The 56,043-nt window shown below is 71.2% G+C and carries 55 protein-coding genes (1 of these 55 only partly in view); 37 read left to right on the plus strand and 18 right to left on the minus strand.

What is annotated here, in order from left to right; all coding sequences use genetic code 11:
* Positions 1–138: 138 nt before the first annotated feature.
* Positions 139–936 (minus strand): hypothetical protein, encoded by a 798-nt coding sequence (locus PUT80_RS36480; RefSeq protein WP_037806511.1) that lies wholly within the window; start codon positions 934–936, stop codon positions 139–141.
* A 100-nt stretch (positions 937–1,036) separates the two neighbouring features.
* Here PUT80_RS36480 and PUT80_RS36485 point away from each other — a divergent pair, with 100 nt between their 5' ends.
* Both PUT80_RS36485 and PUT80_RS36490 read left to right on the plus strand, forming a co-directional pair.
* Complete coding sequence (locus PUT80_RS36485; protein WP_134668444.1) at positions 1,037–2,434, plus strand: ATP-binding protein; 1,398 nt, start codon at positions 1,037–1,039, stop codon at positions 2,432–2,434.
* Positions 2,434–4,392 (plus strand): VWA domain-containing protein, encoded by a 1,959-nt coding sequence (locus PUT80_RS36490; protein ID WP_275294846.1) that lies wholly within the window; start codon positions 2,434–2,436, stop codon positions 4,390–4,392. Before PUT80_RS36485 ends, PUT80_RS36490 begins: the two co-directional genes overlap by 1 nt.
* A 60-nt stretch (positions 4,393–4,452) precedes the next feature.
* On the opposite strand, the gene PUT80_RS36495 is transcribed toward PUT80_RS36490, so the two are convergent.
* Positions 4,453–5,766 (minus strand): cytochrome P450, encoded by a 1,314-nt coding sequence (locus tag PUT80_RS36495; protein WP_134734508.1) that lies wholly within the window; start codon positions 5,764–5,766, stop codon positions 4,453–4,455.
* A gap of 118 nt (positions 5,767–5,884) precedes the next feature.
* Between PUT80_RS36495 and PUT80_RS36500 the strand changes: the two genes are divergently transcribed.
* Both PUT80_RS36500 and mshC read left to right on the plus strand, forming a co-directional pair.
* The gene (locus PUT80_RS36500; protein WP_037806508.1) at positions 5,885–6,649 is read left to right on the plus strand and encodes a MerR family transcriptional regulator; all 765 of its coding nucleotides are present in this window, start codon (positions 5,885–5,887) and stop codon (positions 6,647–6,649) included.
* An 80-nt stretch (positions 6,650–6,729) separates the two neighbouring features.
* On the plus strand, positions 6,730–7,968 hold the full coding sequence (gene mshC, locus PUT80_RS36505) for a cysteine--1-D-myo-inosityl 2-amino-2-deoxy-alpha-D-glucopyranoside ligase (protein WP_037806506.1): 1,239 nt from the start codon (positions 6,730–6,732) through the stop codon (positions 7,966–7,968).
* Between the two features lie 70 nt (positions 7,969–8,038).
* On the opposite strand, the gene PUT80_RS36510 is transcribed toward mshC, so the two are convergent.
* Both PUT80_RS36510 and PUT80_RS36515 read right to left on the minus strand, forming a co-directional pair.
* Positions 8,039–9,664 (minus strand): ABC-F family ATP-binding cassette domain-containing protein, encoded by a 1,626-nt coding sequence (locus tag PUT80_RS36510; protein ID WP_275294847.1) that lies wholly within the window; start codon positions 9,662–9,664, stop codon positions 8,039–8,041.
* 192 nt (positions 9,665–9,856) lie between these two features.
* Entirely contained in the window at positions 9,857–10,414 is a 558-nt protein-coding gene (locus tag PUT80_RS36515) for a winged helix-turn-helix domain-containing protein (protein ID WP_275294848.1), read from the minus strand.
* A 66-nt stretch (positions 10,415–10,480) separates the two neighbouring features.
* On the opposite strand from PUT80_RS36515, the gene PUT80_RS36520 reads away from it, so the two are divergent.
* The 4 genes from PUT80_RS36520 (at position 10,481) to PUT80_RS36535 (ending at position 13,764) form a co-directional block, all read left to right on the plus strand.
* Positions 10,481–11,050: a dienelactone hydrolase family protein gene (locus PUT80_RS36520; RefSeq protein ID WP_275294849.1), complete on the plus strand. Its 570-nt coding sequence runs from the start codon at positions 10,481–10,483 to the stop codon at positions 11,048–11,050.
* 82 nt (positions 11,051–11,132) lie between these two features.
* On the plus strand, positions 11,133–11,717 hold the full coding sequence (locus tag PUT80_RS36525; RefSeq protein WP_275294850.1) for a helix-turn-helix domain-containing protein: 585 nt from the start codon (positions 11,133–11,135) through the stop codon (positions 11,715–11,717).
* Complete coding sequence (locus tag PUT80_RS36530) at positions 11,714–12,970, plus strand: MFS transporter (RefSeq protein ID WP_037806500.1); 1,257 nt, start codon at positions 11,714–11,716, stop codon at positions 12,968–12,970. The genes PUT80_RS36525 and PUT80_RS36530 overlap by 4 nt, the downstream gene beginning before the upstream one ends.
* Positions 12,934–13,764 carry a metallophosphoesterase gene (locus PUT80_RS36535; protein WP_275294851.1) on the plus strand — a complete coding sequence of 277 codons (831 nt, stop codon included), beginning with the start codon at positions 12,934–12,936 and terminating at the stop codon, positions 13,762–13,764. The genes PUT80_RS36530 and PUT80_RS36535 overlap by 37 nt, the downstream gene beginning before the upstream one ends.
* Before the next feature lie 45 nt (positions 13,765–13,809).
* Here the strand turns inward: PUT80_RS36535 and PUT80_RS36540 are convergent, their stop codons facing one another.
* Together PUT80_RS36540 and PUT80_RS36545 are read right to left on the minus strand one after the other, a co-directional pair.
* On the minus strand, positions 13,810–14,079 hold the full coding sequence (locus PUT80_RS36540; protein ID WP_134734502.1) for a hypothetical protein: 270 nt from the start codon (positions 14,077–14,079) through the stop codon (positions 13,810–13,812).
* Positions 14,080–14,387: 308 nt separating this feature from the next.
* Positions 14,388–15,299: a PAC2 family protein gene (locus PUT80_RS36545; protein WP_037806497.1), complete on the minus strand. Its 912-nt coding sequence runs from the start codon at positions 15,297–15,299 to the stop codon at positions 14,388–14,390.
* 151 nt (positions 15,300–15,450) lie between these two features.
* On the opposite strand from PUT80_RS36545, the gene PUT80_RS36550 reads away from it, so the two are divergent.
* From PUT80_RS36550 to hisG, 3 genes are all read left to right on the plus strand, one after another.
* Positions 15,451–16,137 (plus strand): HAD family phosphatase, encoded by a 687-nt coding sequence (locus PUT80_RS36550; RefSeq protein ID WP_268744696.1) that lies wholly within the window; start codon positions 15,451–15,453, stop codon positions 16,135–16,137.
* Positions 16,138–16,201: 64 nt separating this feature from the next.
* The gene (locus tag PUT80_RS36555; protein ID WP_027927607.1) at positions 16,202–16,465 is read left to right on the plus strand and encodes a phosphoribosyl-ATP diphosphatase; all 264 of its coding nucleotides are present in this window, start codon (positions 16,202–16,204) and stop codon (positions 16,463–16,465) included.
* 35 nt (positions 16,466–16,500) lie between these two features.
* Positions 16,501–17,346, plus strand: coding sequence for an ATP phosphoribosyltransferase (gene hisG / locus PUT80_RS36560; protein WP_037806495.1), 846 nt, complete (start codon positions 16,501–16,503; stop codon positions 17,344–17,346).
* A 145-nt stretch (positions 17,347–17,491) separates the two neighbouring features.
* On the opposite strand, the gene PUT80_RS36565 is transcribed toward hisG, so the two are convergent.
* The 3 genes from PUT80_RS36565 to PUT80_RS36575 form a co-directional block, all read right to left on the minus strand.
* Positions 17,492–18,427 (minus strand): ParA family protein, encoded by a 936-nt coding sequence (locus PUT80_RS36565; RefSeq protein WP_037806492.1) that lies wholly within the window; start codon positions 18,425–18,427, stop codon positions 17,492–17,494.
* Positions 18,428–18,489: 62 nt separating this feature from the next.
* Positions 18,490–19,281: a thioesterase family protein gene (locus PUT80_RS36570; protein ID WP_275294852.1), complete on the minus strand. Its 792-nt coding sequence runs from the start codon at positions 19,279–19,281 to the stop codon at positions 18,490–18,492.
* Positions 19,281–20,171 carry a RecB family exonuclease gene (locus tag PUT80_RS36575; RefSeq protein WP_275294853.1) on the minus strand — a complete coding sequence of 297 codons (891 nt, stop codon included), beginning with the start codon at positions 20,169–20,171 and terminating at the stop codon, positions 19,281–19,283. The genes PUT80_RS36570 and PUT80_RS36575 overlap by 1 nt, the downstream gene beginning before the upstream one ends.
* Before the next feature lie 188 nt (positions 20,172–20,359).
* Between PUT80_RS36575 and PUT80_RS36580 the strand changes: the two genes are divergently transcribed.
* The 4 genes from PUT80_RS36580 to PUT80_RS36595 all read left to right on the plus strand — a co-directional run bounded on the left by PUT80_RS36580 (position 20,360) and on the right by PUT80_RS36595 (position 24,602).
* Positions 20,360–21,115, plus strand: coding sequence for a helix-turn-helix transcriptional regulator (locus PUT80_RS36580; protein ID WP_275294854.1), 756 nt, complete (start codon positions 20,360–20,362; stop codon positions 21,113–21,115).
* Between the two features lie 118 nt (positions 21,116–21,233).
* Positions 21,234–22,379 (plus strand): 4-hydroxybenzoate 3-monooxygenase, encoded by a 1,146-nt coding sequence (locus PUT80_RS36585; protein WP_037806488.1) that lies wholly within the window; start codon positions 21,234–21,236, stop codon positions 22,377–22,379.
* A 156-nt stretch (positions 22,380–22,535) separates the two neighbouring features.
* A complete protein-coding gene (locus PUT80_RS36590) occupies positions 22,536–23,690 on the plus strand; it encodes a M50 family metallopeptidase (RefSeq protein WP_051728555.1) in 1,155 nt (384 codons plus the stop codon).
* Between the two features lie 81 nt (positions 23,691–23,771).
* The gene (locus PUT80_RS36595; protein ID WP_037806487.1) at positions 23,772–24,602 is read left to right on the plus strand and encodes a tRNA (adenine-N1)-methyltransferase; all 831 of its coding nucleotides are present in this window, start codon (positions 23,772–23,774) and stop codon (positions 24,600–24,602) included.
* On the opposite strand, the gene PUT80_RS36600 is transcribed toward PUT80_RS36595, so the two are convergent.
* Together PUT80_RS36600 and PUT80_RS36605 are read right to left on the minus strand one after the other, a co-directional pair.
* Positions 24,599–25,057: a hypothetical protein gene (locus PUT80_RS36600; protein WP_275294855.1), complete on the minus strand. Its 459-nt coding sequence runs from the start codon at positions 25,055–25,057 to the stop codon at positions 24,599–24,601. The genes PUT80_RS36595 and PUT80_RS36600 overlap by 4 nt on opposite strands.
* A complete protein-coding gene (locus PUT80_RS36605) occupies positions 25,058–25,975 on the minus strand; it encodes a hypothetical protein (protein ID WP_238606603.1) in 918 nt (305 codons plus the stop codon). It lies immediately after the preceding gene.
* A gap of 341 nt (positions 25,976–26,316) precedes the next feature.
* Between PUT80_RS36605 and arc the strand changes: the two genes are divergently transcribed.
* Positions 26,317–28,119: a proteasome ATPase gene (gene arc / locus PUT80_RS36610; protein ID WP_037806484.1), complete on the plus strand. Its 1,803-nt coding sequence runs from the start codon at positions 26,317–26,319 to the stop codon at positions 28,117–28,119.
* 284 nt (positions 28,120–28,403) lie between these two features.
* Here arc and PUT80_RS36615 read toward each other — a convergent pair whose 3' ends face one another.
* Complete coding sequence (locus PUT80_RS36615; RefSeq protein WP_275294856.1) at positions 28,404–29,309, minus strand: DMT family transporter; 906 nt, start codon at positions 29,307–29,309, stop codon at positions 28,404–28,406.
* A gap of 120 nt (positions 29,310–29,429) precedes the next feature.
* On the opposite strand from PUT80_RS36615, the gene PUT80_RS36620 reads away from it, so the two are divergent.
* The 3 genes from PUT80_RS36620 (at position 29,430) to PUT80_RS36630 (ending at position 31,481) form a co-directional block, all read left to right on the plus strand.
* Positions 29,430–29,768 carry a hypothetical protein gene (locus tag PUT80_RS36620; RefSeq protein ID WP_134668472.1) on the plus strand — a complete coding sequence of 113 codons (339 nt, stop codon included), beginning with the start codon at positions 29,430–29,432 and terminating at the stop codon, positions 29,766–29,768.
* A 95-nt stretch (positions 29,769–29,863) separates the two neighbouring features.
* Positions 29,864–30,787 carry an aldo/keto reductase gene (locus tag PUT80_RS36625; RefSeq protein WP_275294857.1) on the plus strand — a complete coding sequence of 308 codons (924 nt, stop codon included), beginning with the start codon at positions 29,864–29,866 and terminating at the stop codon, positions 30,785–30,787.
* A gap of 70 nt (positions 30,788–30,857) precedes the next feature.
* Entirely contained in the window at positions 30,858–31,481 is a 624-nt protein-coding gene (locus PUT80_RS36630; RefSeq protein ID WP_275294858.1) for a hypothetical protein, read from the plus strand.
* Here the strand turns inward: PUT80_RS36630 and PUT80_RS36635 are convergent.
* A complete protein-coding gene (locus tag PUT80_RS36635; protein ID WP_037806479.1) occupies positions 31,472–31,990 on the minus strand; it encodes an NUDIX domain-containing protein in 519 nt (172 codons plus the stop codon). The two genes, PUT80_RS36630 and PUT80_RS36635, sit on opposite strands and share 10 nt — an antisense overlap.
* A gap of 40 nt (positions 31,991–32,030) precedes the next feature.
* On the opposite strand from PUT80_RS36635, the gene dop reads away from it, so the two are divergent.
* From dop to PUT80_RS36660, 5 genes are all read left to right on the plus strand, one after another.
* Positions 32,031–33,533: a depupylase/deamidase Dop gene (dop, locus tag PUT80_RS36640; protein ID WP_037806477.1), complete on the plus strand. Its 1,503-nt coding sequence runs from the start codon at positions 32,031–32,033 to the stop codon at positions 33,531–33,533.
* Between the two features lie 89 nt (positions 33,534–33,622).
* Positions 33,623–33,817: a ubiquitin-like protein Pup gene (locus tag PUT80_RS36645; RefSeq protein ID WP_037806475.1), complete on the plus strand. Its 195-nt coding sequence runs from the start codon at positions 33,623–33,625 to the stop codon at positions 33,815–33,817.
* 138 nt (positions 33,818–33,955) lie between these two features.
* The gene (gene prcB, locus PUT80_RS36650) at positions 33,956–34,813 is read left to right on the plus strand and encodes a proteasome subunit beta (protein ID WP_134734405.1); all 858 of its coding nucleotides are present in this window, start codon (positions 33,956–33,958) and stop codon (positions 34,811–34,813) included.
* 61 nt (positions 34,814–34,874) lie between these two features.
* Positions 34,875–35,672 (plus strand): proteasome subunit alpha, encoded by a 798-nt coding sequence (gene prcA, locus PUT80_RS36655; protein WP_037806473.1) that lies wholly within the window; start codon positions 34,875–34,877, stop codon positions 35,670–35,672.
* 66 nt (positions 35,673–35,738) lie between these two features.
* Complete coding sequence (locus PUT80_RS36660; protein WP_037806821.1) at positions 35,739–36,476, plus strand: transglutaminase domain-containing protein; 738 nt, start codon at positions 35,739–35,741, stop codon at positions 36,474–36,476.
* Here the strand turns inward: PUT80_RS36660 and PUT80_RS36665 are convergent.
* The 4 genes from PUT80_RS36665 to PUT80_RS36680 all read right to left on the minus strand — a co-directional run bounded on the left by PUT80_RS36665 (position 36,455) and on the right by PUT80_RS36680 (position 41,161).
* Positions 36,455–37,690, minus strand: coding sequence for a DUF6596 domain-containing protein (locus PUT80_RS36665; RefSeq protein WP_275294859.1), 1,236 nt, complete (start codon positions 37,688–37,690; stop codon positions 36,455–36,457). The two genes, PUT80_RS36660 and PUT80_RS36665, sit on opposite strands and share 22 nt — an antisense overlap.
* A complete protein-coding gene (locus PUT80_RS36670; protein ID WP_275294860.1) occupies positions 37,683–38,033 on the minus strand; it encodes a YciI family protein in 351 nt (116 codons plus the stop codon). Before PUT80_RS36670 ends, PUT80_RS36665 begins: the two co-directional genes overlap by 8 nt.
* A gap of 110 nt (positions 38,034–38,143) precedes the next feature.
* Positions 38,144–39,379, minus strand: a complete 1,236-nt coding sequence (locus PUT80_RS36675) for an alpha/beta hydrolase-fold protein (protein ID WP_238606601.1) — start codon at positions 39,377–39,379, stop codon at positions 38,144–38,146.
* A gap of 285 nt (positions 39,380–39,664) precedes the next feature.
* Entirely contained in the window at positions 39,665–41,161 is a 1,497-nt protein-coding gene (locus tag PUT80_RS36680; RefSeq protein ID WP_275294861.1) for a bifunctional phosphatase PAP2/diacylglycerol kinase family protein, read from the minus strand.
* Between the two features lie 148 nt (positions 41,162–41,309).
* Here PUT80_RS36680 and pafA point away from each other — a divergent pair, with 148 nt between their 5' ends.
* The 13 genes from pafA (at position 41,310) to PUT80_RS36745 (ending at position 55,162) form a co-directional block, all read left to right on the plus strand.
* Positions 41,310–42,668, plus strand: a complete 1,359-nt coding sequence (gene pafA, locus PUT80_RS36685; RefSeq protein WP_037806466.1) for a Pup--protein ligase — start codon at positions 41,310–41,312, stop codon at positions 42,666–42,668.
* Positions 42,669–42,860: 192 nt separating this feature from the next.
* Positions 42,861–43,898: an oxidoreductase gene (locus PUT80_RS36690; RefSeq protein WP_275294862.1), complete on the plus strand. Its 1,038-nt coding sequence runs from the start codon at positions 42,861–42,863 to the stop codon at positions 43,896–43,898.
* 156 nt (positions 43,899–44,054) lie between these two features.
* A complete protein-coding gene (locus PUT80_RS36695; protein WP_037806460.1) occupies positions 44,055–45,047 on the plus strand; it encodes a WYL domain-containing protein in 993 nt (330 codons plus the stop codon).
* A complete protein-coding gene (locus PUT80_RS36700) occupies positions 45,044–46,024 on the plus strand; it encodes a WYL domain-containing protein (protein WP_037806459.1) in 981 nt (326 codons plus the stop codon). Before PUT80_RS36695 ends, PUT80_RS36700 begins: the two co-directional genes overlap by 4 nt.
* A gap of 10 nt (positions 46,025–46,034) precedes the next feature.
* Positions 46,035–46,247 carry a bacteriophage holin gene (locus PUT80_RS36705; RefSeq protein ID WP_037806458.1) on the plus strand — a complete coding sequence of 71 codons (213 nt, stop codon included), beginning with the start codon at positions 46,035–46,037 and terminating at the stop codon, positions 46,245–46,247.
* A 37-nt stretch (positions 46,248–46,284) separates the two neighbouring features.
* Entirely contained in the window at positions 46,285–46,599 is a 315-nt protein-coding gene (gene tatA, locus PUT80_RS36710; RefSeq protein ID WP_037806457.1) for a Sec-independent protein translocase subunit TatA, read from the plus strand.
* Positions 46,600–46,687: 88 nt separating this feature from the next.
* Complete coding sequence (gene tatC, locus PUT80_RS36715; protein WP_275294863.1) at positions 46,688–47,662, plus strand: twin-arginine translocase subunit TatC; 975 nt, start codon at positions 46,688–46,690, stop codon at positions 47,660–47,662.
* Between the two features lie 2 nt (positions 47,663–47,664).
* On the plus strand, positions 47,665–48,555 hold the full coding sequence (locus tag PUT80_RS36720; protein WP_275294864.1) for a YegS/Rv2252/BmrU family lipid kinase: 891 nt from the start codon (positions 47,665–47,667) through the stop codon (positions 48,553–48,555).
* A gap of 33 nt (positions 48,556–48,588) precedes the next feature.
* Complete coding sequence (locus PUT80_RS36725) at positions 48,589–51,372, plus strand: DEAD/DEAH box helicase (RefSeq protein ID WP_199817167.1); 2,784 nt, start codon at positions 48,589–48,591, stop codon at positions 51,370–51,372.
* A 127-nt stretch (positions 51,373–51,499) separates the two neighbouring features.
* Positions 51,500–52,207, plus strand: a complete 708-nt coding sequence (locus tag PUT80_RS36730; RefSeq protein WP_275294865.1) for a DUF4333 domain-containing protein — start codon at positions 51,500–51,502, stop codon at positions 52,205–52,207.
* A gap of 51 nt (positions 52,208–52,258) precedes the next feature.
* Positions 52,259–53,458 (plus strand): GNAT family N-acetyltransferase, encoded by a 1,200-nt coding sequence (locus tag PUT80_RS36735; RefSeq protein WP_275294866.1) that lies wholly within the window; start codon positions 52,259–52,261, stop codon positions 53,456–53,458.
* 37 nt (positions 53,459–53,495) lie between these two features.
* On the plus strand, positions 53,496–53,888 hold the full coding sequence (locus PUT80_RS36740; protein ID WP_134731991.1) for a DUF4333 domain-containing protein: 393 nt from the start codon (positions 53,496–53,498) through the stop codon (positions 53,886–53,888).
* A 56-nt stretch (positions 53,889–53,944) separates the two neighbouring features.
* Positions 53,945–55,162 (plus strand): GNAT family N-acetyltransferase, encoded by a 1,218-nt coding sequence (locus PUT80_RS36745; protein ID WP_275294867.1) that lies wholly within the window; start codon positions 53,945–53,947, stop codon positions 55,160–55,162.
* A gap of 45 nt (positions 55,163–55,207) precedes the next feature.
* On the opposite strand, the gene PUT80_RS36750 is transcribed toward PUT80_RS36745, so the two are convergent.
* Positions 55,208–56,043, minus strand: partial view of a 5'-3' exonuclease gene (locus PUT80_RS36750; protein ID WP_275294868.1) — the 3' portion only. 109 nt of this gene lie beyond the right edge of the window; only the last 836 of its 945 coding nucleotides appear in the window; the start codon falls outside the window, past its right edge; its stop codon occupies positions 55,208–55,210.

Genomic DNA, 56,043 nt, shown 5'->3' on the forward strand with positions numbered 1-56,043 from the left:
CGAAGCTCTCCTGCGGTCTGAGGGTGCTTGTCAAGGCATCTTTCCCGCCTTGACAAGCACCCTCAGACCGTCAGCACAATCAAGCTTCGGGGTGCCCCATGCAACCACCAAGCAATGTCGCCGCCAGGCGACGAGCAGTCAAACCTGCCGATCCCCCTGCTCAGCAAACACCCGCACAGCCTCATTAACGGAAGCAGTCCGCGCCCCCCGAACAGCCTCAGCCAACGGCCGCAACGCCTCAGCCCGCCGATTCACCGCCGAAGCCGACAACGCCCCACCCGGATCATCCGCCTGCGCCACAGCCAAAATCGCCGAAATCTCCTCGGCCCGCTGCAACACCCGCAACGCCCGCCCGGGCGTCCCGGCAGGCCACTCGACCTGAGGCCGAGCCCGCAAATGCGCCGACAACTCCGCCCGAACCCCAGGCCGATCGCTCGCCACATCCAACGCCTGCAACGCCCCGGCACTGGCCCGGATAGCGTCCGTCAACCCATGCTCGGCATCCGGCAACGGCTGATACTCCAACGAGACCGGCGCGGGAAGCGAATACACCGTCCACCGCATCAGCCCCTCAGCGATGGGCTCCGGCACCAACCCGAACGCCAGCCCGCCGAGCACCACAGCCTCGCCGCACCGCAACGCCGCGTCAGCAAACGGCCCGCCGCCGCCAAGACCCCGCACATCCCCGGGCACCGGCAGCACCAGCTGCGCACTCACCGCCCCCTGCGCCCGCAGCGCTAGCAGCAGTTGCACGGGAGTAGCCGCCCGATGGAAAGCGAGCGGAAGATCGAACGCGTCGGCGGCAGCGGGATCGGCCGCGACCACGTCGTGGGCCTCGGCCCAGTCCTGCAAGGCGTCGAGGACGTCGTCGGACGCCGCGGCCCCGTTCAGCCACGCGGAGGACCAGACGGCGAGGGTCGCACTGGGTCGGCACACGACCGCTCATTTTACCGGTTCCTCCCGGCTCCGCCGATCCCCGCCCGGCTGGAGCCGCTCCACATCGACGGATGCCGGAACGGTCAGTAGCGTCGAAGGGGTGAACGCTGTTCCCGACGCTCTTCCCCGTACTGCCGGCGAGCTCCGCGCCGCCGGACACGCCCCGCGCCCCATCGCGCGCGAGATCCACGACAACCTGCTCGCCGCGCTGCGCGAGGGCCGCGACGCCTGGCCCGGCATCGTCGGCTTCTCCCGCACTGTGCTGCCCCAGCTCGAACGCGCCCTGCTCGCCGGCCACGACGTCGTCCTGCTCGGCGAGCGCGGCCAGGGCAAGACCCGCCTGCTGCGCACCCTGGCCGGCCTCCTCGACGAGTGGACCCCGGTCATCGAGGGCTCCGAACTGGGCGAGCACCCGCTCGACCCGATCACGCCCGCCTCGATCCGCCGCGCCGCCGAACTCGGCGACGACCTGCCGGTGGCCTGGCGGCACCGCAGCGAGCGCTACACCGAAAAGCTGGCCACGCCGGACACGAGCGTGGGCGACCTGATCGGCGACGTCGACCCCGTGAAGGTCGCCGAGGGCCGCAGCCTCGGCGACCCGGAGACCATCCACTTCGGACTCGTGCCGCGCGCGCACCGCGGCATCGTCGCGATCAACGAGCTGCCCGACCTCGCCGAGCGGATCCAGGTCGCGCTGCTGAACGTGATGGAGGAACGCGACATCCAGGTCCGCGGCTACACGCTGCGGCTGCCGCTGGACGTGCTCCTCGTCGCCACCGCCAACCCCGAGGACTACACCAACCGCGGCCGGATCATCACGCCGCTGAAGGACCGCTTCGGCGCGGAAATCCGCACGCACTACCCGCTGGACGTCGAGTCCGAGGTCGCCGTGGTGCGCCAGGAGGCGAACCTCGTCGCGGAGGTCGGCGAGCCGCTGCTGGAGGTGCTGGCCCGGTTCGTGCGCAACCTGCGCGAGTCGCCGGTGATCGACCAGCGTTCCGGCGTGTCCGCCCGGTTCGCGGTGGCGGCGGCCGAAACCGTCGCGGCGGCCGCGCTGCGCCGGGCCGCGGTGACCGGGGAGGACCCGGCGGTCGCGCGGCCGGTCGACCTCGAAGCCGTGCCCGCCGTGCTGCGCGGCAAGGTCGAGTTCGAGCCCGGCGAGGAGGGCCGCGAGGTCGAGCACCTCGTGCACCTGATGCGCCGCGCGATCGCGGAAACCGCCCGCGAACGGTTCGCCGGGCTGGACCTGCGCCCGCTGTCCGACGCGGTGGCGGACGGCCACCTGGTCGCCACCGGCGAGCGCGTCCCCGGCGCGGAAGTCCTTGCCGCGCTGCCGGAACTGCCGGTGCTGCACGAGGTCGCCCAGCGCGCCGGAGTGTCCGCGGACGAACCGGCCGGCCGGATCGCGGCGGCGGTCGAACTGGCCCTGGAGTCGCTGTTCCTCGCCCGCCGGCTGGCGAAGGACTCCGACGACGGCACGACGGTGTACGGCGAATAATGCCGCTCTTACCGGAGGGATACTCCTACGGCCCGTGGCACGACGGGCCGGATCCGCTGGCCCCGCCCGCGGACCTGCGGGACGCGCTGGACGAGATCGGCCGCGAGGTCATGGGCGGCTCGTCCCCGCGTTCTGCGCTGGAGGAATTGCTGCGCCGCGGCACCGAACGCACCGCGGGCCTCGACGAGCTGACCCGCCAGCTGTGGCAGCGCCGTTCGCAGATCCAGCGGCGGCACCGGCTGGACGGCACGCTCCAGGAAGTCCAGCAGTTGCTGCAGGACGCGCTCCAAGCCGAGCGCCGGGAACTGTTCCCGGATCCCGACGACGAGGCCCGCTTCCGCGAAGCCCAGCTGGACGCGCTGCCGCCCGGCACCGCCGCTGCCGTGCGCGAGCTGAACGAGTACGACTGGCGCTCCGGCGAAGCCCGGCAGAAGTACGAGCAGATCCGCGACCTCCTCGGCCGCGAGATGCTGGACGCGCGGTTCCAGGGCATGAAGCAGGCCATGCAGAACGCCGGCCCGCAGGACGTCGAGCGGATCAACCAGATGCTCGGCGACCTCAACGCGCTGCTGTCCGCGCACGCACAGGGCGCGAGCGACATCGGCGAACGCTTCGACGAGTTCATGCGGCGGCACGGCGAGTTCTTCCCGGAGAACCCGCAGAACGTCGACGAGCTGATCGACGTCCTGGCCGCCCGCTCCGCCGCCGCGCAACGCATGCTGAACTCGATGTCCGAGGAGCAGCGGGCGGAACTGGCCGAGCTGGCACAACAAGCCTTCGGCGATCCGCGGCTCGCGCAGCAACTGTCCGCTTTGGACTCCCAGCTGCGCGCGCTGCGGCCGGGGGAGGACTGGACGTCGTCCTCGCGCTTCCGCGGCCAGGACCCGCTGGGGCTCGGCGAAGGCGCGCAGGCCATGGCCGACCTGGCGGAGCTGGACGCTCTCGCCGAGCAACTGGGCCAGTCGTATCCCGGCGCGCGCCTGGAGGACATCGACCTGGAAGCGCTGGAGCGCCAACTCGGCCCGGACGCGGGCGTCGACGCGCGCCGACTGTCCGAATTGGAGCGAGAACTGCGTCAGCAGGGCCTGTTCGAGCGCGCCGCGGACGGCACCTTGCGATTGTCTCCCAAGGCACTGCGCCGATTGGGCGAGACCGCACTGTCCGATGTGGTCAATTCGCTGCGCGGCAAAACCGGGGAGCGCGAGACCGAATCCGCGGGCGCGGCAGGCGAACCGACCGGTTCGAGCCGTCCCTGGCGATTCGGTGACATGCAACCCTGGGATGTCCCGCGCACCGTGCGCAACGCGGTGCTGCGCTCCACCGCGGTCGGGGCGGGGAGTGTTCGCCTCGATGTCGAGGACGTCGAAGTGATCGAGACCGAACACCGCTCGCGAGCCGCGGTCGCGCTGCTGGTCGACACGTCGTGGTCGATGGTCCAGGAGGGCCGCTGGCTGCCGATGAAACGCACCGCGCTGGCGCTGCACCAGCTGATCAGCACCAGATTCCGCAACGACGCCCTGCAGCTGATCACCTTCGGCCGCTACGCGATGCCCGTGGAGCTGCCGGAACTGGTCGGGCTGGAAGGCACCTGGGAGCAAGGCACCAACGCCCACCACGCTCTTCTGCTGGCCGGACGGCACCTGCGTCGGCACCCGGATGCGCAGCCGGTGGTCCTCATGGTCACCGACGGAGAACCCACCGCGCACCTGGAACCCGATGGGGAGGCGGAATTCTCCTACCCGCCCGAACCGGCGACCATCTACAAGACACTGTCCGAAGTGGACCGGATCGCCAAACTGGGTGCGTCGGTCACCGTCTTCCGGCTGGGCGACGACCCGCGCCTGGAAGCGTTCGTGGACACGATCGCCCGCCGCTCCGGCGGCCGGGTCGTAGACCCCGACCTGGACGGCCTCGGCGCGGCGGTAGTGGGCGACTACCTCCGCACGCGTCGCCGCTGACCCGTTCCGTGAAGGGCTCATCGAGGGAATCAGATTCCCTGGAGGAGTCCTTCACGGGCTTCAGCGGCGGTGCACCATGATCCGCGCGCCGTCGCCGGGTACGAGGGTGATGTGCCGGGTTTTGACCCGCTCCGGCCGCGGGCTGGGCGCGCTGACCCGGTACCGCGCGAACAGCTCCCGCAGCACGATCGTCGCCTCCAGCAGCGAAAAACCCGCCCCGAGGCAGCGCCGCGCGCCGCCGCCGAAGGGGAACCAGCTGCCTGCGGGCGGGCCGCTGCCGAGGAAGCGCGTCGGGTCGAACACCTCGGGCGACGGATGGTGCGCCGCGTCCGCGTGGATCATCGAAATCGACGGCAGCACCATGTGCCCGGCCGGAACCGTGTAGGGCCCGACCTGGACGTCCTTCGTGAGCTTCCGCGAAACCTCGGAGATGATCGGCCGCAGCCGCATCGCCTCCTTCGCCACCGCTTCCAGGTACTTCTCGTCGCCCTCGCGCGCGGCGCGCGCGGTGGTCGCGGCGGTGACCGGATCCCGGGCCAGCTCGTGCAGCGCCCAGGCCAGCGCGGTCGCCGTGGTTTCGTGCCCGGCCAGCAGCAACGTGATCAGCTGGTCGCGCAGTTCGAGGTCGCTGAGCTGATCCTCCCCGGGCACGGTCAGCAGCCGGGACAGCACATCGGTCCGCTCCGCCAGATCCGGCGCGGCTCGCCGCTCGGCGATCTCCGCGTACAGCAGTTCGTCGACCCGTTCCTGCCGCTCCCGGTTCCGCCGCCACGGCCCGAACTTCTGCAACGCCGGGCTGTGCCACCCGAAGAGATCCAGCGCGCTGATGTCGATGACCTGCTCCAGCGCCACGCGCAACTCCGCCAGCCGCGGCCCGTCGGTCACGCCGAAAACGACCCGCAGGATCACTTCCAGCGTCAGCGCCCGCATCCGGTCGTGCACCCGGAACGCCCGGCCCTGCGGCCACCGTTCCAGCTCCGCGACCGTCAGCTCGGTGACCATGTCCCGGTACCCGCGCATCGCCGCGCCGTTGAACGCGGGCATCAGCAGCTTCCGCGCCCTGCGGTGCTCCTCCTCGTCGGTGAGCAGCACCGAATGCCCGCCCAGCATGGGTTTGAGCACCATGTTGCCCTCGCCGGCGTGGAACGTCTCGACCGGACCGGCGAAGATCTCGCGGACCAGGTCGAGGTCGCCGACCAGCACCACCGAACGCTCCGGATACAACTTCAGCCGCACGACGTCTCCGTAGCGCCGTCGCAGCAGCGGCAGCAGGGAGTTGCGGAAAGCGCCGAAAAGGAGGGTTTGCACCGCCATCGGCAGCCGGGGACCGGGCGGGAGGGCGGAACGGGCGCGGATCGGCGTGCGCAGAGCCATGCTTCGTTCGTACTCGCGCCGGAGCGCGGTGTCCACCAGACTTGACCCTCACGCGACGTGAGGCGTGATCGTGGTTCTCGCAAGGGCCATTCGGCCGAAGAAACGACAGGGGAGAGCGATGGGCTACCGGGTGGGCGAGGCGGCGGCGCTGGCCGGCGTCACCGTGCGCACGCTGCACCACTACGACGAGATCGGGCTGCTGTCGCCGAGCGGTCGGACGACGTCCGGCTACCGGCGCTACGACGAGGCCGATCTCGACCGGCTGCAGCGGATCCTGCTCTACCGGGAGCTCGGCCTTCCCCTGGAGACGATCGCGTCCGTGCTCGCGGATCCGGGAACCGACGCCGACGCCCACCTGAAACGGCAGCGGGAGCTGCTGGTGGCGCAGGCGGACCGGATCGAGCGCATGGTCGCGGCCGTCGATCGATTGCTGGAGGCGAGAGCCATGGGCAACGCGTTGACGCCCGAGGAGAAGTTCGAAGTGTTCGGCGGGTTCCAGGTGCCGGACGGCTACTCGGAGGAGGCCGTCCGGCGCTGGGGGAGCTGCCCCGAGTGGCAGCAGTCGCAGCTGCCGGAGACCAAGGAGCAGTGGACTGAGGCGGAGCGGCAGCGGAAGGACTGGGTGAGCCGCCTGGTCGCGCTGGTCGACAAGGGCGAGCCCGCGGACAGCCCGGCGGCCGGGCAGCTTGCCGAAGAGCACCGGGCGATGCTGTCCGCGGTGATGGGGGAGTGCGGGTACGAGATGCAGCAGAAGATCGCGGACCTGTACGCGGACGAGCCCGCGCAGCTGGCCTTCCTGGTCCGCGAGGACGAGCAGCGGCCCGGCATCGGGGCGTACGTGCGCGACGCCGTCCGGGCGAACGCCGTCCGGCAGCGAGCCTGACCGTACCGGTGGGAGGGACACGCGGCTGTCCCTCCCACCGGGTGGGAAAGCGGACGGACGTCACGCTTACAGTCGGAGGCATGCAGACTTGGTCATCCGTCGCCGTGCCCCGGCTGCCCGGCACGCCCCGTCCTCTCCGGCTTCACGACACCGCGACCGGGCAGGTCCGCCCGACGGCACCCGGAGCCGCCGCCCGGATGTACGTCTGCGGCATCACCCCCTACGACGCCACCCACCTCGGCCACGCCGCCACCTATCTCGCGTTCGACCTGGTCAACCGGGTGTGGCGGGACAACGGGCACGAGGTGCACTACGTCCAGAACGTCACCGACATCGACGAGCCGCTGCTCGAGCGCGCGGAACGCGATTCGGACGACTGGATCGTGCTCGGCATGCGCGAAACGGCGCTGTTCCGCGAGGACATGGAGGCCCTGCGGGTGCTGCCGCCGCGCCAGTTCGTCGGCGCGGTCGAGGCGATCCCGGAGATCGTCGAGGTCATCGCGAAGCTGCTCGCCGACGGCAGCGCCTACCGCGCGGACGACGCCGAGTTCCCGGACGTCTACTTCGACCACAACGCGACCGGCCGCTTCGGCTACGAGTCGAACTACGACGCCGAGACCATGGCGAAGTTCTTCGCCGAGCGCGGCGGCGACCCGGACCGTCCCGGCAAGCGGCACCCGCTGGACGCGCTGCTGTGGCGCGTCGCGCGCGAGGGCGAGCCGTCGTGGGAGTCGGAGCTGGGCGCCGGACGGCCGGGCTGGCACATCGAATGCAGCGCGATCGCGGTGAACCGCCTCGGGCTCGGTTTCGACGTGCAGGGCGGCGGGTCCGACCTGATCTTCCCGCACCACGAGTACAGCGCCGCGCACGCCGAGGCCGTCGCCGCCGACCACCCGTTCGCCCGGCACTACGTGCACGCCGGGATGATCGGGCTCGACGGCGAGAAGATGTCGAAGTCCCGCGGCAACCTGGTCTTCGTGTCGCGGCTGCGCGCCGACGGCGTCGACCCGGCGGCGATCCGGCTCGCGCTGTTCGCCGGGCACTACCGCGAGGACCGGGCGTGGACCGACCAGCTGCTGGTCGACGCGCAGGAACGGCTGGCCCGCTGGCGCGAAGCCGTCGCGCTGCCGGCCGGACCCGACGCGGAGGACACCGTGGCGCGGCTGCGCGACCACCTCTCCGACGACCTGAACACGCCGAAGGCCCTCACAGCGATCGACGCGTGGGTCACGTCGGCGCTGCGCCGCGACGGCACCGACCAGGCCGCCCCGGGCCTGATCAAGGAGGCCGTGGACGCGTTGCTGGGCATCGTGCTCTGAGCTTTTCGGGACCGGGCAGTGTCCGGAACACGCTTCCGGCCACTGCCCGCCGTTTTAACTGTATAACGACCTATACATCCTGGCGTTGGCCGTCCGCCAGCGCCAGGTGGTCGCCCGCCCAGCGGCGGCGCAACCACCGGTCATGCGAAGCCAGGACGACCGCGCCCGGCGCGCTGTCGAGCGCTTCGGACAGTTCCTCGGCCAGGCTGAGCGACAGGTGGTTGGTCGGCTCGTCCAGCAACAGCACGTCCGGCGGCTCCGCGAGCAGCACCGCCAATGCCAGCCGACGCCGCTGACCCACCGAAAGCTCGCCGACCGACCGGTCGTGTTCCCTCGGCGGCAGCAACCCGAGCGTGGACAGCGAGGGCGCCGCTTCGCCGGCCGCGGCGCGGTACACCTCCTGCGCAGTCCGCTTCGGCCGGGCGAACGTGACGTCCTGCTCCAGCAGCCCCACTCGCACGCCGGGTCCGAAGTGGACAGTCCCGGCCGACGGCGTGAGCTGGCCGGCCAGCACCGACAGCAGCGTGGATTTGCCCGCCCCGTTGCCGCCGGTCACGAGAAGCCGCGCGCTGCGGTCCACGTCCAGCTCGTCCAGCTGCACCCGGCCCGGAACCGCGATGCCGCGCACCGACACCGCCGGCCCTTCGCCGCCGGTGTCCGCGGTGAGCGTGGCCCGGAACCGCAGCGGCGCGGGCGGTTTGCGGACCTGCTCGCGCTCCAGGGTGTCGAGTTTCAGCTGGGCATTGCGGACCCGGCGGGAAATCTGCTTCTGCACGCGACCGGTCTTGAAGTCGTAGAGCATCTTCGCGTTGTCCCGCGGCGCCCGGTTGTGCGCGACGCGGCGCGCGGTGCCGTGCACGGATTCCCGCAGTTGCTTGAGTTCCTCCTGTTCTTCGGTGAACCGCTGTTCCCAGCGGGCCCGTTCGGCCTTTTTCTGGCCGAGGTAGTCGGTGTAGCTGCCGCCGTAGCGCGTCGCGCCGCCGACGCGGCGGTCCGCCGGAACCGGGTCCAGGTCCACGATGTCCGTGCAGACCGCGTCGAGGAACACGCGGTCGTGCGAGGACAGCACGACGACGCCGGTCAGCTCCGCGAGATGGCGCTCGAGGAATTCCATGGCGTTGTCGTCGAGGTGGTTGGTCGGTTCGTCGAGCAGCAGGATGCGCGGCCGCCGCACCAGCAGCGCGGCCAGCCCGAGCCGCGACCGCTGGCCGCCGGACAGCGTGTGCAGCCGCCGGTCGTGCCTGATGTCGCCGAGCCCGAGCCCGGCGAGGACGAGGTCCGCGCGCCGGTCCGCGTCCCACAGGTCGTGGGCCTGCGCCCATTCCAGGACGTGGCCGTACTCGCTGAGCACCTCCGGGTCGTCGGGGCGCTCGGCGAGGACGGCGGCGAGCTTGTCGAGCGTCGCCGCGGCGGTGCGGATCTCGGCGAGCGCCTCGTCGAGGACGTCGGAAACCCGTGCGGTGCCGTCGAACGGCAGCTCCTGGAAGAGGAAGCCGAGGTCGCCGTGCCGCACGACGTCGCCGCCGCGGGGGACTTCAAGCCCGGCCAGCAGCCGGAGCAAGGTTGATTTCCCGACGCCGTTTTCGCCGACGAGACCGATCCGCCTCCCGGGCGACGCGACGAGCGAAACGCCGTTGAGGACGGTGCGGGCGCCGTAGCCGAAAACGAGGTCGGAGGCGTGCAGGACAGTAGACATGAGCGATCACCGGGCCTTTGCGGTGGAAGCGAAATCCCCGACGGGCAACGCGCGGCTTCCCGGGAGCGGGGCTCGACCGGGAGCGGCCTCGATGCGGGGAGGGCTCGGCTCAGCTGTCCATGATGGGCGGGAGCTTAACGCGGGGACGGCGGGGGAGCGCAACCGGTTTTTCGGGCGATCGGTTCTCGCTGGTCAGGATTCTCGCGGCGGCAAGGCCGGATGGCCGGTGGGGTAGATGCCGACCGCGAAGCCGTAGGTGGTGTCCCCGGACCGGGGCAGCCGGTCGAACTCTTCGACGAGCTCGGCCATCCTGTCCCAGAACTGCGAGGCCTGGTCCGGGGAGATGCGTGCCTGCCGGATGAAGCCCCACAGCTTTCCCGCCTCGAACGCCTCGGCGGATTCGCGGGCCGCCACCTCGAAGTCGTTGAAATCCCTAGCTTTCCCCATGGCCGGTCCGGGTTCGACGAAGAACATGCGCGCGGTGCGGCCGTAGAACCGTTCCTCGACGGCGCGGACCCGGCGCGTCCGAACGACCTTGAGCAGGCCGTTGACCTCGAGCACGTGCACGTGGTGCGCGACCGTGCTCTTGGGGCGGCGCACCGCCGCCGCGAGCTCGCTCACGGTCGCGGCCCGCTCGTGCAGCAACTGCAGGATCGAGGTGCGCAACGGGTGTCCGAGCGCCTTGACCTGCGCGGGTTCGGTCAACGCCAGCCGATCGGCGAGTGCGTAGTCGGGCGGGTTGTTCGCCATGGCTGAACAGACTAGCGTTGCCGAACGTTCCACATAACTGGTTCGTTCACTGAGGGGATTTCCGGCATGGCCGAAATCGTGCTGTACCACCACATCCAGGGCTTGACCGACGGCGTGCGCGGTTTCGCCGACGAACTGCGCCGGGACGGGCACACCGTCCACACTCCCGATCTGTTCGGGGGCCGGACGTTCGCCAGCATCGAAGACGGCTTCGCCTTCGCCCGGGAGACCGGCTTCGAGCAGGTGCGGGAACGCGGGATCGCCGAGGCGGAGGCCCTCGGGCAGGACCTCGTGTACGCCGGGTTCTCCTTCGGCGTCACCGTCGCGCAGCGCCTCGCGCAGACCCGGCCGGGAGCGCGCGGCGCGCTGTTCTTCGACTCCTGCCTGCCGGTCAAGGAGTTCGGGACGGCGTGGCCGGAGGGGGTTCCGGTGCAGATCCACGGCAAGGAGAACGACGAGTTCTTCGAGGAGGACCTGCCGTCCGCCCGCGAGCTCGTCAGCTCCGCCGAGAACGCGGAGTTGTTCGTCTACCCCGGCGACCAGCACCTTTTCGCCGACTCCTCGCTGGCCGCCTACGACCCCGAGGCGGCCGGTCTGCTCCTGGAGCGCGTGCGCTCGTTCCTCGCCTTGCTCTAGCCGGGCGGCTTGACGCGGGGGCAGCCGCCTGCAACTCTGAAAGAATCGTTTCGAAAGAAACCCTTCAGAGTTAGGCGGGCCGATGACCGAACTGCCCCCGCGCAAGCGGATCGACGACGTCGAGCTGCTGCGGGCCCTCGCACACCCGCTGCGGTCCGCGCTCGTGCACCACCTGATGGCGGTCGGCCCGTCGACCGCCAGCGAGTGCGCGGACGCGGTCGGCTCGACGGCGTCGAACTGCAGCTGGCATCTGCGCAAACTGGCTGAACACGGCCTGGTCGAGCGGGCCGAGGGCGGCGACGGGCGGGAGCGGCCGTGGCGCGCCTGCCAGGTCGGGCTGGTGCTCGGCAGCCCGGGCAGCGATCCGGCACTGGAAGCGGCGCAGCTGGCGGTCGCGGGCACCGAGCTGGCCGAGGAACAGGAGCTGACCCAGCGGTACCTCGACACGGTCGAGCGGCTTGATGAGGACTGGCGCGAGGCGGGCGGCTTCTTCTCGTACGGCCTGAAAGCGACGCCCGAGGAAGTCAGCGCGCTGACGAAGGCGATCGACGACCTGGTCCGGCCGTACGTCAGCACGATCCGCGAGGACGCGCCCGCCGACGCCCGTGCGGTCTTCCTCGGGATGCGTGCCTTCCGCCGGATCGGGCACGACGGGAAACCGGCGTGAGACGGCTGCTGGCGGCACCGGGATTCGCCCGGCTCTGGGTCTCCGCGTTCTTCGGCGAGACCGCCGAGTGGATGCTGCAGGTCGCGCTGCCGGTGTACCTGTTCGTCCGCACCGGGTCCGCGGTGACGACGGCGTTGAGCATCGTGCTCGGCCTGCTGCCCGCGGTGCTGCTGAGCCCGGTCGCGGGGATCGTCGCCGACCGGTGGGACCGCCGGGTCGTGCTGGCGACGGTGTGCGTCGGGCAGGCCGTCGTGGTGCTGCCGCTGCTGGCGAGTTCCGAGCTGCCGGTCGCGGCGGTCTACGCGGTGATGGCGGCGCAGGCGGGGCTGGCGTCGGTGTTCGAACCGGCGCGCAGTGCGCTGGTGCCGGAGCTGGTCGGTGTCGAGGACGTCACCCCGGCGAACGGGCTGATGAGCGTGAACGGCAGCGTCGCGCGGCTCGCGGGCGGCTGGGCCGGGGGAGCGCTGCTGGGCTGGGGCGGGCTCGAGCGCGTGATCATCGGCTACCTCGTCGCGCTCGCGGCCGCGGGGATGCTGCTCGCGTTCCCCTTCCGCCGGGTGGCGGTGCGCAAGACCGCGCCCGAGCAGACGGATTGGCTCGCGGGCGTCCGCGATCTGGCGGGAAAGCGGCTTCGCGCGACGAGCGTGTCGGCGCTGCTGACGTCGCTCGCGCAGGGCATGTTCCTGGTGTTGTTCGTGGTGTTCGTGCTCGACATCCTGCGCGGCAGCGAGGCCGACGCCGGGCTGTTGCGCGGCGTGCAGGCGATCGGCGGACTGGCCGCCGGGTTCGCGGTGGCGACGCTCGCGCGCCGGGTCGCGCCGGTGCTGCTGCAGGGCTGGGGGCTGGTCGCCGCCGGGCTGATGTCGGCGGCGATCTGGAATCTGCCGGGCGCGACCACGGTCCTCGGGGTGTACGTCGGTCTGTTCATGGCGGTCGGCGCGCCCGCCGTGGTGGCCGGGGCCGGGCTGCTGTCGCACGTGCAGGCGGAGACCGGCCCGGATCGCGCGGGACGGGTGCTGAGCACGGTGTACGCGCTGATGGCGGCGGGCACGGCGGCCGGTTCTCTGCTGGCCGGCGCGCTCGTCGCGGTGACCGGGCCGACAGTGCTGCTGAACGTGCAGGCAGGCCTCCACGTGAGTGCCGGGCTGGTCGTTCTGGGGTGGGGGAATGGGCGGTTCCGGCGCTCCCGGGCGCGGAAAGTCGTTACGGTGGACGAGTGCCGTCTCTCTTCGCCACCAGCGACCTCCACGTGACCCACGAGGGCAACGGCCCGATCGTCGACGAGGTCGTGCCCGACGATCCCGGCGACTGGCTGCTCGTCGCAGGCGACGTCGCCGAGTCCGCCAAGGTCATCCGCGAGACGCTCGCCAGGCTGCGCGAGCGGTTCGCGAAGGTCGTGTGGGTCCCGGGCAACCACGAGCTGTGGACCACCCCGAACGACGCGTGCCAGCTGCGCGGCCAGGCTCGCTACGAATTCCTCGTGGAGCAGTGCCGCGAGATCGACGTCCACACGCCCGAGGACGAGTTCCCGGTGTGGGACTTCGGCCCGGAACCGCTGACCATCGCGCCGCTGTTCGTGTTCTACGACTACAGCTGGCGCACCCCGGCGACCGAGGGCAAGACCCGCGAAGAAGCGCTCGCGCACGCCCGCGAAATCGGCGTCGTGTGCACTGACGAGTACTACCTGCATCCGGACCCGTACGAGTCGCGCGCGGCCTGGTGCGAGCAGCGCCTGAAGGTGAGCCGCGACCGGCTGGACGCGATCCCAGCCGACCGCCGCACGATCCTCATGTCGCACTGGCCGCTGCACCGGCACCCGACGAATCCGTTGTACTACCCCGATTTCGCGCTCTGGTGCGGCACCACGCAGACCGAGGACTGGCACCTGCGCTACCGGGCCGAGCTGGCCGTCTACGGGCACTTGCACATCCCGCGCACGACGTCCGCGGACGGCGTGCGGTTCGAGGAAGTCTCGCTCGGCTATCCGCGCGAGTGGCGGAAACGGGAGCGCGGCGCGGTTCCGGTGCGGAAACTGCTGAGCGCCTGAGCGCGACCGGCCTGCCCGCGCAGCCCGGTCGCACCCTTCGGCGGATCAGTCGAACGAGAGCCGGCAGGCCGTCGCCGCGACCTGCGCCGGAACGTAGGCGCGGCGCAGGACCCAGTAGCAGTCCTCGAACGTGGCGGCGTCGCACGCGTCGTGCGCGAGCCAGGGCTCCACGTCGTATTCGCCCACCGCGTAGTCCATGCAGGCGCCGAAATCATCCGCCTTCACCGGCGAAACCGGTGCCGCCGACGCTGTCGCCGCCGACGCGGTGATCGCGCCCGCCGCGAGCACCGCCGCCGCTAGTGCCTTGCCGAACATTTCCCGTACCTCCTGGTCCGCGCGACGTCGCTCGCGCCAGGCCAGTCAACGAGACGGGCTCGCCGCGGCACCAGAGCAGCGCGGCGCGATCAGCCGGCGGCGCAGGCACCGTCAGTCGGGCGAGCGGCGCGGATGACTTTCCGTAGTTCGGCAATCACGGTGCGTTCCCTCGGCGGTGCGCGAAGGACACCCGGTCCCGAGACGGGGTCGTCTGGGCGGGGGCGGCTTTCGAGGTACGTGAGGGGAACCCTGAGGGAATCGGATTCCCTCAGGGTTCCCCTCACGTACTTAAGTCGCTGGCATGGGGGTCAGCGGAGGCCGAACCCGCCGTCCTGTCCGGGACGGCGCCGCCGCAGGTAGCGCTCGAACTCGGCGGCGATCTTGTCCCCCGAGACCTCCTCCATGGTGAAGTCGGTCTCGGCGTCGCCGCGTTCCTCGAGGCTGCGCACGTACTCGCTGATTTCCTCGTCCTCGTCGGCCATCTCGCTGACCGTCTGCTGCCATTCCTCGGCCTGCTCCGGCAGCGCGCCCAGCGGGATCTCGACGTCGAGGACGTCCTCCAGCTTGTGCAGCAGCGCCAGCGTGGCCTTCGGCGACGGCGGGTGCGAGACGTAGTGCGGGACCGCGGCCCAGATCGACACCGCCGGGATGCCCGCCTGCACGCAGTAGTCCTGGAGGATCCCGACGATCCCGGTCGGGCCCTGGTAGTTGTTCACCTCGAGCCGGTACTTGCTCGCGGTGTCCTTGTCGTAGGCCGACCCGGTGACCGGGACCGGGCGGGTGTGCGCCGTGTCGGCCAGCAGGGCGCCGAGCGCGACCACCATCGACACGTCCAGTTCCTGGACGTGCTCGACGATCTCCGCGCAGAACTTGCGCCAGCGCATGTTCGGCTCCGGGCCCTGCACCAGCACCAGGTCGCGGTCGAAGCCCTCGGGACGGCACACCGACAACCGGGTGGTCGGCCATTCGACCCGCCGGGTGATGCCGTCGACCATCTTCACCGTGGGGCGGCTGACCTGGAAATCGTAGTAGTCGTCTGGCTCGATCTCGGCCAGCGGCGTCGCGTCCCAGGAAAGCTGGAGGTGTTCGATCGCCTGGCTGGCCGCGTCGCCCGCGTCGTTCCAGCCCTCGAAGGCCAGGATCATGATCGGGCGCGGGGCATCGGCGCGGTCCTGCTCCGGGTCGCCGGGCCGCGGGGTGTCGTCGACAGGCTCACTCACCTGACCAGCCTACGGCCTCGGCCACCTACGCTGCGCAGTGTGTCCGGCCCCGCGTGTCACGGAACGGGTGTGGCCCCGCTCACGGCGGCCCGCGTGGGACGCTGGAGGGGAGCGCGCCCCGCCGGGGCGCCGCACCGGACAAGGAGAAACTGTGACTGCACCGTCCTCTTCGGACGGATTGGCGGCTGTCCTCTGGGACATGGACGGCACCCTCGTCGATTCCGAGAAACTGTGGGACGTCGCGCTGTACGAGGCCGCCGAGGCGCTCGGCGGCACGCTGTCGGAGGAAGTCCGGATGACGCTCGTGGGGTCCAACATGGACGCCACCGCCACCGTGCTGCTGGAGCAGACCGGCCGCCCGGTCACCCCGGAAGCGGTCGCGGAAACGGGGGAGTGGATCCGCCGCCGCACCGCCGGGCTGTTCGACGACGCGCTGCCCTGGCGTCCGGGCGCGCGCGAGGCGCTGGCCGCGGTCCGCGCGGCCGGGCTTAAGTCCGCGCTGGTCACCTCCACCGAACGGGCGCTGACCGAACTCGCGCTCGACACGATCGGGCGGGATTTCTTCGACGTCACAGTCTGCGGCGACGAGGTCGACGGCCAGAACAAACCCCTCCCGCGGCCGTACCTGAAGGCCGCCGAGCTGCTCGGCGTGGCGCCGGAGCGGTGCGTCGCGGTCGAGGACTCGCCGCCGGGCGCCGAATCGGCCGAAACCGCTGGCTGCACCGTGCTCGTCGTGCCCAACGACGTCGACGTCCCGGACGGTCCGCGCCGGGTGTTCCGCACGTCGCTGGCCGGCGTCGGCGTGCCCGAACTGGCCGCGCTGCTGCCCCAGCTGTGACCTCGGCGGCTTCCGGGTCACCCGGAGCGGCGCGGACGAGCGCGGGATGAAAGGATTCGGCCCCGTGAAGACCTTCGATGAGCTGTTCGCGGAGCTTGCCGAGCGCGCGCGTACCCGTCCCGACGGGTCCGGCACCGTCGCCGCACTGGACGCCGGGGTGCACGCACAGGGCAAGAAGGTGCTCGAAGAGGCGGGCGAGGTGTGGATCGCCGCCGAGCACGAGTCCGACGACCGGCTGTCGGAAGAGATCTCGCAGCTGCTGTACCGGGTGCAGGTGCTCATGCTCGGCCGGGGAATCTCGACCGAGGACGTGTACCGCTACCTGTGACGCGCTCGCGCACCGGATACCGAGGAGAGACCGAAATGCTGCGTGTTGCCGTGCCGAACAAGGGAGCCCTCGCCGCCGCTTCGGCGGAGATGCTTTCCGAGGCGGGCTACCGCAAGCGACATGACGGCAAGGACCTGACCGTCCTCGACCCGGTCAACGAGGTCGAGTTCTTCTTCCTCCGCCCGAAGGACATCGCCATCTACGTCGGTTCCGGCGAGCTCGACCTCGGCATCACCGGCCGCGACCTCGCGCTCGATTCGGGCGCGCCGGTCGAGGAGGTGCTCGCGCTCGGGTTCGGCGCCTCGACCTTCCGCTACGCCGCTCCCGCCGGACGGGACTGGAAACCGGCCGACCTGCACGGAAAGCGGCTCGCGACGTCGTACCCGCGGCTGGTCCGCGACGACCTCGCCCGCCACGGCGTCGAGGCCGAGGTCATCCGGCTCGACGGCGCCGTGGAGATCTCGATCCAGCTCGGGGTCGCGGACGCGATCGCGGACGTGGTCGAGTCCGGGCGGTCGCTGCGGCAGCACAATCTCGTGGCGTTCGGGGAGCCGATCTGCGCGTCCGAGGCGGTCTTGCTGCAGCGGGCCGGGAGCGAAGGATCCCGGGCGAAGTCGCAGCTCGCGGCCCGGCTGCAGGGCGTCGTTTTCGCGCAGCACTACATGATGCTCGACTACGACTGCCCGCGCGACATCCTCGACCAGGCCATTTCGATCACGCCGGGACTGGAGTCGCCGACGGTCGCGCCGCTGGCGGACGAGAAGTGGGTCGCGGTGCGGGCGATGGTGCCGCGCAAGGAAGTCAACCGGATCATGGACGAGCTCGCCGAAACCGGCGCGAAAGCCGTGCTGGCGTCCGACATCCGGTCCTGCAGACTCTGATTGCGTCGGCTCCGCCGCCGCGGCGGGATCGCCTTCAAGTCGGCGTTGGGGCGAAGCGGCATGAGGGGCCTGGCGGCCTGTCACGCCGCTCCACCCCAACGCCGACGCGATCCCGCGTTGTTGTTGAGTCCGAAGTGGACGATGTTTAACGAGGACGGTTCGGGCGCTTCGGCATCAGGTCGTAGAGCCTCTTGCGCGCGCCGTTGTCGTTGACGTTGCGGGCGACGGCGACCTCGGAGATGAAGTCCTCGAAGACGAACTCGTCGTCAGCGGGAACCTCGGTGGGGCCCGGGTTTTGCGCCAGGTAGCTGTCCAAGGTCTCGGCGATTTCCCGGAACGACACCGCTTGGATGGTTTCCGGGGCGAACGTCGTGACCGGGACGCCGTGCGCCGCGGCCTCGTTCATCACGACGCCCAGCGGGACGTGCGAGAGCATCGGGACGCCGAAGGAGTACATCTCCTGGAGCGCGGCCGCGGCGTAGTGCGAGATCGGGCGGCGGTACAGGCCCGGCACGATGCCGAACCACGAGATCGGGGCGCGGCCGGTGGTCTGCTCCACGTAGCGGACCTGTTCCGACAGCAGGCGCAGCGCCCGGATGCTCGTCTTGTCCGGCTGGACCGGCACCAGGATCCCGTGCGACGCCGCCAGCGCGTTGTTCGTCAGCACGTCCTGGGCCGGCGGGCAGTCGATGATCACGTGGTCGTAGTGCGCGAACTGGATCACCCGCGCCAGCTGCCAGCCGGGCACCCGGAACTGGTCCAGCCTGCGGATCAGGTCGAACATCCCCGGCGACGTCGGGATCACGTCGAACGCGCCGCCGCGGCCCAGGTTGCTGCGCGGATGCGGCACCGCCAGCTGCTCGATCGGGCCCTTCCACAGCTTGGTCAGCGCCTTCGCCAGGCTCGGCGCGTCCGCCGGGACCTCGTCCATGCCGAGCATCTCGGTCGTCGCGTGCCCCTGCGGGTCGAGGTCGACGAGCAGCACCCGCCTGCCGCGTTCGGCGAGGGCCGCCGCCGCGCCCACGCTCAGCGAGGTTTTGCCCACCCCGCCCTTCTGGTTGACCACCGAGGTGATCTGCATGCCGGAGCGCTCCCTTGTCGGTCGTTCCGCGAAGGCTATCGGACTTGCCCGCCGCGGCGCGCTCATCCGCCCCCGGCCTGTCGCGGACGCACCAGCAAAGCCTGCGCGCCGGTGCCGACCGGACCGGAACGATCGTGCAGCGTACTGCTCGCCGTGCCGATCCCGTGCGGCCCGACCAGCGTGACCGCGTCCAGCCCGATCCACTCGCCCTCGGGCATCCGGCGCAGGTGCACGGTGAGTTCCGAGTTGATGAACCACCACTTCGCGGCCGGCAGGAAATGCGACACCCCGTTGCCGGAGTCGGCGATGGCGAACAGCCGCTGCAGCCCCGTCGGTTCCTCACCGTCTACCAGCGGATACCGCTGCCGCGCCCACACCGCGGCCGGGCCGGGTGCGGAGATCGAGCCGCGCACTGCCCGCCATTCGATCGCGTGCAGGTAGCCGCCTTCCCAGTCGTCCGGGAAAGCCGCCTCGCTGCCCGCGTCGGCCGCGGGCAGCAGCGGACCGCCGTCGGTGGCGATCTCGGCGGTGTCGGACGTCGCGATCCGCCATCCCGACGCCCGCGCGACTGTCCGGCCGTTCGCGGACAGCTCGGACTGGACCAATTCGACCGTCCGGCCCGGCCGTTCGACCCACGACCGCTGCTCCAGTTCGCCCACCGGAGCCGGACCGAGGATTTCGACCGTGACCCGGGCCAGCTGCGCCGGACGCGGCGACTCCAGCCGCTCGAGCCCGCGCACCAGCAGCGCCGACGGCGGACCGAAATGCTGCGCGCCGGGACTCCACGGACCGGTGGTGTGCTCAGTCGCCTCGTACCGCTCGCCGCCGAGCGGGAGGAAGAACGCGTCGCCCATCAGTCGGCCCGGTCCAATACCGTCTCCTCGCCCGGATCCGGCTCCGGCCAGCCCGGGTACTCCGGCGGCGTCCCGCCGAACTCCGGGCAATGCGCCTGGTGGTCGCACCACGAGCACAGCCTGCCCTTGTTCGGCCGGAAATCGCCGGTCTTGCCCGCCTTGAGGATCGCCTGCCAGATCGCCTCCAGCGTGCGCTCGAACCGGACCAGCTCGGCCTCGTCCGGCGTGTAGGCCAGCGACTGGCCGTCGGTCAGGTACATCAGCTTCAGCTGCCGCGGGACGACCCCGCGCAACCGCCACAGCACCAGCGCGTAGAACTTCATCTGGAAGAGTGCTTTGGCCTCGCCGATTTCGCGAGGAGCGGCCCCGGTTTTGTAGTCCACGACCCGGATCTCGCCGGTCGGCGCGACGTCCACCCGGTCGATGTACCCGCGCAGCAGCACCCCCGAACCCAGCTCGATCTCCACGTGCAGCTCGCACGCCTCCGGCTCCAGCCTGCGCGGATCCTCCAGCTCGAAATACGAATCAAGCAGCTTTTCGGCCGAGGCCAGCCACTTGTCGGTCTCCCCGGGTTCGCCGTCCGCGAACAGCTCCGTCCACTCCGGACTGTCGCCGGACAGCTCCGTCCAAGTCGGCGCGAGCAGCTCCTTCGCCCGCGGCGCGACACGTTCGGCGGCGGGCAGCGCGAAAAGCCGCTCCAGGACCGCGTGGACGAGCGTGCCGCGCAGCTGCGCCCGGGTAGGCACCTCCGGCAGCCGATCGACCGCGCGGAACCGGTAGAGCAGCGGGCACTGCTTGAAGTCGCTCGCCCGGGACGGCGACAACGCGGGCCGCCTGCGGGCAGGCGCGTCGGAACCGGGAGGGGTGGTGACCGTAGCGGTGTCGGACATGGGGCAGAGCGTAACGCCGGGCACCGACAATTGTTCGGCGCAGTGTCTGATGGCGCCGACTCCGTCGTCGCGGGCGGGATCGCCTTCAAGTCGGCGATCCCGCGTGGGGGCCGGGTCGGGAGTGAGGGCTTGGGGGTGGCTGGGTTTTGGTGGCTGGGTTGGGGGGTGTTGTCGCTAGGGTCGGGGTGGTGGGGAAGGCAGGCGGGGTGACGCCGCAGGGGGCGGGGTGGTTGCCGGGCGGGTATCGGATGGGGAGGCATTCCCATGCGAGCGGGCAGCTGGTTTACGCGGCCAGCGGGGTGTTCGCCACCACCACCGAGTTCGGGACCTGGGTCGCGCCCGCGGATCGCGTTACGTGGACTCCGCCGGGGTTCGAGCATTCCCACCGGTTCTACGGGCGCACGGACGCGCGGATTCTCGCTGTTCCCGCTGAGGAGTGCGGGGCGTTGGCTCGGCAGCCTTGCGTGTTCGCGGTGTCGCCCTTGCTGCGGGCGGGCATTTTGGCGTTGACCGGCGAGAAGGAGCGGTCGGCCGAGGCGGTGCGGCGGGTTCGGGCGGTGGTGCTCGACGAGCTGGGGGAGGTTCCGGGGGAGTCGTTGCATCTCCCGGAACCGCGCGACGACCGGTTGCGGGCCGTCACCGAGATGCTGCACGAGGACCCGGGGCGGGGCGAGACGCTGGCTGAGCTGGGGCGCGTCGCGGGGGCCAGCGAACGCACGCTCAGCCGGTTGTTCCATGCCGATCTCGGCATGAGTTTTCAGCGGTGGCGCACGGTGTTGCGGATCCACCACGCGTTGTTCCAGCTCACCGGGGGCGCATCGGTGACCGACACGGCGATCGCCTGCGGATGGTCGAATCCGTCGGCGTTCATCGGGGCGTTCACGGCGCTGGTCGGGCAGACGCCGGGGCGGTACCAGGCCGGATTGCGCGACCGCGGCGAGTAGCGGGAGCAAGTTGGCGGGTTTTCGTTACCGGGCGCCCGATGCTCGGTGGCCGCCGGTCCGCGGCCGGGAAGAGAGTGGTGATCATCCAGTTCACCAGCACTCTTTCGGGGAATGAAACATGGCACAGGCAAACGGGAAAACCACCGTGGTCGTCGTGGGCGGCGGGGTGGCCGGGCTCGCGCTCGGCACGTTCCTCCTCCGCAGCGGGATCCCTTGCACGGTCTTGGAAAAGAACAGCCGCGAGCACGTCGAACAGCGGCAGAGAGCCGGTTCTCTCGACGGCCGCGGCGTGCGGATGCTGCACGAATGGGGAGTCGGCGAGGCCGTCGAGGGCCACGGCGACGAGCGGTCCGACGCCGTCCTGCCGCTGATCCTCCACGGCGACAAGCGCACCTGGCGGATGGACACCGGCGAGGACGGCGCGGGCGCGTTCATCCCGCAGCAAGTGCTCGTCCGGAACCTCATCCGGATCTTCCTCCGCGACGGCGGCGACCTCCGGTTCGAGGCGGAGGACATCGAACTGGACGGACTCGACACCGAGCAGCCCCGGGTGCGCTACCGGGACAGCGAGGGCACTCACACGATCGACTGTGCGTTCGTCGCCGGGGCCGACGGCTTCCACGGCGTCAGCCGGACGGCGATCCCGGACGGAGTTCTCGCCTGCCACAGCCACGAGTTCGGGTACGCCTGGCTGAGCGTCCTGGCGGAAGTGCCCGCCGATCCGTCGGCGGTGATGGCAGTGCACTCCCGGGGCTTCGCCGCGCAGATCACCCGCGGGCCGAACGCGAGCCGGATCTATCTGCAGTGTCCGCTCGACGACACTGTCGGCGACTGGCCGGACGAGCGGGTCTGGGACGAACTCGGCGCCAGGTTCGCCGCGCCGGTGCCGCGCGGGCCGATCGCGACGAAGCAGGTGGTGCCGCTGCGCGGGGTCGTGTTCAGCCCGATGCGCTACGGCAGGCTGTGCCTTCTCGGAGACGCGGCGCACCTGATTTCGCCGATGAGCGCCGAGGGGATGAGCCTCGCGCTGCACGACGCGGAGGTGCTCGCGCACGCGCTCGTCCATCAGGTGGAGAAGGACGATCCGAGTTTGCTGGAGAGCTACTCCGACACCTGTCTGGCGCACGTCTGGGAACGGCAGGCGTCGGCGGTCTGGATGACCGACGCGATGCACGACTCCGGCGACGCCTCCTACCGCGGAGAGTTCCGGAAGCAGGTCGCGCTCGCGAATCTGGAGAACCTCGTCCAGCCGCGCTCCGCCTGACCCGGGCTGGGTCCGTGAAGGGCTCCTTGCCGGAACCAGATTCCCGGAACGAGCCCTTCACGGAACTTCGCGGACCGGCCGGGGCGAGACCGACACCACCCGTCCGGGGAGACCGGGTCACCGGCTTCCCACACCCGGCCCCCTACTCTGTCCGGCATGGCCGCGACCAGTCAGCACGGCGCCGGGCCCGCCCGGCGCGCCGGCGGGGACGGCGGACTGCTGCTGTTCCGGGTCGGCGGGGTGCCCGTTTTGCTCGCCCCGTCGTGGTGGATCGGCTCGCTGATCATCGTGGTGCTCTACGCGCCGCTGGTCGGGCGGTTCCTGCCGGACGTTTCGACGCCGACCGCGTGGCTGCTCGCCGCCGCGTTCGCCGTGCTGCTGGGGCTTTCCGTGCTCGCGCACGAACTCGGGCACTGCCTCGTCGCGCTGCGGCTCGGGATCCCGGTACGGCGGCTGCGGCTTTTCCTTCTCGGCGGACTGTCCGAAGTGGCTCGTACGCCGCGACGGCCGGGCCAGGAAGGGCTCGTCGCCGCGGCGGGGCCCGCGGTTTCGCTGGTGCTGGGCGGGTTCTGTTCGCTGCTGCTGTTCGCGGTTCCGCCGGACGGCGCGGTGTGGCTGCTCGTGGCGGAGTGCGCGGTGGCCAACTTCGCGGTCGGCTTCTTCAACCTGCTGCCGGGATTGCCGCTGGACGGCGGACGGCTCGTGCGCGCCGGGGTCTGGGCGATGACCGGGTTGCGGGCCAAGGGGACAAGGGCCGCGGTCGCGGGCGGCGCGCTCGTCGCCACGGGGCTGATCGTCTGGGCGCTGCTCGGGCTGGCGATGCAGAGCCCGGACCGCTGGCTGCGGCTCGGCGTGTGCGTCGTGACGGCGTGGTTCGTGATCCTCGGCGCGCGCTCCGAACTGGCGGCGGAAGCCCGCCGCGGCTGGCCCGCCGGGCTGGAACTGTCCGATTTGGTGCGTCCGGTCTTGCAGCTGCCCGCGGAAAGCCCGGTGTCCGACGCTTTGGCGGCCTCGGCGGGACGCGGCGTCGTGCTGGTGCGCGCGGACGGCGTCGCGGCGGGACTGCTGGACGAGCAAGCCGCGCAGCAGCTGGCGAGCATCAGCCCGCACGCGCCGGCCGAGCAAGCGGCCGAGCCGATCCGGGCGGAGACGGTGCTGCTGGCGTCTGAGCCGGGGGAGGAGATCGCCGAGCGCGTGCGCGAGACGCCCGCCTGGCAGTTCCTCGTGGTCGACGACGAAGGCCGTCCCGCGGGCGTGTTGCGCCGCGAAGACCTGCGGACCGCGCTGCTGCAGGGCCGGCGCGCCCAGTGAGGGGCACCCGCGCACGACGGGCGCGGGACGACCTGCGAGGATTCGACGTCGGCGTTCCGGGTTTTGCAGTGGAGGAAGAAGTTGTCGGTCAGCGGACCGTTTCGTGCAGGTGACCGGGTTCAGCTGACGGACTCGAAGGGCAGGCACTACACCCTCACGCTCGCCGACGGCGGCGAGTACCACACGCATCGCGGCGCCCTCGCGCACGACGACCTCATCGGCCGTCCCGAGGGCAGCGTGGTCACTTCGGCGGGCGGCAGCACGTATCTCGCGCTGCGGCCGCTGCTGCCGGACTACGTGCTGTCGATGCCGCGCGGCGCGCAGGTGATCTATCCCAAGGACGCCGCGCAGATCGTGATGTGGGGCGACATCTTCCCGGGCGCCCGCGTCTTGGAAGCCGGCGCCGGTTCGGGCGCGCTCACCTGCTCGCTGCTGCGCGCGGTCGGTCCGGCGGGACAGGTGTTCTCCTACGAGATCCGTGACGACCACGCGGAGCACGCCGAGCGCAACGTCGTGAAGTTCTTCGGCGAGAAGCCGGACAACTGGACGCTCACCGTCGCGGATCTGGCCACGCACACCGGCGAGGTCGACCGGGTCGTGCTGGACATGCTCGCGCCGTGGGACCAATTGCCGAACGTCGCCGCGCACCTGGTGCCCGGCGGAGTGCTGACCGTCTACGTCGCGACTGTCACGCAGCTGTCGCGCGTCACGGAATCGCTGCGGGAACAGCAGTGCTGGACCGAGCCGGAGTCGTGGGAGACGCTGATGCGGCCGTGGCACGTCGTCGGTCTCGCGGTGCGGCCGGACCACCGGATGGTCGCGCACACCGCTTTCCTGCTCACTGCGCGTCGGCTGGCGGACGGCACAGTGTCGCCGCGTGTTTCACGACGGCCCAGCAAGGGCAAAGGCTAACCAGGGACGCACCATCGACCGTTCTCGCGGCGCAGCGGGAACGGGGTTTCCTTGTGCCCGCCGGTGCCTTCGACCCGGACGGTCACTGTCGCGTCGTCGCCCGCGATCGCCGGTTGTCCAACCAGTGAGACGCGAAGCGGGCCCGCCGCGTCCCATTTGGCTTGGAGTTCTTTCAGCGCCGCAGCAGTTTGCGGTTTGCAAGTGAGAGTGCCGAATTCGGCGGAGTCGGCGCGCGTGATGGCGTCGACGAGAGTGCGCGCGAGCGTCGCTATCGCGGCTTGATCCGCCGCGGGCGCGGGAGCCGAGGACGTGCTGCTTCGCGACGGAGGCGGGGGAGCGGGCGGTTCCGGGACGGTGCGGGCGGGCCCCGGCAGGCCGATCGAGACCAAGCCGAGGACGCCGCCCGCGACAACGACTGCGAGCAGGCCGAGTGCCGTGCCGAGCCGGCGTCTCACCTAGTGGTCCGTGCTGACCTTCCCGAGGCACCAGGCCCCGCCCTGACGCAGGGCGGTGAGGGTGCCGTCGGCGGTCTTGGTGGACGTGGTGACGTGGTACTTCACCGTCGCCTGGTCGCCGTTCTCCTGCGGGCTGCCGGTCAGTTCGAAGTGGATGCCCGAGGGCATCTTCTCGCTTCCCGGCTTCTGGCCCTTGGTGAGGCTGGTGCACAGCATCGAGAACAGCCCCTCGGTGTCGGAGCTGTTGTACGCCTCGGACGCGGCCTGGAACAGCTCGCCCGAGGTCGGCTTCGCACCGGCCGCCGCCGGGTAGTCGCCGCTGCCCGAACCCGACGACGAGGTCGACGGGGACGACGACGAACTCCCGCTCGGCCCGCTGGACTGCGGGCCCGCTGCCGGAGCGGAGGACGACGCGGGCGGGGCGGCCGTCTTGTCGTCCTTCTTGCTGTCCCCGGTCAGCCAGATGACCAGGCCGGTCGCGCCGCCGAGGACGACCACCGCGGCGACCGCGATGCCGACGATCAGGCCGGTCTTCTTCTTTTTCGGCGGCTCCTCGCCGTACCCGCCGAACTGCCCGCCCGGCTGCTGCCCGAACGGCCCGCCCGGCTGACCCGGCTGGCCCGGCTGCCCGAACTGGCCGGGCTGCTGTCCGAACTGCCCGAATTGGTCCGGCTGCTGCCCGTACTGCTGGGCGCCGCCCTGCTGCGGGTATCCGCCCTGGTAGGGGCCGCCCTGGCCGGGCGTGCCGGGGCCGGGCGCGGCCGGGAACCCGCCGGACTGCGGCGGCTGCCCGCCCTGGTTCCATCCGCCCTGCTGAGGCTGCCCGTACTGCGGCTGGCCGCCGGGCTGGCCCCCGTACGGGTTCGGCTGCTGTCCGCCCTGGTCCCAGCCGCCGGGCTGCTGCGGCGGATAAGTCATCTCGGTTCCCCCTGCCGTGCTCGCGAAAGTGCGGGCCGCGTGCGGAGCGCGGCCACCCGGGGATGCTAGCCAGCCGCGCGCCTTTCCGCGCAGCCAACCCGCAACTCGGGTTTGCCGCGGGTGCCCGGCGGGGCATCCGTAGCGTGTTCAGTTCCGCGTTGCGGAAACCCGCGCGGAGCGGATTCCCGTCCGCGGCACCGAATCGGCCGCTTGCGCTGCGCTCGCGGCCGTGCTTCGCCGGAAGAAAAAGCGCGACGCGCCGGTCTTGTGATGCGGAAAGGCCTTTTCTTGTCGGTGATCGCCGGTACCGTGGAATGAAAAGCACTCCGAGGAGGTGCCCGATGCATCATGACCTTCCCGGAGGTCGGCGCGAGGAGGCCGACCCTTCAGCAACCGGCGGAGCAGGGCAGACACCAGAGGAACAAGCCCGGCAGATCCGTTTTCTCGAGGAAGAAGTGGCGCTGCTGCGCCGCAGGCTCACCGATTCCCCGCGACAGAACCGCGTTCTCGAACAACGTCTCGCCGAGGCGTCAGAACGGGTGAGCCAGCTCACCGAGCGGAACACGAAACTCGTCGAAACCCTGCGCGAAGCGCGGGGTCAGCTGCTCGCCCTCCGCGAAGAGGTCGACCGGCTGGCCCAGCCGCCGAGCGGTTACGGGGTGTTCGTCGAGGCCTACGAGGACAACACGGTGGACGTCTACACCGCGGGGCGCAAGATGCGCGTCTCGGTGTCGCCCGCGGTGGAGGTCTCGTCGCTGCGGCGCGGGCAGGCGTTGCGGCTCAACGAGGCGCTCACCGTCGTCGAAGGCGGCGATTTCGAGCGCACCGGCGAGGTGTGCGCGCTGCGCGAAGTGCTCGCACCGGACGTCGAGGGCGGCGCCACGCGCGCTCTCGTGGTCGGCCACGCGGACGAGGAGCGGGTCGTCCTGCTGTCCGGTCCGCTCTCCGAGCAGCCGCTCAAACCGGGCGATTCGCTCCTGGTGGACTCCAAGGCCGGCTACGCCTACGAACGGGTGCCGAAGGCGGAGGTCGAGGACCTCGTGCTGGAGGAGGTGCCGGACGTCCGCTACGAGGACATCGGCGGCCTGACCCGGCAGATCGAGCAGATCCGCGACGCCGTGGAGCTGCCGTTCCTGCACGCGGACCTCTACGAGCAGTACCAGCTGCGCCCGCCGAAGGGCGTCCTGCTCTACGGCCCGCCGGGCTGCGGGAAGACGCTCATCGCGAAGGCGGTGGCGAACTCCCTGGCCAAGAAGGTGGCCGAGGCTCGCGGGGACAACGCGGACGGCAAGTCCTACTTCCTCAACATCAAGGGTCCCGAGCTGCTGAACAAGTTCGTCGGCGAGACCGAGCGGTCGATCCGGCTGATCTTCCAGCGGGCGCGGGAAAAGGCCTCCGAGGGCACCCCGGTCATCGTGTTCTTCGACGAGATGGACTCGATCTTCCGCACCCGCGGCTCGGGCGTGTCCTCCGACGTGGAGACCACGATCGTGCCGCAGCTGCTGTCGGAGATCGACGGCGTCGAGGGGCTGGAGAACGTCATCGTCATCGGCGCCTCCAACCGCGAGGACATGATCGACCCGGCGATCCTGCGGCCGGGCCGGCTCGACGTGAAGATCAAGATCGAGCGTCCGGACGCCGAGGGCGCGAAGGACATCTTCTCGAAGTACCTGGCCGAGGGCCTCCCGATCCACGCCGACGACCTGGCGGAGTTCGGCGGGGACCAGAAGGCGACGTTCGACGCGATGATCCAGCACACCGTCGAGCGGATGTACGAGGAGAGCGACGAGAACCGGTTCCTGGAGGTCACCTACGCCAACGGGGACAAGGAAGTCCTGTACTTCCGCGACTTCAACTCGGGCGCGATGATCCAGAACATCGTGGACCGGGCGAAGAAGTCGGCGATCAAGTCGGTGCTGGAGACGAAGCAGCCCGGCCTGCGCGTGCAGCACCTGCTGGACGCGATCGTCGACGAGTTCGCGGAGAACGAGGACCTGCCCAACACCACCAACCCGGACGACTGGGCCCGGATCTCCGGCAAGAAGGGCGAGCGGATCGTCTACATCCGCACGCTCGTCACCGGCAAGAACCAGGAATCGGGGCGGGCCATCGACACCGCCACGAACACCGGTCAGTACCTGTAGGACAGCGCGAACGCCGCGGGGCCGTCGGAACTCTTCCGGCGGCCCCGCGGTGCGTCTCAGACCCAATGGGGGGTGTGGTGCGCGCCTTATCGGCCAGGGGCGGCTTCACGCACCGCGCTCGCGGGGGCTGGCATGCGCTGGCGAGGTCTGTGAAGGGCTCCTTGAAGGAATCAGATTCCCTCAAGGAGCCCTTCACGGACTTGAAGTTACTTTGGCGTGGCCCTGGGCCAGCGCGGCCGACGTGGGCAAACTCGTCTCAATCGCGCCCACAGCTGGCATGCGTCTCAGCCCCGTTCCAGGACCGGTTGCCGCGCCCGGGAAAGCCGTCCGTGCGAGGCCAGGATGCCGAGCACCACGAGCAGCGCTCCGACGGGTTCGTTCCAGTGCACCGGTTCGTCGAGGACCAGCACGCCGAGCAGAACCCCGACCACCGGAGTGAGGTAGGTCACAGCGGACGCGTTGGCGGCGCCCCAGGCGGTGGCGATGGCGGTGTTCCAGGTGTAGGCGACACCGGTGCCCAGCACGCCGAGCGCCAGCATGGACAGCACCACGGCGAGGTTCAGGTGCACCGGCTGCGCGGCGATCGCCGGCGTCGCGGCCAGCAGGATCACCGTGGCGAAACCGGTTTGCCCGAACGCGACCACGACCGGGTCGGGGTTGCGGGGCGACACGAACTTCCGCAGGTACACGAAAGCCAGGCCGTAGCACGTGGTCGCGCCGAGACAGGCGAGCTGCGCGAGGACTTCGTGGCTCAGGTCGATGCCGCGCCAGACGCCGACCAGGGTGAGCACGCCGGCGAAGCCGATCAGCAATCCGGCGGTTTTCGGCCGGGTAAGCCGTTCCGCGGGCAGCGCGGCCGCAGCGAACAGCATGGTCAGCAGGGGAGTGGTGGCGTTGAAAATGCTGGCGAGCCCGGACGCCACGTACTGCTCGGCCCACGAGTACAGCAGGAACGGGCCCACGCAGAACAGCAGCGAAACCACCGCGAGATGCCCCCACAGCGCGGGATCGCGGGGGAGCGATCGCCTGCGCAGCACCAGGAACGCACCGAGCGTCAACGCTCCCAGCGCGACCCGCGCGAGCGCTACCTGAGCCGGCGAGAGCCCCTCCAGGCCCACTTTGATGAACAGGAAACTCGCGCCCCACACGACGGCGAGCGCGACGAACCGGGCGGCGATGCCGAACCTCACTGAACCTCCGAAACGACCAGCGGACTGCTCCGGCCAGTCAACGTGCGCGCCACGCCCGGAGTCCAGCAGGTTTCGGTCACTGCGCTCGCCCTCGGTGTATAACGCCCTATACTGCGGCGCGTGAGCACAGACAACGCCCGCCCGCGCCCGCCGATCACCGAAGCCGACGTCCTGGCCTGGCTCGAGACGACCGCCGCCGCCGTTCAGGCGGGGGAGCTCAACGCCAACGACCTCATCGACCTCCTGGGGGAGCTGCGCCGCGCCTCCGCGGCCTGCGCCGACGCCTCCGACTGGGCCCTCCTCGCCGCCCGCGAAGAAGGAGCCAGCCTCCGCCAAATCGCCCCGGTCTTCGGCAAAGGCTACGTCCGCGCACCCGCCGCCCGCCTCGAAAAACTCCACCGCCAAGCCCAAAACGCCAGCCAATGGCTCGCCATCCTCCGGCACAAACAAAGTGTATAACGACCTATACATCTGGCGATCGGAAAACGCTCCACATCGCCACGCCTAAGCTCACAGCGCGACTTCCAAAACACAGCAACGACAAGGGGATCCCGATGGACCGCATCGCGGTGGGGCTGGCCGCGCTCGGCCGTCCGGCATACATCAACCTGGGGCGGGACTTGCCCGAAGTGCGGGATGTGCCGTCGATGCGGGCCGCGACGCACGAGGTGCTCGACGCGGCGTACGCGGCGGGCGTCCGATGGGTCGACGTCGCGCGGTCTTACGGCCGTTCGGAGGAGTTCCTCGGCAGCTGGCTGGCCGAGCGCGAACACCAGGACGTCACGGTGTCCAGCAAGTGGGGCTACCGCTACGTCGGCGACTGGCGGCTCGACGCGGACGTCCACGAGGTCAAGGAACACACGCTGCCGCGGTTCCGCGAACAGTGGGCGCAGACGCGGGAACTCCTGGCCGGGCACGTGCACCTGTACCAGGTCCATTCGCTCACTGTGGACAGTCCACTTTTCACTGATCCGGCGCTGATCGACGCGCTGGCCGGGCTTTCCGGCGACGGCGTCGAGGTCGGTTTCTCAACATCCGGACCCGCGCAGGCGGACGTGGTGCGCCGGGCGTTCGAGCTGGAATCGGCCGGGCAGCCGGTGTTCGCGTCGGTCCAGTCCACTTGGAACGTTTTCGAGCCGTCGGTCGGCCCGGCGCTGGCGGAAGCGCACGCGGCCGGGAAACGGGTGCTGGTCAAGGAAACTCTCGCAAACGGACGGCTCGTCGCGGAAGCTCCCGAGGCGCTGCGGCGGATCGCCGGGGAGCACGGCGTCGGCCCGGACGCGATCGCGGTCGCCGCGGTGCTCGGACAGGAGTGGGCTCCGATGGCGGTGCTGGGTCCGTCGAGTCCGGCACAGCTAGCGGCGAACCTTGCCGCCACGCGAGTGCGCCTCGGCGACGAGGACCGCGTTGCGCTGGGACAACTCGCGCAGGACGCGCGCGAGTACTGGGCGCATCGATCCCACCTCGGGTGGAGCTGAGCGATTGCATTACCCTCGGGGCCCAGCATGGCCCGGGGCGGACGGGCAACACTGAGCGCGGAGGGGCAACGTGCGTCGTCGGCAGGTGTCAGCAGTCGCTGTGCTGGTCGGGCTGGGCGCGCTGGCCGGGCTCGCCGGATGCGGCAACCGGCCCAACAATCTCGAGACCTACTACGACGATCCGGCCCCTTTGCCGGGCACGAGCGCTCCGGTCGCTCCGCCGGTGTCGCGGGCGGTCGATCCTCCGGTGGTTTCTTCTTCGGCGGCACCGGATCCGCGGCGCGCGGAGGCGGCGTTGCTGTCCGATTCGGACGTTGCCGAGGAGGGCGTGGCTCCGGGTGCGGGTCGCGTTTCGGGGTGTCTGAGCGGGTTGGCCGCGGGTGAGCGCAAGTCGGTGAGCTGGGTGTATCCGAGCGGTTCGGCGTTGACGCACGAGGTCACGGTGTACGCGGACCGTTCGGGCGAGGATGTCGTGGCGGGCTCGCATTGCGCGGGTGCGGAGGTGTCGTTGCCGCCGCAGCCGGGGATCACCGTGCAGCGGGCGTGGTGCGAGGGCTCGACGTGCGCGGTGTTGGTGGCGAAGGGGAATCTGGTGTCGGCGTTGAGCGTCGCGGCGAGCACGCCGGCGCGGGCGCAGGACGCGGCGAAGCGGTTGCTGCCGAAGATCGCGGCGAAGCTGACTGCTCAGCCGTAACGGCGGAACCATTCCTGGACGCCCGCGCGGCCGTCGGGGATGAAGGGCGGTTCGGGTTCGGCGGCGAAGACCCAGGAGCGGAGTTCGTCGAGCGGGATCCAGCGTCCTTCGACGATTTCCTCGGCCTGCAGTGTCACCGGGCCGTCCCAGCGGACTTCGAAGGCGAAGTTGTGGCAGCGGATCGAGCCGTCGTCGTAGATTTTGGTGAACAGCGGTTCCGGTTCCACTCCGTGGACGCCGAGTTCTTCGGCGAGTTCGCGGCGCGCGCAGTCGGCGGGGGTTTCGCCCGCGGCGACGACTCCGCCCGCCCAGCAGTCCCAGGTGGAGGGGAACGTGTCCTTGTCCGCGGTGCGGAGGTGCACGTAGACCGAGCGTCCGTCGCCCGATCGGACGAGGACGACGCCGGCGGCGTGCCAGAGCCCTTCGGCCCGGACCCGGGAGCGGAGCGCCTCGCCGGCCGGGCGACCCGCGTCGTCATAGAGGGCAACGAGTTCGTCACTGCCTGGCATGGGGGCATCCTCGCACGCGTCGAACCCGTAGGGTGGTGGCATGCGTCGGATCATGGGAACCGAAGTCGAGTACGGCATCGCCGTGCCCGGGGACGCCACGGCGAACCCGGTGCTCACCTCGACTCAGGTGGTGCTGGCCTACGCCGCGGCTGCGGACATCCCGAGGGCGCGCCGGGCGCGCTGGGACTACGAGGTGGAGTCGCCGTTGCGCGACGCGCGCGGGTTCGACCTGACGGGGCCGGGCGGTCCCGGGCACGACCCGGACGTCGAGGACCTGGGCGCGGCGAACGTCATCCTCACCAACGGTGCGCGGCTGTACGTGGACCACGCGCATCCGGAGTACTCGGCGCCGGAGGTCACGAACGCGCGGGACGCGGTGATCTGGGACAAAGCGGGCGAGCGGGTGATGGAGGAGGCCGCTTTGAAGGCGGCCACCGTGCCGGGGCAGCCGCCGTTGCAGCTGTACAAGAACAACGTGGACGGCAAGGGCGCGAGCTACGGCACGCACGAGAACTACCTGATGCAGCGGTCGACGCCGTTCACGGCGGTGATCGGGGGGCTGACGCCGTTCTTCGCGTCGCGGCAGGTGATGTGCGGTTCTGGCCGGGTGGGGATCGGGCAGCAGAGCGAGGAGGCGGGTTTCCAGCTTTCGCAGCGCTCGGACTACATCGAGGTCGAGGTCGGGCTGGAGACCACGCTCAAGCGCGGGATCATCAACACGCGCGACGAGCCGCACGCGGACGCGGACAAGTACCGGCGGCTGCACGTGATCATCGGGGACGCGAACCTGTCGGAGTACTCGACGTATCTGAAGGTCGGGACGACGGCGCTGGTGCTGGACCTGATCGAGGCGGGCGTGCGGTTCGACGACCTGAAGCTGGACGAGCCGGTGCGGGCGGTGCACAAGATCAGCCACGACCCGACGCTGAAGACGAAGGTCGAGCTGGCGAACGGGAAGAAGTTCACCGGGCTGGACCTGCAGTTCGCGTATCACGAGCTGGCGGCGGCGAATCTCGAGCGCACGGGCGCGGACGAGGCGTCGAAGGAAGTGCTGCGGGTGTGGGGCGAGGTGCTGGACGCGCTGGCGCGGGATCCGCAGGAGTGCGCGGACCGGCTGGACTGGCCTGCGAAGCTGCGGCTGCTGGAGGGGTACCGGGAGCGGGACCAGCTGGCGTGGGGCGCGCCGCGGCTGCGGCTGGTGGACCTGCAGTATTCGGACGTGCGGCTGGGCAAAGGCCTGTACAACCGGCTGGTCACGCGGGGTTCGATGAAGCGGCTGGTCACCGAGGAGGAGGTGCAGGCGGCGATCACGAATCCGCCGTCGGACACGCGCGCCTACTTCCGGGGCCGGGCGCTGGAGAAGTACGCGTCGTCGATCGCGGCGGCGTCGTGGGATTCGGTGATTTTCGACGTGGGCCGGGAGTCGCTGGTGCGGATCCCCACGCTGGAGCCGTTGCGGGGGACGAAGGCGCACGTCGGGAAGCTGCTGGACGCGGCGGCGACGGCGGAGGAGCTGGTGGAGGCGATCACCGGTTCGGACTAGCGCGATCCCGGCGTTTCGGGCCGCTGGAAGGCCCTTTTCGTCGGTACCGCTGGGTAGGCTAGGGAACATCGGCCAGACCGGGAGGCGAGATGGCGCAGGAGAAGATCGAGAAGCACGGCGGCGGCGATTCCGACGAGGAGTTCGACGACGCCGGCGGGGCGGGCCAGGAGCGGCGGGAGAAGCTCGGCGAGGACGTGGACACGATCCTCGACGAGATCGACGACGTGCTGGAAGAGAACGCCGAGGACTTCGTCCGCGCTTACGTGCAGAAGGGCGGCGAGTAGCCGTCCGCCCGTCGCGGCCGCCCCGGGTGCGGGGCGGTGCGGCGGGCGCGCTGGGCCGGAGGTTTCGCGCGGCGGCGCCGGGGGCAGGTTGTGCTCGGCGTTGCCGGGCACGGGATGAGATGGGAACCGAGAGCACGTATGGACAACACCTCCTCTGGGGCGGGTTTTTCCGGGCCCGGACTGCCGTCGGCCTACTTTTCGCCGGCGACGTCGTCGTTCGCGGATTTCGTGCGCGCGACCGCGCCGGAGCTGTTGCCGGCGCGGCGGGTGCCGGCGGGTGAGCTGGACGTGCCGCACGGCACGACGATCGTGGCGGTGGCGTTCGCCGGCGGGGTGCTGATCGCCGGCGACCGGCGGGCGACGTCGGGGAACCTGATCGCGAGCCGGGACATCGAGAAGGTGCACGTCACGGACGAGTACTCGGCGGTGGGCATCGCGGGGACCGCGGGGCTGGCCGTGGAGATGGTCCGGCTGTACGCGGTGGAGCTGGCGCATTACGAGAAGATCGAGGGCGTTTCGCTTTCGCTGGACGGCAAGACGAACAAGCTGGCCGGGATGGTGAAGGCGAACCTGGAGATGGCGATGGCGGGCCTGGCGGTCGTGCCGTTGTTCGTCGGGTACGACCTGGAGGCCGAGGACGCGAAGCACGCGGGCCGGATCGTGTCCTACGACGCGGCGGGCGGGCGGTACGAGGAGCACGCCGGGTATGCCAGTGTCGGTTCGGGTTCGCTGTTCGCGAAGTCGTCGCTGAAGAAGCTGTACGACCCGGACGCGGATGTGGACGCGGCGGTGCGGACGGCGCTGGAGGCGTTGTACGACGCGGCGGACGACGACACCGCGAGCGGCGGGCCGGACATGGTGCGGCGGATTTTCCCGAACGTCATCACCATCACCGCGGAGGACGGCGCGGTGGTGCTGCCCGCGGAGCGGACGGGTGCGGTGGCCGAGGCGGTGGTGGCCGGGCGCGCGGAGCGCAATCACCACCGGCCGGTGTGAGGCCGTCGATGTCCGCTGAATCAATGATTGCCGAGTTTTCGGAGAACGTGGAGCCGACACCGTGACGATGCCGTTGTATGCCTCTCCCGAGCAGTTGATGCGGGAGCGTTCCGAGCTGGCGCGCAAGGGGATCGCGCGGGGCCGGAGCGTGGTGGTGCTGAAGTACGCGGGCGGGGTGCTGTTCGTGGCGGAGAATCCGTCGGCGACGCTGCACAAGGTGTCCGAGATCTACGACCGGATCGGGTTCGCCGCGGTGGGCCGGTATTCGGAGTTCGAGAATCTGCGGGTGGCGGGGATCCGGCACGCGGATTTGAAGGGCTACCAGTACGACCGGCGGGATGTGAGCGCGCGGGCGCTGGCGAACGCGTACGCGGCGACGCTGGGCAGCATTTTCACCGAGCAGCTGAAGCCGTTCGAGGTGGAGGTGTGCGTGGCCGAGGTCGGGGCGACCGCGGCGGAGGACCAGTTGTACCGGTTGACGTTCGACGGGTCGATTTTCGACGAGTCGCCGTTCGTGGTGATGGGCGGGCAGACGGAACCGATCACGACGAAGCTGAAGGACGTCGTGGATCCGGAGCACGATCTGCGGACGGCGCTGGCGACGGCGATCGAGGGGTTGCGGGCGACCGCGACGTCGTCGAACGGGAACGGGTCGGCGGCGGAGGCGGAGATCAAGCTTGAGGTCGCGGTGCTGGACCGGGCGAAGCCGCGGCGGGCGTTCCGGCGGTTGTCGGGGGCGGCGCTGGAGGCGTTGCTGCCGGCGAAGGAGGAGCCTGCCGAGAAGGCGGACGAGTCCGGCGAGGGCGACGGCAAGGACTCGGACAAGGGTTCCGGCGAGGGTTCGGCCGAGAAGGAATGACCTGACGCGCTGTGGGCCGCCGGACGATTCCGGCGGCCCGCAGTCGTTTTCCGGGATACTGGCGTGGTGACGTGTGCGCTGGTGACCCCGTGGTGGCGTCGTCGGGTCGCCGGGGCGGGTTCCGCCGCGGGCGGTGTGGTCCCGACGGCGATTCTCGACTGGCGCGATCCGCTCGTGCAGTCGTTGGTGCGGGCGACCGCGTCGGACGACCGGTTGGCCGGGTTGCGGGCGGCGCACCGGGTGATCGCCGGTGCGGTGCGGCCGGTGTATGCGGTGCAGGAGCGGCAGCCGATCTCGCGGACGTTGCGTCGCGGGCGGGGTTCGTGCAGTCAGCGGCTGGCGATTCTGGAGGGAGTCGCGCGGGCGCAAGGGATTCCGACGCGGGTGCGGGGCCTGCTCGTGGACGGCCGGTTCTGGTATCCGCGGTTTCCGCGGCTCAAGTCCCTGGTCCCGTCGCGGGTGCTGGTGGCGTGGCCCGAGTTCGGGATCGACGGCAGCTGGGTTCCGGTCGGGGAGTTGTTCGGACCGTTGCCCGCGTTGGCGGCGAGTCCGGGTTTTTCCAATGACAGCGGGGAAACGCTGTTCGACGCGGTGTCCCGCACGGCGATCGACTGGGACGGCGTCACCTGCGAAACCGGCGGAGCGTGCGACCTGTCGGCGACCGTGCTGGCGGATCTAGGCCGTTTCGATTCGCGCGACGAGCTGTTCCGGCGGCACGGCCAGACGGTGTCCGGTCCGTTGACGAGGCTGATCGACCCGGTGCTGAGCCGGTGGGCGCCGCGTCAGAGCGCCTCCAACCGCTGACGCAGATGCGCTCGTTCGGGCTCGGTTCCCGCGCTGGCCAACGCTTCCCGGTACGCCGCCGCGGCTTCGTCGTCGCGGCCGAGGCGGTGCAGCAGGTCTCCGCGAGCCGCGGCGTACGGGTGGTAGCCCTGCAGCCGCGGCTCGTCGGCTAACCCGTCCAGGAGTTTGAGCCCGGCTTCGGGTCCGTCGCGCATCGCCACCGCGGCCGCGCGGTTGAGCGCGACCACCGGGGTCGGGGCGAGGGCCAGCAGGATGTCGTACAGCGCCACGATCTGCGGCCAGTCGGTGTGCGCGACGTCCGGTGCTTCGGCGTGGAGCGCGGCGATCGCCGACTGCACGCCGTACGGCCCGGGCGGGCCGCCGGTCAGCGCGACCGGCACCAGCGCGCGGCCTTCGTCGATCAGCGCCGCGTCCCAGGAGGTCCGGTCCTGGTCTTCGAGCAGGACGAACGCGCCGTCCGGGCCGGTGCGCGCGGCGCGGCGGGCGTGGACGAGCAGCAGAAGCGCCAGCAGCCCGGTGCTTTCGCGTTCGTCGGGCAGCAGGCGGTGCAGGATCCGGGCCAACCGGATGGCTTCCTCGGCCAGGTCGGGCCGCTGGATGTCCGGGCCGGAGCTGGCCGCGTAGCCCTCGGTGAACAGCGAATACAGCACTTGCAGCACGCCGGGCAGCCGGGCGCGCAGCTCGTCGCCGGCCGGGACGCGAAATGGGATGCGGTGGTCGCGGATCCGGTTCTTGGCCCGCACGATCCGTTTCGCCATCGTCGCGGTCGGCACGAGGAACGCCCGCGCCACCTCGGGCGTGGTGAGCCCGGCCAGGCAGCGCAGGGTGAGCGCGAGCCGGTCCTCGGCGGCCAGCGCGGGGTGAGCGCAGGCGAAGAACAGCTGGAGCCGGTCGTCGGGCAGGTCGCCGTCGGCCCCGGGCGGAGGGGGAGGGTCGCTGCGGTCGGATTCCGCTTGCAGGACGGCGAGTTTCGCCGCGTACGCCTGGTCGCGGCGGAGCCGGTCGACGGCCTTGCGGCGCGCGGTCGTCATCAGCCACGCGCCGGGTTTCGGCGGGACGCCGTCGACCGGCCAGCGCACCAGCGCGGCCTCCACCGCTTCGGCGGCGACCTCCTCGGCCAGGTCGAGGTCGCCGAAACGGCGGACGAGCGCGCCGAGCAGGCGGCCGTGCTCCTCGCGGAACACGGCCGCCACGGACGCTCGCGCGTCAGGCATCGAAGTCGGCGATCGGGCGCACCACGACCGAACCGTCCCGCGAACCCGGGCAGCGGGCCGCCCAGTCGAGCGCCGCGTCGAGGTCCGGCACGTCCAGCACGTAGAACCCGCCGAGCAGCTCGCGGGTCTCGGCGAACGGGCCGTCGGTCGTGATCGATCGTTCGCCGTCCGCGCCCACCCGCACCCTGGTCGCGGTCACGAGATCGGCGAGCGACTCCCCGCTGACGAACACCCCCGCGTCGCGGACTTCCTTGTCGTAGGCCATCCAGTCGGCGGGCTCGCAGCCGGCCGCCCCGCCCTGCTCGGTGGCCGCGGAAGCGTGGATCAGCAGCAGGTACTTCATGGTCGGGCTCCTTCGTCGGTCAGCGCGGCCGGAGTGCCGCACTGACCTCACCACGAACGGCGCCCGCCCGGATGGACAGCGCCCGGAAGACATTTTTCCGGACAATCCGCTCAGGAGGCGGCAGGCGCGGTGCGGAAGTTCTGATCGGCGAAGGCGAGCATGTACGGGAGCGTCGCGCGGGCGGTGTGCCAGGTGTGGTTGAACCCGCGCTCGGCGTGCACCACGACCTCCTGGCCGCGCCGTTCCAGCGACCCGGCGATGCGGTGCGCGGTCGCGACGTCGGTCGGCGCGCCGGTGCCGACGGTCAGCATCACGGCGACCTTCTGCGGGAACGGCATCGTCGGGATGTAGCGGCGCGGGGTGTTCGCCGCGATCGCCGCCTGGTTGCCGCCGAGGACGCCGACCGAGTCGTTCAGGTCGTCGTACGGCAGCGAGATCAGCAGCGTGCCGAACTCGTCGAGGTGGTGCAGCCCGATGTTGAGCGCGCCGAAGCCGCCGCCGGACATGCCGCCGAGCGCGCGGTGGCCGCGGTCGGCGAAGGTGCGGTAGTGCTGGTCGACCGACGGGACGATGCTGCTGGCGAGGTACGTCTCCAGCTGCGGTCCGCCCGGGACGTTGAGGCATTCCCAGTCGGTGCTCGGCCGGTTGGCGGTGAGGTCGACGCTCACGATGATCATCGGCTGGATCACGTTCGCGTCTTCGAGGCTTTTCAGCGTCTGCGGCGCGGAGCCGGAGGTGAGCCAGTCGCGCGGACCGCCGTAGGGGTAGCCGTGGATCAGGTAGACGACCGGGTAGCGCTTGGCCGCGTTCGCCGGATCGTGGTAGCCGGCCGGCAGGATCACGTAGTTCTCGCCGTTCTGCACGCCGTGCGCCGGGTCGGGGACGTTGAGGACCTCGGTGCTGCCGTTGGCGTTCGCCGGAGCCGCCGGGCGGCCGGCGGCGGGGGAGCTGCCGCTGCTCCCGCCGGTGGAGCTGTCCGGCGTGCTGGGGTCCGAATCCTCGGCCGGATCGTCGCTGGTGCTGCGCAGCAGGGTGCCCGCGACGTTCATCGCGCCGGAACCGCGCTGCAGCAGCCTGCCGAGGTCGCTGGGCGTGCGGACGTAGCCGACGTAGCTGTTCACCGCGGTGACCGCGGCGATCAGGAACAGCGCGATCGACCCGCTGACGCCCCAGCGGCGCACGCGGCGGCGGTGCGCGAGCGCGATGGTGACGGCGAGGACCGCCGCGGCGGCCCCGGCGAACGCCAGCCACAGCAAGGGGGATTCGAGCGGCCCGAGGTCGCGCGCCTGCGACGTGACCGACGGGGGCAGGACCGGGTCGACAGCCTGCGGGAGCAGCCGGGTCATCCGCGGCCTGCCGGAGACGGGCAGCTGCGACCGCGGGAGGAAAAACGCACTGAGAAGACCCCTGCCGTGAACTGGTGCGGACAGGGCAGTCCGCACCTCGAAGATCACGCTATTGAGGGCTCGCTGTGGATTCGTTGAGAAAAGGTAAAGAAACGATCAAGACCCGCCCTCGATGCGGCGAGCTGACGGCAAAAGCACAGGTCAGCGCAGGGTCGGCCGGGCATTGCGGCGAAGAACACGGTGCCCGGCCGAACGCCGGCGAAGGGACCTTAGGGCATCGCGCGGTCAGGCGTCGCGGTCCGGATTCCGGTAGACGGTCAGCGCGCTCGGCCGCGACCGGAACCGGAACTCCCGCCCGAGCGGCCCGACCTCCCCGTCGGTGGCGACCCGGCGGTTCCCGTCGAGCAGCCGCACGTGCAGCTCCGGCAGGTCCCGCTGCCGGTAGACGTGGCTCGCGTGCAGGCTGTTGGTGAGGCTCGCGGCCACGAACCGGATCCGCGACCAGCGCACGTCCGCCCGCACGTACCGGACGTCGAGCAGGCCGGTGTCGAGCGCCGGGCGCCGTGACGGCGCGAACCCCTTCGGCGCGTACGTGCCGTTGCCGACGAAGATCAGCCACACCTGCGTCGGCTTCCCGTTCAGCTGCACCCGCAGCGGTTTCGCCCGCCGCATCGCCCGCACCAGCGCGATCGCCGCGGACGGCCACTTCGGGAACCGGGTCTGCAGCTTTTCCCGCAGCCGCACCATTTCCGGATACCCGCCGAGGCTCGCGGTGTTGACGAACCAGCGGTGCCCGGCCTCGCCGGAGCCGTCGATCTCGACCTCGGCCAGGTCGATGCCGACCGCGTGCCCGCCCTCGGTCGCCTCGTCCGCGTCCGGCATCGACCGGACCCCGACGTCGCGGGCGAAGTGGTTGAGCGTCCCGGCCGGGATGAGCGCCAGCGGCAGCCCGCGTTCGGCGGCGACCGACGCCACGGCCGCGACCGTGCCGTCCCCGCCCGCCACGCCGAGCGCGCGGACCGAACCGTGCGCTTCGATCTCGTCGGCGAGCTGCTCGCGCAGGTCCCGCGACGGGTCCGGGTAGATCAGCGACGCCTTCGGCCACGCGTAGCGGACGTCCTCCGTCGGGTCCTGGCCGTTGACGCCCGAATGCGGGTTGACCAGCGCCAGCATGTCCTCGCCGTCGCGCATCTCCGGCGCTTCCGCCGCGTGCGCGGTCCGGGCGCGGACGTCCGGGTGCAGCGGCCACCAGTGCCGGGTCAGCACGGCGATCCCGGTCCCGATCGCGAGCCCCGCGGCGACGTCGCTCGGCCAGTGCACGCCGGTGTGCACCCGCGAGTACGCGACCGCGCCGGCGAGCGGCACGATCGCCAGCCCGGCCCGCGGCGACTCCATCGCGACCGCGGTCGCGAACGCGGCGGCCGAAGCCGAATGCCCGGACGGGAACGACGACGACGTCGGCCGTTTCCGCAGCTGACGGTGCGCCGGAACCTCTTCCTCGGCCGGACGGCGGCGCGGGAACAACGGCTTCGCGACCAGGTTCGCCGCCGCGCTCGCCCCCGCGATGGCGGCGATCCCGCGCAGCGCGCCGCGGCGCGCCGGGCCCTTCCGGACCGCCAGCACGGCCGCCACGCCCCACCAGAGCCGCGATTTGTCCGCACTTCGGGACAACGCGGTCACGATGTCGTCCGCCCGGGTGCGGGGGAGCGCCGCACTGCGCCTCATCAGGGCCCGATCCCGCCGCCCTACCTGCCGGAACGCCCGGCCGACCTGCTGGAACACTCTCGTCCACCTCCGCTGGCCGCGCCGGATCGCCCACCGATCCCGGCGACCGGTTTCCGCCGCAATGTCACCACTTGCAACGTACCGACCGCGTGTCGCCGCCCGAACGGCGCACCTTCCGCGGGGGTCCAGCGCCTACTCTGGTGGGATGCAGCGGCGGATCTTTGGCATCGAGACCGAGTTCGGGGTCACGTGCACCTTTCACGGCCAGCGCAGGCTCTCGCCCGACGAGGTCGCGCGCTACCTCTTCCGGCGGGTCGTCTCGTGGGGACGCTCGTCCAACGTGTTCCTGTCCAACGGCTCCAGGCTCTACCTCGACGTGGGCTCGCACCCGGAGTACGCGACAGCCGAGTGCGACGACCTGACCCAGCTCGTCACGCACGACAAAGCAGGCGAGCGGATCCTCGAGGACCTCCTCGTGGACGCCGAGCGCAGGCTGGCCGACGAGGGCATCGGCGGCGACATCTTCCTGTTCAAGAACAACACCGACTCCGCGGGCAACTCCTACGGCTGCCACGAGAACTACCTGGTGACCCGTGCCGGGGAGTTCTCCCGGATCGCCGACGTGCTGCTGCCCTTCCTCGTCACCCGCCAGCTCATCTGCGGCGCGGGCAAGGTGCTGCAGACCCCGCGCGGCGCGGTGTACTGCCTCTCCCAGCGCGCCGAGCACATCTGGGAAGGCGTCTCCAGCGCCACCACCCGGTCCCGGCCGATCATCAACACCCGCGACGAACCGCACGCCGACGCCGAACGCTACCGGCGCCTGCACGTCATCGTCGGCGACTCCAACATGGCCGAGCCGACGACGATGCTCAAGGTCGGGTCGGCGCACCTCGTGCTCGAGATGATCGAGGCCGGGGTCCAGTTCCGCGACTTCACCCTCGACAACCCGATCCGCGCGATCCGGGAGATCAGCCACGACCTCACCGGACGCCGCCAGGTCCGCCTCGCCGGCGGGCGCGAGGCGTCCGCGCTGGACATCCAGCGGGAGTACCACGCCCGCGCCGTCCAGCACCTGAAGGAGAACGGGTCCACCCCCGCCAACGAACGCGTGGTGGAGCTGTGGGGCCGCGCGCTCGAGGCGGTCGAGGAGCAGGACTTCAGCAAGATCGACACCGAGATCGACTGGGCGATCAAGCACCGCCTCGTCGAGCGCTACCGGGCCAAGCACGACCTGGACCTGTCCAGCCCGCGCGTGGCCCAGCTCGACCTCGCCTACCACGACATCCGCCGCGGCCGGGGCATCTTCGACCTGCTGCAGCGCAAGGGACTCGTCCGGCGCGTCACCGACGACGGCGAGATCGAGGCGGCCAAGGACACCCCGCCGCAGACCACCCGGGCGAAACTCCGCGGCGACTTCATCGCGGCGGCCCAGGCGGCCGGACGGGACTTCACCGTCGACTGGGTGCACCTGAAGCTGAACGACCAGGCGCAGCGGACCGTGCTGTGCAAGGACCCGTTCCGGTCGGTCGACGAGCGAGTGGAACGGCTGATCGGGTCGCTGTAATTTCCGCGCCGGAACACCGGCTCGATGTTCGCGAGGGGCCCCTGAGGGAATCAGATTCCGTCAGGGGCCCTCTCCCGAACCTCCCTCGGCGTTCTCGCGGCGGGGTTGCGCGAGCGGTTCGGGCGCGGGAAAACGTTGCTGCGGGCGCATAAACCGACGAAAGTCGTCACCCGAGTGCGGCAGGATCTCCGCATGCGTGCGTTCCGGAGGGTCCTGGTCCTCATAGCGGTCCTGTCGATGTCCCTGGGCGGAGTCGCCGCGGCCTCTTCGCTGCCGTCGTGGCGGCTTCTGCCCACCGGCACCGCCGCGCAATTCCGCGGGCTCTCCGCGGTGAGCGAGCGGGTCGCGTGGGTCAGCGGGACCCAGGGCACCGTGCTGCGGACAGTCGACGGCGGGCACAGCTGGCGGCCAGTCGGGCCACCCGACACCGGGAAGCTCGAGTTCCGCGACATCGAGGCCTTCGACGCCGACCACGCCGTCGTGCTGTCGATCGGGCCCGGTGCGGATTCCCGGATCTACCGCACCGACGACGCCGGGAAGCACTGGCGGCAGACGTTCAGCAATCCCGATTCCGCCGCCTTCTACGACTGCCTCGCCTTCTTCGACCCGTGGCGCGGTCTCGCGATGAGCGACCCGGTCGACGGGAAGTTCCGCGTCCAGGCCACCTTCGACGGCGGCCGCAGCTGGAAGCAGCTCCCCGACGACGCGTTCCCGCCCGCCGAGCCCGGAGAAGCCGGATTCGCGGCCAGCGGCCAGTGCATCACCACGTCCGGACCGTTCGACGCGTGGCTGGCCACCGGCGGGGGCGCGCACGCCCGCGTCCTGCACTCCGGCGACGGCGGGCGGCACTGGACCGCGGCTGAAACCCCGTTGCCCAGCAGCGCGTCGGCCGGAGTGTTCGCGGTGGCGTTCCGTACGCCGTGGCAAGGCGTCGCGATCGGCGGCGACTACGCGAACCCGACCGCGCCCGGTCCGGCGGTCGCGCTCAGCCATGACCGCGGGAGCAGCTGGCGCACGCCGCCGGAGCATCCCGCCGGTTACCGTTCCGGGCTCGCCTGGCGCGGCGGCACGGTGCTGGCCGTCGGACCGGGCGGGAGCGATCTGAGCCGCGACGGCGGACGGCACTGGACCTCGTTCGACAGCGGCAGTTTCGACACCGTCGACTGCACGTGGTCCGGAGCGTGCTGGGCCAGCGGAGCCAAGGGCCGCGTCGCGAAGCTGGTTCCGTAAGAGGGAACCCGTTCCGGGCAGGGAAGCCGCCCGCAACGGCGGTGCGTGACGGGACGCGCACGGCGGGTCCGTTCGGTCGCACGCGGGCTGACCAGGCGCGACGCGCGAGGGCTGGACCTGACGATCGCGCGCGGCCGGGAGAGCTAGAGTCGTCTGGTGTCCACCGCACGCGCCGAACGGCTGGTCAACCTCGTGCTGGCCCTGCTCTCCACCCGGCAGTACCTCACCGCGGAGCGGATCCGCGGGATCGTGCCCGGGTACGCCGACGCGGCCAGCGACGACGCCTTCTTCCGCACCTTCGAGCGGGACAAGACCGAACTGCGCGAACTCGGCATCCCGCTCGAAACCGGCCGCAACTCCGTCTTCGACCCGGTCGAGGGCTACCGCATCGCGCGCCGCGACTACGAACTCGGCGAGATCGACCTCGCGCCGGACGAGGCCGCGGCGGTCGGGCTCGCCGTCCGGCTCTGGGATTCGCCCGAGCTCACCGGACAGGCCCAGGGCGCGCTGGTGAAACTGCGCGCGGCCGGCGTCGAGGTCGACGACCAGGCCCCGACCGTGATCGAACCGCGGGTGCGCGCGGAACCGGCGTTCGCGCCGATGCTCGCCGCCGTCCAGGCCGGGCAGGCGGTCCGGTTCGAGTACCGGCGCAGCGGCTCGCCCGAACGCCGCATCCGCACGCTCGAACCGTGGGGCGTCGTGTCCTGGCGCGCCCGCTGGTACGTCGTCGGGCACGACCGCGACCGCGACGCGCCCCGCTGCTTCCGGCTCTCCCGCGTCACCGGAAAGGTCGCCGCGATCGGGAAACCGGGCGCGGTCGCGCGCCCCGAGGGCGTCAACCTCATGCAGCTCGTGTCGGTGACCGGCGGCAGCGAAGACCCGGCCCCGGTCACGACCGCCCGGCTGTGGGTCGCCGACGGCCGCGCCGCCGGAGTCCGCCGCCGCGGCGACATCGTCGGCCGCGAAACCGTCGCGGGCGAGGAAGGCGACGTCATCGAGATCGGCCTGTACTTCCCGGAATCGGCCGCCGACTGGATCGCCGCGCAAGGCCCGGACGTCCTCGTCCTCGAACCGGACGTGCTCGCCAAATCCGTGCAGCACCGGCTCGAGGCCGTGCTCGCCCGCACCGGGCAGGGGAGCGCCCGATGAGCACCTCCGGCGAACGCATGCCGAGACTCCTCGCGCTCGTGCCCTACCTGCTGGCCCGCCCCGGCATCCGGATCGACGAGGCCGCGCAGGACTTCGACGTCACCCCGCGCCAGCTGCGCAAAGACCTCGAACTGCTGTGGATGTGCGGCCTGCCCGGCTACGGCCCCGGCGACCTCATCGACCTGTCTTTCGAAGGCGACACCATCGTCGTCACCCACGACGCCGGGATGAGCCGCCCGCTGCGCCTCACCGGCGGCGAGGCCACCGCGCTGCTGGTCGCGCTCCGCGCGCTCGCCGAAACCCCGGGCGTGGCCGACGGCGACGCGGTCCGCCGCGCCATCGCCAAGATCGAGGACGCCGCCGGGCAGGCCCGCCCGGCCGGAGTCGTCGTCGGGGGAGGAGTGCGCGAAGGAGCCCGCGCCGCCCGCACCCGCGAGACCGTCTCCGGCGCCCTGCAGGACGGCCGCGCGCTGCGGATGCGCTACTACACCGCCTCGCGCGACCAGATCACCGAACGCACCGTCGACCCGATGCGGCTCGTCATCGTCCAAGGCGTCGGCTACCTCGAAGCGTGGTGCCGCCGGGTCGAAGGCGTCCGGCTCTTCCGCCTCGATCGGGTGGACGCGCTCACCGTATTGGACGAACCCGCAGCTCCGCCCGCCCACGCGCGGCCCACCGACCTGTCCGACGGGGTCTTCTCCGCCCGTCCCGATCAGCGGGTCGCCCATCTCGTGCTCGACCCCGACGCGCGCTGGGTCGCCGAGTACTACCCGTGCGAGGAACTCGACGAGCTCGACGGCGGGCGGCTGCGCATCGCGATGCGCTACAGCGACGAGCCCTGGATGGTCCGCCTCGTGCTCAGCCTCGGCGGGGAAGCCCAGGTGGAGAGCCCCGCCACACTCGCCGAGGCTGTCGGTCGCCGGGCCGCCGACGCGGTGGCGCGTGCCCGTCACCTCATGTCCATCTCCGACCGATAAGGTGGTTTCAGTGCCGTACCTGCCCGTCTATGTGCTGCTCGCGGCCGGCCTGCTCGTCCTGGCCCTGCTGCTGGTACGGACCGCCGGAGTCTTGCGCCGCTTCCGCCGCACCATGAGCATGGTCAGTGCGGACACCCACGACCGGACCGGACTCCTCCGGGCCCGGTCCGCGGCACTCCGTGTGGCCGTGGCCGAACGCCGCCCGGCGACCGGCAACAAGTAACATCAGCACAGACCCCAGACAAGGAGGGCAGACGACCATGAACGCGCTGCAGCCGTGGCACATCATCGTTCTGGTGCTCGTGGTGGTTCTGCTGTTCGGAGCGAAGCGGCTCCCGGACGCGGCCCGGTCCATCGGCAAGTCCATGAAGATCTTCAAGGCCGAGACCAAGGACCTGACCGGCGAACAGAAGGCCGAAGCCGAGGCCGAGCCCGCCGACACCCGGCACATCGCCCCTCCCGCGCCCGCGCAGACCGCGCAGGACAAGCAGGTCGCCGACCTCCAGCGCCAGCTCGACGAACTGAAGAAGCAGCAGGCGGCATCGGCCGACCAGCCGCAGAAGAACGCGAGCTGACCCTCCGCGCGCACCACCCGGTCCCCGGTCCACGGCGGCGCGCCGGTGCGGCGCGCCCCGGCGGGCTCTGACGAGAACGGAACGACCAGTGGCGGAAGCCGCCAACGGCAACGGCAGCCGGTCCAGCAAGCGGAGCCGGCGCAGCCGTCGGAAAAACCCCGACGGCACGATGACGCTCATCGAGCACATCTACGAGTTCCGCCGCCGCCTCGGCTGGGCGGTCGTTTTCGTCGTCATCGGCGCGATCTTCGGGTTCATCTGGTTCGGCCAGCGGTTCGGGCCGATCCCGTCGCTCGGCGACATCATGACGCACCCGTACTGCGCCATCCCCGCCTCGCAGCGGTTCGGCGGCGAAACCGGCTGCCGCCTGCTGCAGACGGTCCCGTTCGAAGTCTTCATGCTCCGCCTGAAAGTCGGCGTCGCCGCGGGCGCGGTCCTGCTGTCCCCGGCCTGGCTGTACCAGCTGTGGGCGTTCATCGCCCCGGGCCTCTACGCCAAGGAACGCAAGTACGCGCTCACCTTCGTCGGCTTCGCCTCGGTGCTCTTCGCCGCCGGCGCGGTACTGGCCTACCTGCTCGTCCCGCACGCCCTCGCGCTGCTCGCCGGGTTCGGCCAGGACCAGTTCGTCACCGCCCTCACCGGCGACAAGTACATCTCGTTCATCCTGTCGCTGCTGGTGATCTTCGGCGTCAGCTTCGAACTGCCGCTGCTCGTCGTGATGCTCAACCGCGTCGGCGTGCTCAAGTACCAGCAGCTCAAGAAGTGGCGCCGCGGCATCGTGTTCGCGCTGTTCGTGTTCGCCGCGTTCGCCACCCCCGGCTCGGACCCGTTCTCGATGCTCGGCCTCGCCGCCGCGCTCACCCTGCTGTTCGAGATCTCGATCCAGATCGCCCGCTTCCACGACCGCAAGCTCGACCGCGTCCGCCAGGACGAGGGCTGGGACCAGCTCGCCGACGACGAGGCCGCGCCGTTCCACTACACGCCGAGCACCGCCGACGGCGAGGAACCGGCCGCGCAGAAACCGGCGTCCGGCCGCGGCGGCTCGACCGACGACATCACCTGATCGTGGGCCTGAACGCAGCACTGGCCGTGCACCCGGCCTCCGGACGCGGCGCCGCGGCCCGCCTCGCCGAAGCCGTCGCGGCACGGCTCCGGCCCGCCGTCGACCGGCTCGACCTCCTCACCGCCACCAGCGTCGAGGAATCCCGCGCGCTCATGCGGTCCTCGCACGCCGAAGGCCTCGACGTGCTGATCGTCCTCGGCGGCGACGGAGCGGCCCACCAGGGCGTCCAGTTCTGCGCCGACCACGGCGTCGCGCTCGGCCTCGTCCCCTCCGGCACCGGCAACGACTTCGCCCGCGCCCTCGGCGTCCCGGCCGACCCGCGCGCCGCCACCGACGCCCTCGCCAAAGCCCTGCAGGCCGGGCACCGCCGCAGCGTCGACCTCGGCCGCGTCGGCGACACCTGGTTCGCCACCGTGCTGTGCGCCGGATTCGACGCCGCCGTCAACGCCCGCGCGAACGCGATGCGCTGGCCCGCCGGACCCCGCCGCTACGACCTCGCGATCCTCGCCGAACTCACCGCGTTCAAGCCCAGCCCGATCGTCGTGCACACCGACGAAGGCACCTTCTCCGGGGACACGAGCCTGATCGCCGTCGGCAACACCCCGTTCTACGGCGGCGGCATCCCGATCTGCCCGGACGCCGACCCCGGCGACGGCCTCTTCGACGTCACCGTCATCGGCGCCCCCGGCCGCGCCCGCCTGCTCCGGATGCTGCCGCAGCTGCGCACCGGCGAACACGTGCACAAGCCCAGCGTCGAAACCTTCCGCACCCGCACGCTGCGCATCGAAGCACCCGGCTGGCCGGTCTACGCCGACGGCGAGGACCAAGGTCAGGCACCGGTCGAAGCGACCTGCGTGCCCTCCGCGCTCACGGTCGTCGCGCCCCCGCGGTGACCGGCGGCACGCCGCGTGCGGAATGTCGGGGGCATGTGGAACCCTGACGGGGTGGCCACTAGCCCTTCACCATCGCCGGCCGAGGCTTACGCTGCCTCCCGTCGCCGCGCCAAGCACCCCCAGCTGACCCGGTTTTCCGCCGAATCGGCCTTCGAATTCGACGATTTCCAGATCCGCGGCTGCGAAGCGCTCGAAGAGGGCCACGGCGTCCTGGTCTGCGCCCCCACCGGGGCGGGCAAGACCGTGGTCGGCGAGTTCGCCGTCCACCTCGCCCTCGCCGAGGGCCGCAAATGCTTCTACACCACCCCGATCAAGGCGCTGTCCAACCAGAAGTACGCCGACCTCGTCGAACGCTACGGCAACGACGCCGTCGGCCTGCTCACCGGCGACACCTCGATCAACGGCAACGCCCAGGTGGTCGTCATGACCACCGAGGTGCTGCGCAACATGCTCTACGCGGGCAGCTCCGCCATCCCCGAACTCGGCTACGTCGTCATGGACGAGGTCCACTACCTCGCCGACCGCTTCCGCGGCGCGGTCTGGGAGGAAGTGATCCTCCACCTGCCCGAGCACGTCCGCGTCGTCGGCCTGTCCGCCACCGTCAGCAACGCCGAGGAATTCGGCGAATGGCTCGTCGAGGTCCGCGGCGACACCACCGTCGTCGTCGACGAGCACCGCCCGGTCCCGCTGTGGCAGCACATGCTCGTCGGCAACCAGCTGCTCGACCTGTTCGCCGGCCAGAACGAGGCCGACCCCGGGGAGCAGCTGCGGATCAACCCCACGCTGCTGCGCAAAACCGACGACATGGGCCGCTTCGCCCCCAACTTCCGCGGCCCGCGCGGAGGCCGCCGCGGAGGACCGCCGCGCGGGCCGAGGTTCCGGCCGCCGTCGCGCGTGGACGTGGTCGAACGGCTCGACCACGCCGGGCTGCTGCCCGCGATCGTGTTCATCTTCTCCCGCGCCGGCTGCGACGCCGCGGTCGCCCAGTGCGTCCGCTCCGGCCTGCGGCTCAACGGCCCCGAACAGGTCGAGGAGATCCGCCGGATCGTCGACGAGCGCACCGCTGAGCTGCCCGAGGGCGACCTCGGCGTCCTCGGCTACTGGGAATGGCGCGAGGCGCTGGAGCGCGGCTTCGCGGGCCACCACGCCGGGCTGCTGCCCGCGTTCAAGGAAACCGTCGAGGAACTGTTCGTCCGCGGCCTGGTGAAGGTCGTGTTCGCGACCGAAACCCTCGCGCTCGGCATCAACATGCCCGCCCGCACCGTCGTGCTCGAACGGCTCGTGAAATACAACGGCGAGGCGCACGTCGACCTCACCCCGGGCGAATACACCCAGCTCACCGGCCGCGCCGGCCGCCGCGGCATCGACATCGAAGGCCACGCCGTCGTCGCCTGGCAGCCCGGCGTCGACCCGAAGGCCGTCGCCGGTCTCGCGTCCACCCGCACGTACCCGCTGCGCTCGTCGTTCCGCCCCGGCTACAACATGGCGGTCAACCTCGTCGCCCAGGTCGGCGCGGACGCCGCCCGCGACCTGCTGGAACAGTCGTTCGCGCAGTTCCAGGCCGACCGGTCGGTCGTCGGCACCGCACGGCGGATCGAACGCAACAAGGAAGCCCTCAAGGGCTACACCGCCGCGATCTCCGGCGACTTCGACCAGATGCTCGAGTACGTCGAACTCCGCGCCCAGATCTCCGCCCGCGAGAAGACCCTGTCGCGGCAGAACACCTCGTCCCGCCGCGCCGAGACCGCCCAATCGCTGGAGAAACTGCGCAAGGGCGACGTCATCCCGGTCCCGGCGGGCCGCCGCGCCGGGCTCGCCGTGGTCGTCGACCCCGGCCTCGACCCGATCCGCGAACCCCGGCCGGTCGTCGTCACCGAGGACCGCTGGTCCGGGCCGCTGTCGGTCGCCGACTTCCCGGCCCCGGTCGAAGCCCTCGGCCGGATCAAGCTGCCCAAGCACATCGAACTGCGCTCGCCCAAGACCCGCCGCGACATCGCCTCGTCGCTGCGCAACGCCGGCATCGCGCTGCCCGGCCGCCAGCGCCGCCGCACCGCGGCCGCCGACGACGCCGAACTCGCCTCGCTGCGCCGCGCCCTGCGCGCCCACCCGTGCCACGGCCTCGCCGAACGCGAGGCCAACCTCCGCTGGGTCGAGCGCTACCAGCGGCTGTCGGCCGAAACCGAACAGCTCGAACGGAAGGTCGCGGCCACCACGCACTCGCTGGCCCGCGCGTTCGACCGGATCCTGCGGCTGCTCGGCGAACGCGGCTACGTCCGCCCCGGCGACGGCGAGGACCGCGTCACCGAACACGGCCGCCGCCTCACCCGCCTCTACAGCGAATCCGACCTGCTCGCCGCGGAATGCATCCGGCACGGCGTCTGGAACGGCCTCGGCCCGGCCGAACTCGCCGCCGTCGTGTCCACCCTCGTGTTCGAGGCCCGGCGCGACACCGCCGGCGAACCCCGCCTGCCCGGCGGCGCGGTCCCCGGCGCGTGGCAGGAAACCAGCAGGCTGTGGGTCGAACTCACCGAGGACGAACGCCGCCACCGCCTCGACCGCACCCGCGAACCCGACGCCGGGTTCGCGTGGCCGGTCTACCGCTGGGCGCGCGGCGAATCCCTGGAAAAGGTCCTCACCGCGGCCGAGACCAACGGACAGGAACTGTCCGCGGGCGACTTCGTCCGCTGGTGCCGCCAGGTCATCGACCTGCTCGACCAGGTCCGCGACGTCCTCGGCAAGGAGGACCCGGTCGGCGCGGCGGCGGCACAGGCGGTCCGGGCGCTGCGCCGCGGCGTCGTGGCGGCGGGCGCGGCGTGAGCGCGAGGGCACACCTTGGTAGCGACTGCGCGCGGACACGTGTGCCAGGTCCAGACCTGTGGTTGGATCGCGCACGACACCCGCGGCCCGGCCGGCGGATGCGGACAGACGAAGGCGGAGGCTAACGATGAGCACGCCGTATGGCGGCAACGACCCGCGGCAGCAGCCCCAGTACGGGCAACAGCCCTACGGCCAGGACCCCGGCTACGGGCAGCAGCCGGGCGGCGCGTACCCGCAGAGCGGGCCGCAGCAGCAGCCGTACCCGCCCCAGCAGTACGGCCAGCAGCCCTACGGTCAGGACCCGAACTACGGCCAGCAGCCCGGCGGCTACCCGCAGCAACAGCAGCAGCCCCAGTGGGGACAGCAGCCGCCGCAGTACGGGCAGCAGCCGCCCTCCTACGGCCAGCAGCAGCCCTACGGCGATCCGCAGCAGCAACAGCAGTACGGCGGCCAGCAGCCCGGCCAGTACGACTACGGCCAGCCCGGCGGGGCCGCCCCGGAATCCTCGGGCGGGTCGAAGAAGGGCCTGTTCATCGGGATCGGCGCGCTCGTCGTCGTGGTGGCCGTCGTGGCGATCCTCGGCTTCGTCGCGCCCGGCTTCTTCAAGACCCAGGTCTTCAACAACAACCAGATGCAGACCGACGTCGCGAAGCTGCTCACCGACACCTACAAGATCCAGGGCGTCAGCGGGGTCACCTGCCCGGCCGAGCAGAAGGTGGAGGACGGCGCGAAATTCGAGTGCACCGCCACCATCAACGGCAAACCCCAGCAGGTCCCGATCACCGTCAAGGGCAACGACGGCAACTACGAGGTCTCGCCGCCCGCGGCCAAGTGACGCCCCGCAATTCAGTGGCGGGCAAGCCGCCGCTCCCGCAATGATCGGGGCATGAGCGACCGCACCGTCCGCATCCTCCGTCCCGACGAGCAGCGCGCGGCCTGGGACCTGTTCCGGGCCGCGCTGCACGTCCAGCCCGGCACCGACGAGGAATGGGACCGCGTCTCCGCGGCCTACGAGGCCGAACGCAGCTGGGGCGTCTTCGAACCGGACCTGGTCGGCACCGCCCGGTCCTTCGCGGCCGAAATGGTCGTCCCCGGCGGCAAACGGCTCCCGCTGGCCGCGGTCACCGGCGTCGGAGTCCGCGCCGGACGCACCCGCCGCGGCGTGCTCAGCGCGCTGCAGGCCGCGCAACTGGGCGACCTCGCCGAACGAGGCGTTGCGCTCGCGCTGCTGTACGCGTCGGAAGGCACGATCTACGGCCGCTACGGCTACGGAGTCGCGACGCTCGCCAAGCACGTCGTGGTGGACCGGGTCCGGGCACAGCTGCGTCCGGATGTGCCCGCCGGGGGAGAGGTCACCGTCCTCGGCGTCGACGAGGCGGCCCCGCGATGGCCGGAGCTGTACGCCGCCACCGCGATGGGCCGCATCGCCGCGATGACCCGGTCGGAGGTCTACTGGCCGGGTTACGAGGCATCGCTGCGCCGTCGCGCGAAACTGCTCCAGACCGCCGTGCACCGCGGCCCGGACGGCGACGACGGCTACCTGACCTACTACGTCGAGAAAGACTCCGACGACCGGGCGAAGCTGCACGTGATGGCGCTCCACTACGCCAATCCGGCCGCCTTCGCCGGACTGTGGCGGTTCATGCTGTCGGTCGACCTCGTCGACGAGATCGTGCTCGCGATGCGCCCGCTCGACGAACCGCACGAACTGCTGTTCGCCGACCCCCGGATGGCGAAAACCGAACGCACCGAGGACGAAGGCTGGCTCCGGCTGGTCGACGTGCCCGCCGCGCTCGCCGCCCGCACCTACGGAGCGGCCGAACCCGTCGTCGTCGAGGTGTCCGACCGGTCGCTGCCCGCCAACGACGGCCGCTACCTCGTCGGACCCGACGGCGCCTCCCGCACCGACGCGGAACCCGCGCTGCGGCTCTCCGCGGACACCCTCGCCATGCTCTACTTCGGAACGTGGCGGGCCTCAGCGCTTGCGGACACCGGCCGGATCGAGGTGTTCGACCCGGCCGCTCCCGAAGCCGCCGACGTTCTCTTCGGCACGCGCGAATCGGTGTGGTGCGGTACGTTCTTCTGACCGTTGACCAGACGTTTCGCGCAGAGGAGCGGGTTTGATGCGCGCCGTGCGGGTGCTGTTGTTGTGCGGCCTGGGAATGCTCGCCGCCGCGGGCTGCGACAGCGGCACACCCCCGCCCCCGGCCCGCACCGTCACCGTCACGCCGGACAGCCCCGCCGAGCCGGGCGTCGCGTCGTCCTCGGCCGCGGCGCCCAGCTCTTCCTCGGCGATGCGCGTGTTCGACTCCCGGGTGATGGCCACGGCCGTCACCCGGCTCCTCACCACCGACTACAAACTCGCGAACGTCGGCGCGGTGTCCTGCCCGGACCGGCAGCCCGTCGCCGACGGCTCGCGCTTCCAGTGCACTGTGGACATCGCGGGCACGACGAAACACGTCCCCATCACGGTGACCGGCGCGGACGGCAAGTACCGCGTCGACCCGCCCCAGTGACTCGGCCGCGTTAAATCCGATAGCCGCGCGGCCGCGGAAATTGGTTGAATCGGGACATGAGCGACTACGTGGTACGCCAGATCACCGACGACGAAAGCCGCGCGACTTTCGACCTCCTGGTGCGGTCCCTGCACGGAAACCCGCCCTCGGACGAGCGCTGGGCCCGGGTCGGCGATTCCTGGAAGGCCGACGGCCGCACCGGGGCGTTCCACGACGGCGAACCCATCGGCATCGCCAGTTCCTTCGCCACCGAACTCGCCGTCCCCGGCGGCGCCACCGTGCCGATGGCCGCGGTCGACGGCGTCGGCGTCCGCGCCGACTGGACCCGCCGCGGCGTGCTCACCGCGATGATGGACCGGCAACTGCACGACTTCGTCCAGCGCGGCCACGTCGTCGCCGCGCTGTACGCGAGCGAAGCGCTGATCTACGGCCGCTTCGGCTACGGCGTCGCGACCCGCATGGCCACCCTGCAGCTCAAGCAACCGGCCCCGCTGCGCGAAACCGTCGCCGCCCCCGGCCGCGTCCGGCTGCTCTCCGCCGACGACGCGATCGCGACGATTCCCTCGCTGTACCAACGGATCGACACCGGCCGCCCCGGCCGGATCGCCCGCCCGGAACTCTGGTGGCCGATCGCGTTCAACTGGCACCTCCACCCCGACGGCGGCAACCACCGCGTCGCTGTCCACAGTGGACCGGACGGCGACGACGGCTTCGCCGTCTTCCACGTCGTGCCGCAGAACAGCTACCTCGACCCGGAACGCGGCGCCGCGCTCGAAGTCCACGAACTGCACGCGGCGTCGCCGGAAGCACTGGCCGGACTGTGGCGGTTCCTGCTGTCGGTCGACCTGATCGAGGTCGTGCACGCGCGCTGCCGTCCGGTGGACGACCCGGTGGGCCTGCTGCTCGTCGACCCGCGCCGGGCGCACACCGTCGCCGTCGACGACGAACTGTGGCTGCGGCTGATCGACGTCCAGGCGGCGCTCGCGGCCCGCGCGTACGGCTCCGCGGAACCCGTTGTGCTGGAAGTGAACGACCGGATGCTGCCGGACAACCGCGGCCGGTACCGGGTCAGCAGCAACGGGGTCGAGCGCACCGACGCCGACGCCGATCTGCAACTGGACGTGGACACGTTGGCGATGCTGTACCTCGGCGCCTGGGAAGCCGCGCCGCTCGCGTTGTCCGGCCGGATCACCGGCGCGAGCGCGGAAACCCTCGCCCGGGTGGACGCGCTGTTCCGGACCGGCACGCAACCCTGGACCGGCACGCACTTCTGACCGTCAGGGAGGGTTCCGCCGCGGGCTGGAACCCTCCCTGGCAAATCAAGCTCCGGGCAGTGCCGCCAGCAGGCGCTCCACCGAACGGCCCAGGTTCCACCGCTCGGCCAGCTCCGCCACCCGATCCGGATCGGCGGGCGCGGGCGGCACCGCGTCCGGCCCGGACTGCACCACCGGCGCGTCCACCGCGACCCGCACCACGGTGGGCGCGACAGCCAGGTAGTCGGCGGCGTCGGAAAGCCGCAGCCGCGTCTTCAACGGCACCCGCGAATCCCCGGCCGAGGCCGCGGCGACGAGTTCCTCCAGCGAACCGAACTGGGTGATCAGCTTCGCCGCGGTCTTCTCGCCGATCCCCGCCACGCCCGGCAGCCCGTCCGACGGGTCGCCGCGCAACGCGGCCATGTCCGCGTAAGCAGGGCCGGCGTGCTCGGCCGGAACGCCGTACTTCTCGGCGATTTCCCGCTGCCCCAGCACTTCCGCCTTCGCCCAGCCCTTCCCGACGTACACCACCGACGTCGGCGTCGGCTCCTCGCGCACCAGCTGGAACAGGTCCCGGTCGCCGGTGATCACCTCGACCGGCGCGTCCTTCTCCCGCGTCGCGAGCGCGCCGATCACGTCGTCCGCCTCGTAGCCGTCCGCCTCCGCGACGGCGAACCCGAACGCCTCCAGCACTTCCAGGATGATCGGCACCTGCGGGGTCAGCGTGTCGGGCACCTCCTCGACGTCCGCCCCGCCGTCCCCGGGCTCCGCGACCCGGTGCGCCTTGTAGCTCGGCAGCAGATCGGTGCGGAACTTCGGCCGCCAGTCCGCGTCGAGACAGGCGACCAGCCGCGACGGACGGCGGTCGGTGAGGATGCGCGCGATCGTGTCGGTGAACCCGC

It is taken from the genome of Amycolatopsis sp. La24, assembly GCF_029087445.1.
In the GTDB taxonomy this organism is placed as follows: domain Bacteria; phylum Actinomycetota; class Actinomycetes; order Mycobacteriales; family Pseudonocardiaceae; genus Amycolatopsis; species Amycolatopsis nivea.

Excerpts from the sequence above, each read along its gene's own strand:
- PUT80_RS36490 (WP_275294846.1), top strand. The coding sequence starts at position 2,434 with ATGCCGCTCTTACCGGAGGGATACTCCTACGGCCCGTGGCACGACGGG.
- PUT80_RS36495 (WP_134734508.1), bottom strand. The coding sequence starts at position 5,766 with ATGGCTCTGCGCACGCCGATCCGCGCCCGTTCCGCCCTCCCGCCCGGT.
- PUT80_RS36500 (WP_037806508.1), top strand. The coding sequence starts at position 5,885 with ATGGGCTACCGGGTGGGCGAGGCGGCGGCGCTGGCCGGCGTCACCGTG.
- mshC (WP_037806506.1), top strand. The coding sequence starts at position 6,730 with ATGCAGACTTGGTCATCCGTCGCCGTGCCCCGGCTGCCCGGCACGCCC.
- PUT80_RS36510 (WP_275294847.1), bottom strand. The coding sequence starts at position 9,664 with ATGTCTACTGTCCTGCACGCCTCCGACCTCGTTTTCGGCTACGGCGCC.
- PUT80_RS36515 (WP_275294848.1), bottom strand. The coding sequence starts at position 10,414 with ATGGCGAACAACCCGCCCGACTACGCACTCGCCGATCGGCTGGCGTTG.
- PUT80_RS36520 (WP_275294849.1), top strand. The coding sequence starts at position 10,481 with ATGGCCGAAATCGTGCTGTACCACCACATCCAGGGCTTGACCGACGGC.
- PUT80_RS36525 (WP_275294850.1), top strand. The coding sequence starts at position 11,133 with ATGACCGAACTGCCCCCGCGCAAGCGGATCGACGACGTCGAGCTGCTG.
- PUT80_RS36540 (WP_134734502.1), bottom strand. The coding sequence starts at position 14,079 with ATGTTCGGCAAGGCACTAGCGGCGGCGGTGCTCGCGGCGGGCGCGATC.
- hisG (WP_037806495.1), top strand. The coding sequence starts at position 16,501 with ATGCTGCGTGTTGCCGTGCCGAACAAGGGAGCCCTCGCCGCCGCTTCG.
- PUT80_RS36565 (WP_037806492.1), bottom strand. The coding sequence starts at position 18,427 with ATGCAGATCACCTCGGTGGTCAACCAGAAGGGCGGGGTGGGCAAAACC.
- PUT80_RS36570 (WP_275294852.1), bottom strand. The coding sequence starts at position 19,281 with ATGGGCGACGCGTTCTTCCTCCCGCTCGGCGGCGAGCGGTACGAGGCG.
- PUT80_RS36575 (WP_275294853.1), bottom strand. The coding sequence starts at position 20,171 with ATGTCCGACACCGCTACGGTCACCACCCCTCCCGGTTCCGACGCGCCT.
- PUT80_RS36585 (WP_037806488.1), top strand. The coding sequence starts at position 21,234 with ATGGCACAGGCAAACGGGAAAACCACCGTGGTCGTCGTGGGCGGCGGG.
- PUT80_RS36590 (WP_051728555.1), top strand. The coding sequence starts at position 22,536 with ATGGCCGCGACCAGTCAGCACGGCGCCGGGCCCGCCCGGCGCGCCGGC.
- PUT80_RS36605 (WP_238606603.1), bottom strand. The coding sequence starts at position 25,975 with ATGACTTATCCGCCGCAGCAGCCCGGCGGCTGGGACCAGGGCGGACAG.
- arc (WP_037806484.1), top strand. The coding sequence starts at position 26,317 with ATGCATCATGACCTTCCCGGAGGTCGGCGCGAGGAGGCCGACCCTTCA.
- PUT80_RS36625 (WP_275294857.1), top strand. The coding sequence starts at position 29,864 with ATGGACCGCATCGCGGTGGGGCTGGCCGCGCTCGGCCGTCCGGCATAC.
- PUT80_RS36635 (WP_037806479.1), bottom strand. The coding sequence starts at position 31,990 with ATGCCAGGCAGTGACGAACTCGTTGCCCTCTATGACGACGCGGGTCGC.
- dop (WP_037806477.1), top strand. The coding sequence starts at position 32,031 with ATGCGTCGGATCATGGGAACCGAAGTCGAGTACGGCATCGCCGTGCCC.
- PUT80_RS36645 (WP_037806475.1), top strand. The coding sequence starts at position 33,623 with ATGGCGCAGGAGAAGATCGAGAAGCACGGCGGCGGCGATTCCGACGAG.
- prcB (WP_134734405.1), top strand. The coding sequence starts at position 33,956 with ATGGACAACACCTCCTCTGGGGCGGGTTTTTCCGGGCCCGGACTGCCG.
- PUT80_RS36665 (WP_275294859.1), bottom strand. The coding sequence starts at position 37,690 with ATGCCTGACGCGCGAGCGTCCGTGGCGGCCGTGTTCCGCGAGGAGCAC.
- PUT80_RS36670 (WP_275294860.1), bottom strand. The coding sequence starts at position 38,033 with ATGAAGTACCTGCTGCTGATCCACGCTTCCGCGGCCACCGAGCAGGGC.
- PUT80_RS36675 (WP_238606601.1), bottom strand. The coding sequence starts at position 39,379 with ATGACCCGGCTGCTCCCGCAGGCTGTCGACCCGGTCCTGCCCCCGTCG.
- pafA (WP_037806466.1), top strand. The coding sequence starts at position 41,310 with ATGCAGCGGCGGATCTTTGGCATCGAGACCGAGTTCGGGGTCACGTGC.
- PUT80_RS36690 (WP_275294862.1), top strand. The coding sequence starts at position 42,861 with ATGCGTGCGTTCCGGAGGGTCCTGGTCCTCATAGCGGTCCTGTCGATG.
- PUT80_RS36700 (WP_037806459.1), top strand. The coding sequence starts at position 45,044 with ATGAGCACCTCCGGCGAACGCATGCCGAGACTCCTCGCGCTCGTGCCC.
- tatA (WP_037806457.1), top strand. The coding sequence starts at position 46,285 with ATGAACGCGCTGCAGCCGTGGCACATCATCGTTCTGGTGCTCGTGGTG.
- PUT80_RS36725 (WP_199817167.1), top strand. The coding sequence starts at position 48,589 with ATGTGGAACCCTGACGGGGTGGCCACTAGCCCTTCACCATCGCCGGCC.
- PUT80_RS36730 (WP_275294865.1), top strand. The coding sequence starts at position 51,500 with ATGAGCACGCCGTATGGCGGCAACGACCCGCGGCAGCAGCCCCAGTAC.
- PUT80_RS36735 (WP_275294866.1), top strand. The coding sequence starts at position 52,259 with ATGAGCGACCGCACCGTCCGCATCCTCCGTCCCGACGAGCAGCGCGCG.
- PUT80_RS36740 (WP_134731991.1), top strand. The coding sequence starts at position 53,496 with ATGCGCGCCGTGCGGGTGCTGTTGTTGTGCGGCCTGGGAATGCTCGCC.
- PUT80_RS36745 (WP_275294867.1), top strand. The coding sequence starts at position 53,945 with ATGAGCGACTACGTGGTACGCCAGATCACCGACGACGAAAGCCGCGCG.